We start from the raw sequence: 43895 nt of genomic DNA, 5'->3' as shown, positions 1-43895 counted from the left end.
TGGTCTGCGTGCTGCGCGCGCTGGCGTGGCGCGGCGGCGCGGGTGAGCGTGAGCGGATTGATGCTGGCCACCGGCGCGATGGTGTCGAGCCAGCCTTCGCGGCCCAGCGCGCGCAGCACGCAGACCAGCGTGTGCAGGGTCGAGCCCTGGCCGGCTTCCAGCCGCTTGAGTGCGGTCAGGCCGATGCCGGCACGACCGGCCAGCGTCTGCTGGTCCAGATCGCGCGACAGGCGCAAGGCGCGCAGCCGCTCGCCGATGGCGGCTTCCATCTCGGCGGGCGTCTGGCTGGTGGCTTGAAGATCAGGTGGCATGTACGACTGCGGCAACAGCTTCAAATACGGCTGCTAACATGAAAAATCGCGTTTGGAGCCGCTTTTTCAACGATTGAGCAGGGTGATTCTGAACCGGCCGATCCAGTCTGGCAATGGTTGAAAAAGCGGCCAATAAATAGAGTTATCAAGCTAAAAGACCGAACTGCAACTATTGCTGAAAATGAAGCCGCCCGGATGCGATGCCCTTCCGCATCCGGGCGGCGCGTGGCTTACGCCGCCAGCAACTGCCGCAGCACGAACGGCAGAATCCCGCCGTGCTTGTAGTAGTCGACCTCGATCGGCGTATCGATGCGCAGCTTCAGCTGCACCTGCTGCTTGCTGCCGTCGGCCCGGGTGATGACCAGCGTCGCCTCGGCCTGCGGCTTGATCTCGTCGCCGAGCACGATGTCGATGACCTCGCTGCCGTCCAGCCCGAGCGACTGCCAGGAGTCGTCGCCCAGGAATTGCAGCGGCAGCACGCCCATGCCGACCAGATTGCTGCGATGGATGCGCTCGAAGCTGCGCGCCACCACCGCCTTGATGCCGAGCAGCTGCGTGCCCTTGGCGGCCCAGTCGCGGCTCGATCCGGTGCCGTACTCCTCGCCGCCAAAGATGACGGTCGGCGTGCCGGCCGCGATGTACTTCATCGCCGCGTCGTAAATGAACACCTGCTCGCCGCCGGGCTGATACAGCGTGAGGCCGCCTTCCACGCGGCTGCCGTCTTCCTTGGGCGGAATCATCAGGTTCTTGATCCGCACGTTGGCGAAGGTGCCGCGCATCATCACTTCATGGTTGCCGCGCCGCGAGCCGTAGCTGTTGAAGTCGGCCTTCTGCACCGCGTGGTCCACCAGGTACTGGCCGCCCGGCGAGGCTTCCTTGATCGAGCCGGCCGGCGAGATGTGGTCGGTGGTGATCGAGTCGCCGAACAGCGCCATCACGCGCGCGCCGGTCACGCCGGCGGCGGCGGCCTTGGGCTCCATCGTGAAGTCGTCGAAGAACGGCGGCTTGGCGATATAGGTGCTGGCCGGCCAGTCGTAGACCTGTCCCTTGCTGCCGGCGATCTTCTTCCACAGCTTGCCCGGCTCGTCCTTCACCTTGGCGTAGTTGGCGCGGTAGGCCTTGCCGTTGAGCGCGTACTTGAGCAGCCTGGCGATCTCGTCACTGGTCGGCCAGATGTCGCCCAGATACACGTCGCGGCCGCCCTTGCCCTTGCCGACCGGCTGGGTCATCAGGTCGACGGTCACGTTGCCGGCGATCGCATAGGCCACCACCAGCGGCGGCGAGGCCAGGAAGTTGGCCTTGATGTTGGGATGGATGCGCGCCTCGAAATTGCGGTTGCCCGACAGCACGGCCGCCACCACCAGATCGTTGTCGGTGATGGCCTTGTTGATCGCCGGCGTCAGATCGCCCGCATTGCCGATGCAGGTGGTGCAGCCATAGGCCGCCACGTCGAAGCCGAGCTTTTCGAGGTAGGGCAGCAGACCGGCCTGCTCCAGATATTCGGTGACGATGCGCGAGCCCGGCGCGAGCGAGGTCTTGATGTGCTTCCTGACCTTGAGGCCGGCCTCGACCGCCTTCTTGGCGAGCAGCCCGGCGGCCAGCAGCACGCTCGGATTGCTGGTGTTGGTGCACGAGGTGATGGCCGCGATCAGCACATCGCCGTTCTTCAGCGTCACGCCTTCGTCGTCGGTGGCAAAGCTTTGCGCCAGCTTGTCGGCCGGCTGGTTGAAGCCGTTCTCGGCGGTCGGCTTGCTGAACAGCTCGGTGAAGCTGCTGCTCAGGTTGGTGATCTCGATGCGGTCCTGCGGCCGCTTGGGGCCGGCCAGCGACGGCACCACCGAGCCCAGGTCGAGCGACACCACCTTGGTGTAATCGATGTCGCCGGCGCGCGGCACGCCGAACAGCTTTTGCGCGCGGAAGTAGGCCTCGAAGGCTTCGATCTCGCTCTTGCTGCGGCCGGTGCCCTTGAAGTAGTCGATGGTCTTTTCGTCGACCGGAAAGAAGCCCATCGTCGCGCCGTACTCGGGCGCCATGTTGCCGATGGTGGCGCGGTCGGGCAGCGACAGCGTCTCGGTGCCTTCGCCAAAGAACTCGACGAACTTGCCCACCACCTTTTCCTGCCGCAGCCGCTCGGTGACGGTGAGCACCAGATCGGTCGCGGTCACGCCTTCGCGCAGCTTGCCGGTGAACTCGAAGCCCACCACGTCGGGCGTGAGGAAGTAGACCGGCTGGCCCAGCATGCCGGCTTCGGCCTCGATGCCGCCCACGCCCCAGCCCACCACGCCGATGCCGTTGATCATGGTCGTGTGGCTGTCGGTGCCGACCAGCGTGTCGGGGTAGACCACGCCGTCGGCGCGCTGGTGCACGCCGCGCGCCAGGTACTCCAGATTGACCTGATGGACGATGCCGAAGCCCGGCGGCACCACGCCAAAGGTGTCGAAGGCCTGCATGCCCCACTTCATGAACTGGTAGCGCTCGCGGTTGCGCTCGAACTCCAGCTTCATGTTGAGGTCGAGTGATTTCTTCGTGCCGTAGTGGTCGATCATCACCGAGTGATCGACGACCAGATCGACCGGCACCAGCGGCTCGATGGTCTTGGGATTCTTGCCGAGCGCCTCGGCCACGTTGCGCATCGCGGCCAGATCGGCGAGCAGCGGCACGCCGGTAAAGTCCTGCAGCACCACGCGCGCCACCACGAAGGGGATCTCGTCCACGCGCGGGCCGTTGGGCTGCCAGCCCGCGAGCTGCCTCACATGCTCCTCGGTTACTTTCTTGCCGTCACAGTTGCGCAGCACCGACTCCAGCACGATGCGGATCGAGACCGGCAGCCGGCTCAGCGGCAGATCGAGCGCTTTTTCGAGCGCGGGCAGCGAATAAAACTTCGCGCTCTTCGATCCCAGCTTGAAGTTCTTGAGCGTGTTGAACGGCGATTGGGGCATGGCACCTCCAGTGCGCAAAGCATCGTTATTGGAACAAGGACAATTACAGCACTCGGCCCGACGCTGCACGCGGCGTTGCGCAAGCGGAGCCGGCTTTACGTTTTGCATCGTTGGCGCGTGGGTCGCGGACCTTTTCTCCTCTCATCGGAAACACAAGACATGGAAGCTTTTCTCGTCTCGACCGGCGTCGTCGCGCTCGGCGAAATCGGCGACAAGACGCAGTTGCTGGCGCTGATGCTGGCGGCGCGGTTCCGCAAGCCGCTGCCGATCGTCCTCGGCATCCTGGTGGCCACCGTGGTCAACCACGGACTGGCCGGCGCGCTCGGCGCGGTGGTGCGCGATCTGCTCGGCCCCGAAGTGCTGCGCTGGGTGCTCGGCGCGTCCTTCATCGCGGTCGGCATCTGGGCGCTGTTCCCCGACAAGATGGATGAGGACGAAGCCAGGCCGCGCGGCGACTGGGGCGTGTTCGGCGTCACCGTCGTCACCTTCTTTCTGGCCGAGATCGGCGACAAGACCCAGCTCGCCACGGTGATGCTGGCGGCGCGCTTCGACTCGCTGATTGCCGTGGTGTCGGGCACCACGCTCGGCATGCTGATCGCCGATGTGCCGGCGGTGTTCGTGGGCGGGCTGGCCGCGCCCAAGCTGCCGCTCAAGTGGATTCGCATTGCGGCGGCGGCGGTGTTCGTGGCGCTCGGCGTGGGCGTGCTGCTGGGGCTCGGCCGCTGATCGGACGCCGGGGCAGGGCCGTGTTGCAGAAGCGGTATTCGGCCGGTCCGACGCTTGGTGCGAGCCCCGGCTCCCGTCATCCTGCCGGGCATGAGCGATCCCTTTCCCTTCGTTGCAGACCGGCGTCGGCCGGCGCGCTGGCTGGCGCCGGTCGTGGCGCTGCTGCTGGGGCTGCCGCTGCCCGCGCTGGCCGATGCGTCGGCCGCGATCCATGTGGTGATGGACGACAACTACCCGCCCTATGTCTTTCGCGATGCGATGGGCCGGGTGCAGGGCCTGCTGATCGATGAATGGGCCGCCTGGGAGCGCGCGACCGGCACACCCGTCGAGATCGAGGCGACCGACTGGGCCCGTGCCAAGGCGCTGATGGCGGCCGGCCAGGCCGATGTCATCGACACCATCTTCCGCACGCCCGAACGCCAGCGGGTGCTCGACTTCACCGCGCCCTATGCCGATCTGCCGGTCGGCATCTACACGCATGCCGGCATCGGCGGCATCGTCGGCAAGACCGGACTGCACGGTTTTCTGGTCGGCGCCAAGGCCGGCGATGCCTGCATCGACGAGCTGCATGCCGCCGGCATCGAGAGCGTGGCGCCCTATGCCAACTACGAGAAGGTGGTGGAGGCGGCGCTGCGCGGCGAGATCAAGGTGATGTGCATCGATCAGCCGCCGGCCAACTATCTGCTGTACCGCGCCGGCGCCGACCAGGACTTCCGGCTCGCCTTCACGCTGTCGGTCGGGCAGTTCCATCGCGCGGTGCGCAAGGGCGATGCGGCCCTGCTGGCGCGGGTGGAGCAGGGCTTCGCAGCCATCCCGGCGGCCGAGCGCAAGGCGCTGCATCAGCGCTGGTTCGGCACCCAGCTGGCGCCGCTGCTGTGGCTGCGGCCGCTGCTGTATGGCGCCGGTGCGCTGCTGGCGCTGGGGCTGGCGCTGCTGGCCTGGAGCACCAGCCTGCGCCGGCGCATCCGCGAGCGCACCGCCGAACTCATGCGCGAGCAGACCCATCTGCGCACCCTGATCGCCACCATCCCCGACCTGGTCTGGCTCAAGGATCCCGACGGCGTCTATCTGGGCTGCAATCCCGAGTTCTCGCGCTTCTACGGCGTGCCGCCCGAGACCATCGTCGGCAAGTGCGATGCCGACTATGTCTCGCCCGAGCAGGCCGCCTCGTTCCGCGAGCACGACCTGCGCGCCATCGCCGCCGGCGGCCCGAGCGTGAACCGCGAATGGGTCACCTATGCCGACGAGACCGAGCCGCGCCTGCTGCACACGATCAAGACGCCGATGCGCGGCGCCGACGGCCAGCTGGTGGGCGTGCTCGGCGTGTCGCGCGACATCACCGCCCAGCACCGCGCCGAGGCCGAACTGCGGCGCAGCAACCGCGCGCTGCGCCTGCTCGGCGAGGGCAACCATGCGCTGGTGCACTGGGACGACGAGGCCGGACTGCTAGCCGACATCTGCCGCGTGGCGGTGGAGGACGGCGGCTACCGCATGGCCTGGGTCGGCATCGCCGTGCCCGATGCCGAGCGCCACATCCGCGTGGTGGCGCGCGCCGGCGCCGATTCTGGCTATCTCGATGCGGCCGACATCCGCTGGGATGCCGACGATCCGCGCGGCTGCGGCCCGTCGGGCGAGGCGCTGCGCAGCGGCCGGGCGGTGGTGAATCCCGATTTCGCCACCGATGCCGCCGGCAGTCCCTGGCGCGAGGCGGCGCTGGCGCGCGGCTTCCGTGCCTCCATCGCGCTGCCGCTGCGGCTCGACGGCGAGCCCGGCGTGCTGTCCATCTATGCCGACGAGCCCGATGCCTTCGGCGCCGACGAGGTCGGCCTGCTCACGCGGCTCGCCGACGATCTGGCCTACGGCATCCGCATGCTGCGCGCCCGCGCCGCCCGGCTCGCTGCCGAGGCCGAGCTGGCGCGCCACCGCGAGCATCTGGAGGAACTGGTGCGCGAACGCACCGCCGCGCTCAATGCCGCGCGCGAGGAAGCCGAGCAGGCCAACCGCGCCAAGACCCGTTTCCTGGCCAACATGAGCCATGAAATCCGCACGCCGATGAGCGCCATCATCGGCCTGACCCATCTGCTGCGCGGCCAGCTCACCGACGGCGAGGCGCGGCGCCGGCTCGACCACATCGCCGACGCCGCCGAGCGGCTGCTCTGCCTCATCAACGACATCCTCGACATCTCCAAGATCGAGGCCGGCAAGCTCTCGCTGTCCACTGCCGACTTCGCGCCCGCGGCGGTGGCCGGCAATGTGCTGCGGCTGCTGCACGGCCAGGCCGAAGCCAAGGGGCTGATGCTCGCGGCCGAGATCGATCCGGCGCTGCCCGCGCGGCTGCATGGCGATGCGCTGCGGCTGGAGCAGATCCTGGTCAACTTCGTCTCCAACGCCATCAAGTTCACCGACGCCGGCCGGGTGGTGGTGAGCATGCGCAGCCTCGCCGCCGCCGCCGACGCGGCCGACGTCCGTCCGTGGATGCGCATGGAAGTCGCCGACAGCGGCATCGGCATGAACGAGGAACAGCTCGGCCGCATGTTCCGCATGTTCGAGCAGGCCGACGCCTCGACCACCCGGCGCTACGGCGGCACCGGCCTGGGTCTGGCCATCAGCAAGCGGCTGGCCGAGCTGATGGGCGGACGCATCGGCGCTGACAGCCTGCCGGGGCAGGGCAGCCGGTTCTGGGTCGAGCTGCCGTTCGGTCCGGCGCTCGGCGCGGTGATCGCCGATCCGGCGCCCGGTCCGCTACCCGAGGTCTGCGGGCCGACGCCGGCGCTGCCGCTGGCCGGCACCCGCGTGCTGCTGGCCGAGGACAACGCGCTCAACCAGCTGGTCGCGGTCGAGATCCTGCGTGCCGCCGGCGCCGAGGTCACCGTCGCGCCCGACGGCGTGATCGCGGTCGCGCTGGCGCGCGAGAGCTTCTTCGATGCCGTGCTCATGGACGTGCAGATGCCGCGCCTCGACGGGCTGGGCGCCACGCGGCAGATACGCCGGCTGCCGGGCTGGGAGCGGCGGCCCATCGTGGCGATGACCGCCAACGCCTTTGCCGAGGATCGCCGCGACTGTCTGGAGGCAGGGATGGACGAGCACATCGCCAAGCCGTTCCGGCCCGACGAGCTGGTGGCGCTGCTGGTCCGGCTGCGCATGCGCTGGGCTGCGGACGGGGCCGCGCACTGAGCGTTCGCTCTGGTTTGCGCCGGGGGGCGAGTGTGCGGAGTTCCCTAGGCAGGGTGAGCGGAGCGCCCGTTCAATCGGAAGGATCAGTCGCGCAGCAGCTCGACGCTGCGGTGCAGCAAATCTCCTCCCGAGCCCGTTCGACGGGCCGCTCCTCTCACCGACAAGGCGCAATCAATGACGGCCGACCCATCTCCGCCTGCCGCACAGGCCCGCTCCCCGGGCGCGCGCGCGGGTCTCCATGCCGGCGTGCACGGTTTTCGCGGCATCTGCGTGCTCGCGGTGTTCGTCTTCCATGTGGTCAATTCCGGTCTGCCGCCCGAGCCCGGCACGGCATTCGGGCAATGGCTGTTCTGGCTCGCGCACGGCATGCGTTATGGCGTCGAGCTGTTCTTCATGATCAGCGGCTACGTCATCGTGCAGAGCCTGCGTCGGCATGCCACGGTGCGGGCCTTTCTGGTCGATCGGGTGCTGCGCATCTTTCCGCTCTGGCTGCCGCTGGCGGTGGTCATGCTGTTCGGTCAGTGGCTGTATGCGCAGTACGGCGGCGGCCCGCCGGCAAAGGCGCTCGGCTCGCTGCCGGTGCTGCTCGGCAGTCTGGCGATCATGGCGCCGGTGTTCCCGCTGGTCACCATCCATCCGGCCCAGTGGTCGCTCAGCTATGAGCTCTGCTTCTACCTGTTCGCATCGCTGGCCTGGGTCATCGGCGGGCGCAAGTCGAGCGGCTGGCGGCTGGCGCTGTGCTGGTTGCCGGCGCTGGTGTTTCCGGTGCTGTATCCGCGTGCGCTGTTCTTTGCGCCGGGCGTCATCGTCGCCCTGGCCGAGCCCTGGCTGGTCCGGCATGCACAGTTGTTCAAGTGGGGCTGGGCCGGCGTGTTCGTGGCCTGGTACGCATGGCTGCTCACCGATGCGGAAGTGGCCGGCCCCAGCCTCACCCTGATCGACTATGCGGCGAACGGGCTGGGCCCGGCGGTACTCGCTGCGTTCGTGGGCGCGTTCTTCTTCTTTGCATGGCTGGTCGTGCATCGGCGCGACAGCGGCCGTTTCCTCAAGTCCCGGGCGCTGCAATGGCTCGGCACCATCAGCTTCAGCTTCTATCTGGTGCATCCGCTGGCCATGCCAGTCATCAAGCGCGGACTGCTGCCGCTGCTGCATCTGCAGGGCTGGCCAGCGGTGCTGCTGTTTGCGGTGCTGGCCTTCCCGCTCGCCTGCGCCGCCTCCTGGGTCACCTGGCGCTGGCTCGAAGGGGCCTTGTCGCGCCGCCTGAAAGGGCTGATCGGCAGCAAGCGGCAGCATGAGCCGGCGGTGCCGGCGGTCGCAGCCGAGTCGCGTCAGGGTTGACCGCGCGGGCGCCGGACCGCGCAGCGGCGCAAGTCGGATTCACTGGCAACTGCGGGCAAACCCGTAACGGCAGTGTCCGCGCCATCGGTCAGTCTCGGGGCCATTCCAGCCCCTGCCCCGGAGACCTCCCGATGTATTCGATCCGCCCCTGCGTCCTTGCCTTCGCCGCCAGCCTGTTCGCGCTTGCCGCGCCGGCCCGCGCCGACGACAGCGTCCACCTCGGCAACCTCAAGTTCGCCCATTACGGCGCGGTCTCGTACATGAAGGAGATCTGCCCGAAGTACGGCATCAAGCTCGACGAGCGCATGTTCGCCAAGGGGCCGGACATCATGCCGGCCATCGTCTCGGGCGACATCGACCTCGCCGCGCTGGCCTCGGATGGCGCGATCTCGGGGCGCGCCAACGGCGTCGGCATCTTCACCGTGGCCGGCTTTGCCAAGGGCGGCGCGCGCATCGTCGCGGCGACCGACAGCGGCATCAAGTCGCTCGCCGACCTCAAGGGCAGGAAGGTCGGCGTTACGCGCGGCGGCGCGCAGGAATTGCTGCTGCTGGCCGAACTCGACAAGGCCGGACTGAGTTGGTCGGACAAGGGCGGCAAGGATGTGCAGATCGTCTATCTGGCCTTCGCCGACCTGAACCAGGCGCTGGCCGCCAAGCAGATCGACGCGATGTGCCAGAGCGAGCCGCAGTCGTCGCAGGCCATCAACAAGAAGTTCGGCGTCGAGGTGATGAAGCCCTACGACACCGCGATGGGCGAGCCCTACCGGCTGCTGGTCATGAGCGACAAGCTCTACGCCAACCGCGACGTGGCGCTGCGGGTGATGAAGTGCTTCGTCGAGGCCACGGCGCTGTTCAACAAGAACCCCGCCGTCGCCGAGAAGTACGTGGTCGAGCAGATGTTCAAGGGCCAGATCACGTCGCAGGACTTCCGCGACGCGATGGACAACGCCGACTACACCTATGACGTGAGCCCGGCTCACATCGACGTGACCACCGAGTTCATGAACAAGTACGGCGTGGGTCGCATGGCCAAGCCGCCCAAGGCCGACGAGTGGGTCAAGCTCGATCTGCTGCAGAAGGCCAAGGCCGACCTCGGCGTGAAGTGAGGGCGGCGCGATGAATGCGATTTCTGCGCCGCCGCAGCGTGCGCTCGACGTACTGCGCGGGCTGATCGTGCCGCTCGCGCTGCTGGCGTTGTGGGAAGGCTGCGCGCGCGCCGGCTGGTTCTCGCCGGTGGTGCTGCCGGCGGCCTCGGCGGTGGCGGTGAAGTGGTGGCAGTCGCTGCTGCCGGCCCAGGCTTTCGATGCGGCCGAGCAGTCGCGCCTGGCCTGGATGTTCTCGGGCGAGATGGTTCACGACGCTGTCGCCAGCCTTTACCGCGTGGTGGTCGGCTTTGCGGTCGGCGCTGGGCTGGCGTTGCCGATGGGCCTGGTGATGGGCGCGAGCGCGCGCGTCTACGGGCTGTTCAATCCGCTGCTGCAAGTGCTGCGGCCGATCCCGCCGATTGCCTACATCCCGCTCAGCATTTTGTGGTTTGGCCTGGGCAATCCCCCGGCGATCTTCCTGATCGCCATCGGCGCCTTCTTTCCGGTGCTGATGAACACCATCACCGGCGTGCGCCATGTCGACGGCATCTATCTGCGCGCGGCGCGCAACCTGGGCGTGGGCCAGTGGGCCATGTTCACGCGGGTGATGCTGCCGGCCGCCACGCCCTACATCCTGGCCGGCGTGCGCATCGGCATCGGCACTGCGTTCATCGTGGTGATCGTCTCGGAAATGATCGCGGTGAACGACGGGCTCGGCTTTCGCATCCTCGAAGCGCGCGAGTTCATGTGGAGCGACAAGATCATCGCCGGCATGTTCACCATCGGCCTGCTCGGCCTCGCCATCGATACCGGCGTGAGCCGGCTCAACAACCATCTGCTGCGCTGGCATCGCGGCATCGAGCATTGAGGAGGGCGCGATGAGCCAGATCGAGGCGCGCGGCGTCAACAAGATTTTTGCCAGCGCGGAGCGCGAAGTGGTCGCGCTCAAGGACATCGACCTGAGCATCGAGCGCGGCGAGTTCGTCTGCCTGCTCGGGCCGTCGGGCTGCGGCAAGAGCACGCTGCTGAATGCGGTCGCGGGCTTCTCGCTGCCGACGAGTGGCCGGCTTGAGGCCGACGGCAAGCCGGTCACCGGGCCGGGGCCGGAACGCGGCATGGTGTTCCAGGAGTACGCGCTGTTCCCGTGGATGACGGTGGCGCAGAACATCGCCTTCGGGCTCGAAATCCAGAAGCGCGGCCGGGCCGAGATTGCGCAGACCGTCGACCGCCTGCTCGACATGCTCAAGCTGCGCGACTTCCGCGACCGCTTCCCCAAGGACTTGTCGGGTGGCATGCGCCAGCGCGTGGCCATCGCCCGCGTGCTCGCGCTCGACTCGCCGATCCTGCTGATGGACGAGCCCTTCGGCGCGCTCGACGCGCTCACGCGCCGCAACCTGCAGGACGAGTTGCTGCGCATCTGGGCCGAGACGCGCAAGACCATCCTGTTCGTCACGCACTCGATCGAGGAGTCGATCTACCTCGCCGACCGCATCGTGGTGATGACCTATCGGCCCGGCACCATCAAGCGCGATCAGCGCGTGACGCTGGAACGCCCGCGCGATCCGGCGTCGGCCGAGTTCAACGAGCTCAAGCGCGAGCTGGGCCGGCTGGTGATGGAGGAGCAGCAGCGCCATGCCGAGGCCGAGACGCGGGCGGCGGCGGTGGATTGAGGCGGGGTGGGCATCGCCCGGATTGGCTGGCGCGAGTGCAACCGCCGCGTCATGCGCGACGGACACGGCGCCGGTCCGGGCTATCGTCCGGGCTCTTCCGCGATTCCGGAGTCCGCATCCATGAAGTTGCTTTCCCGATCCGTCGCGCGTCATGCCGCGCTTGCCATCGTCCTTGCGGGTTCGCTCGCCGGCGCCGTCCGCGCCGAGGAAATCGGCAATGTCGACACCGCCTTCCAGCTGCTCGGCCCCGATCACAAGATCGTCGTCGAGGCCTATGACGACCCGAAAGTGCAGGGCGTCACCTGCTATGTGTCGCGCGCCAAGACCGGCGGAGTGAAGGGCGCGCTCGGCCTCGCCACCGACACGTCGGACGCGTCGATTGCCTGCCGGCAGGTCGGGCCGCTCGCCATCGCCGGGCCGCTGCCAAGGCAGGAGGAAGTGTTCGACCAGCGGCTGAGCATCCTATTCAAGCGCCTGCGCGTGGTGCGCATGGCCGACCCGAAGCGCAATGCGCTGGTCTATCTGACCTACTCGGACAAGCTCATCGACGGCTCGCCGAAGAACAGCATCACGGCGGTGGCGGTGGATCGGAGCGTGCCGGTGGTGGTGAAGTGACGAGCGCCCATCCGCATGCGGCACCGGGCAGCGGCGGTGCGAGCCCGCCCAGCCTGCTGCACCTGCTCGACAGCCCCGAAGGCGCCGCCTTCCTCGCCGACTTCCGCCCGCGCGACTGCGCCCGCGGCGAGCTCATCAGCCGCCCCGGCGACGGCAGCGACAGCGTCTTCGTCGTGCGCAGCGGCCGCGTGCGCGTCTACCTCGCCGACGAGCTGCGCGAGGTCACGCTCGCCTTCCTCGAACCCGGCGACGTGTTCTCGACCCACACGCCCACCTTCGTGATGGCGGTGCAGCCGAGCCGGCTCGCGCTGATCGACACCCGGCGCTTCTCGGCGCGCGTGGCCGGCTATCCGCCCGCGACGGTCGCGATCATGCGGGTGCTCGGCAAGCTGCTCGCGCGCACGGTCGAGCTGGTCGAGAACCTCGTGTTCCTGGAGGCGCACGAGCGGCTCGCCAACTTCCTCGCCACGCTGGCGCGGCGCCAGGGCAGGCGCGCGCCGGCCGACGCCACCGAGGCGCCCGAGACCTGGATCGTGCCGCTGCCCTTCACCCTGACCGACATCGCACTCATGCTCGGCGCCAGCCGCCAGACCATCTCCAGCGCCTTCGGCGAACTGGAGCGCGACGGCATCGTCGAGCGGCGCGGCCGGCGCGAATTGCGCGTGCTTGATCTGGCGCGACTCGACGCGCGCGGCCGGCGCGAAACGTCGTCCGCGCGACAGACCTCGGGGCCGCGGCGCACCTAGCCTCCGGCGCACTTCATCCACACAGGAGTGCGCCATGTCCCTCAGCCAGCTTTCCACCACCGACCGCTACGTCAGCTTCGACGGCATCGATTTCGACGGCAATGTCCGCTGCGTGCTCGACCACATCGACCGCTACCGCCGCGCCGATCCGGCCAACCGCTTCATCGTCTACTTCGACCGCCAGCGCAACGCCGAGCGCGGCGCCCGGCGCGACGACCTGCTGCTGCTGCACAGCCTCGCCAACTCGGTGCGCGACCTGTTCGAGGCGCATGACGACGAGGAAGCGCTGGCCGACCTCGACCGGCTGGAGCGCGAATGCTTCTGAGCGCCGCGCCCGGCATTCGATTGCGTCGCGTCTGACACTGCGGGGCGCTTGCTTCGGTCGGCGCGGCTGGCGATAGTCGCGCGACCCCTCGCATGGAGCCCCGCCATGAAAGCCGATTCGCCCCTTCTCGGCGCGCACGCGCCGTCCCCGATGCAGGCAGCGGTCCCGCGCAATGCGGTCGGCCGCGACGGCGCCGCCGCCCAGTTGCGCCACGCCCGGCTGGCCGACGCCAGCGCCCAGGCGATCCAGCTGCGCGCGCTGGCCGGCGCCATCGGCAGCGCGCCGGCGGTACGCCAGTTGCGCGAGCTGCAAGCCGCGCTCGATGGCGCAGGTGCGCCGGTCCAGCGCGCGGCCGTCGAGGAAGAGGAGCCGGCCCAGCGCGCTGCGATGGAGGAGGAAGAACCCGCCCAGCGCGCTGCGGTGGAGGAGGAGCCCGCCCAGCGCGCCGCCATCGAGGAGGAGGCGCCCGCACAACGCGCCGTCGCCCAGACGGACGCGCCGGCCCAGCGCCAGGCCGCCGAGCCCAATCGCACCGGCCTGCCCGACAACCTCAAGAGCGGCGTCGAGGCCTTGTCGGGCGTGTCGCTCGACAGCGTGCGCGTGCACTACAACTCGCCGCAGCCGGCCCAGCTCAATGCCCACGCCTATGCCCAGGGCAGCGACATCCATGTCGCGCCCGGGCAGGAGCGCCATCTGCCGCACGAGGCCTGGCATGTGGTGCAGCAGGCGCAGGGCCGGGTCAAGCCGACGATGCAGATGCGCAGCGCCGGCGGCACGCCGGTCAACGACGATCCGGCGCTGGAAAGCGAGGCCGATGCGATGGGCGCGCGGGCGGTGCAGATGGCGGCGGCTCAGCTCATGCCTGCGGCGCCGGCCGGCGTCGGCCGCTGGCAGGCGGCAGCGGGTACGGCCTGGGGCGGCCCGGTCCAGCTCAAGCCGGGCCATATCGCCTATGCCGGCGGCGAGATGTTCCTGGTCGACAAGTCCGATCTCGGCACTGGCACCGTGACTTCGGAGGGCACCCGGTCCTATGTGAACGATCCGGGCACTTACAAACCCAAGGAAATCCTGTTCGATTACGCAACGGCGAGCGATGTGGGTACCGCCAAGGGCAAGGTGACCGGCAGCAAGTACGCCTATGCGACGGAGAACCCGAAGGCGGATCGGCCCTACAAGTCGGGGCGCTACTGGGATGCGGGCCACAAGCTCGGGCGCCAGAACGGCGGTGTCGGCAACGAGGACAGCGGCGTCTTTCCGCAGAACCCGGCATTCAATCAGGGCAACAGCCGCAACATGGACGATGTGCCCGAGGAAACCCATCCGGCCTGGCGCGCGCATGAAGATGAGTTTCATGAGGCGGTCAAGCGCGATGGTGCCGGCGCCTGGTGGGTCAAGCTGCCCTGAGCCTGTCCGCCGCTTGCAATGAAAAACGGCCCGCCGAGTTCCCCCGGCGGGCCGTTTTTCATTGCATGCCGGCCACGCGGGCCGGCAGCGTCAGCCGCTTCAGACTTCCACGGTCTTCGCCACGTCCGCGTATTCGGCGATCTGGTCGAAGTTCAGGTAGCGATAGATGCTGGTCGAATCGGCGTTGATGACGCCCATCGCTTCGGCGTACTCGGCCACGGTCGGCAGGCGGCCGAGCTTGGAGGCCACCGACGCGAGTTCGGCCGAGCTCAGGTACACGTTGGTGTCCTTGCCCAGACGGTTCGGGAAGTTGCGGGTCGAGGTCGAGACGACCGTTGCGCCCGACTTCACCTGCGCCTGGTTGCCCATGCACAGCGAGCAGCCCGGCATTTCGGTGCGCGCGCCGGCGGTGCCGAACACGTTGTAGTGACCTTCCTTGGTCAGCTCGGCCGCGTCCATCTTGGTCGGCGGGGCCACCCACAGCTTCACCGGGATGTCCTTCTGGCCGGCCAGCAGCTTGGAGGCGGCGCGGAAGTGACCGATGTTGGTCATGCACGAGCCGATGAACACTTCGTCGATCTTGGTGCCGGCCACTTCCGACAGCACGCGCGCGTCGTCCGGATCGTTCGGCGCGCAGAGGATCGGTTCCTTGATGTCGTCGAGGTTGATCTCGATGACGGCGGCGTACTCGGCGTCGGCGTCGGCTTCCAGCAGTTGCGGGTCGGCGAGCCAGGCTTCGACCGCCTTGATGCGGCGTTCGAGCGTGCGCTTGTCGGCGTAGCCGTCGGCGATCATGTTCTTCATCAGAACGATGTTCGACGTCAGGTACTCGGCGATCGGCTCCTTGTTGAGCTTGATCGCGCAGCCGGCGGCCGAGCGTTCGGCCGAGGCGTCCGACAGTTCGAAGGCTTGTTCGACCTTCAGGTCGGGCAGGCCTTCGATTTCAAGGATGCGGCCCGAGAAGATGTTCTTCTTGCCCTGCTTGGCCACGGTGAGCAGACCAGCCTTGATCGCGTACAGCGGGATCGCGTGGACCAGATCGCGCAGCGTGATGCCGGGCTGCAGCTTGCCGGTGTAGCGCACCAGCACCGATTCGGGCATGTCGAGCGGCATGACGCCGGTGGCGGCGCCGAAGGCCACCAGACCCGAGCCGGCCGGGAAGCTGATGCCGATCGGGAAGCGGGTGTGGCTGTCGCCGCCGGTGCCGACGGTGTCGGGCAGCAGCAGGCGGTTGAGCCAGGAGTGGATCACGCCGTCGCCCGGACGCAGGGCCACGCCGCCGCGGTTGCTGATGAAGGCGGGCAGCTCGCGATGGGTCTTGACGTCGACCGGCTTGGGATAGGCGGCGGTGTGGCAGAACGACTGCATCACCAGATCGGCCGAGAAGCCGAGGCAGGCCAGATCCTTGAGTTCGTCGCGGGTCATCGGGCCGGTGGTGTCCTGCGAGCCGACCGTGGTCATCTTGGGCTCGCAGTAGGTGCCGGGGCGCACGCCCTGGCCTTCCGGCAGGCCGACCGCGCGGCCGACGATCTTCTGCGCCAGCGAGAAGCCCTTGCCGCTGTCGACCGGTGCCTTGGGCAGGCGGAACAGCGTCGAGGCGGGCAGGCCCAGGTAGTCGCGCGCCTTGGCGGTGAGCGAGCGGCCGATGATGAGGTTGATGCGGCCGCCGGCGCGCACTTCGTCGAGCAGCACTTCGCTCTTGAGCGCGAAGGTTTCGAGCGTCTCGCCGTTGCGCACGATCTTGCCGTCGTAGGGATAGATGTCGATGACATCGCCCATTTCGAGCTTGCTGACTTCGACTTCGATCGGCAGCGAGCCCGAGTCTTCCTGGGTGTTGAAGAAGATCGGCGCGATCTTGCCGCCGAGTGTCACGCCGCCGAAGCGCTTGTTCGGCACGAAGGGGATGTCTTCGCCGGTGGCCCAGATGACCGAGTTGGTCGCCGACTTGCGCGACGAACCGGTGCCGACCACGTCGCCGACATAGGCCACGACATGGCCCTTCTTCTTCAGGTCTTCGATGAACTGGATCGGGCCGCGCTTGCCGTCTTCTTCCGGCACGAAGGCCGCGCCGGCGCGCGTGTTCTTCAGCATGGCGAGGTAGTGCAGCGGGATGTCCGGACGGCTCCACGCATCGGGCGCGGGCGAGAGGTCATCGGTATTGGTTTCGCCGGGCACCTTGAACACGGTGACGGTGATGGTCTTGGGCACTTCAGGGCGGGTGGTGAACCACTCGGCATCGGCCCAGGACTGCACGACTTCGATGGCGATGGCGTTGCCGGCCTTGGCCTTCTCGGTCACGTCGTGGAAGAAGTCGAACACCAGCAGCGTCTTCTTGAGCGCGGCGCCGGCGACGGGCGCCACTTCGGCGTCGTCGAGCAGGTCGATCAGCGGCTTGACGTTGTAGCCGCCGACCATCGTGCCGAGCAGCTCGGTGGCCTTGGCCTTGGAGATCAGCGCGACCGACAGGTCGCCGTGCGCGACGGCGGCGAGGAAGCTGGCCTTGACCTTGGCGGCATCGTCCACGCCGGGCGGCACGCGGAAGGTCAGCAGCTCGACCAGGAACTGCTCTTCGCCGGCCGGCGGGTTCTTGATCAGCTCGATCAGATCGGCGGTCTGCTGGGCCGACAGCGGCAGCGGCGGAATACCGAGCGCGGCGCGTTCGGCGACATGTTGGCGGTAGGTTTCAAGCACGGTTTCGCTCCCTCGACAAAAACAGAAGAGCGCGCGGGCCTGAAGGCAGCCGCACGCTCGATTGGGGCTTGCGCCCCGCGTCCTCTACTTCTTGCCCGTCGCGCCGGATGGCGCCGGTCGCGACGGGCTGGCAGGCACTTCGGTCCGTGCGCGACCCCGTTCGTGGCCGCAGCGCCCCGGGGCGGTTGCGGCTTGCGTTCGGTGATGCGCTGCGCGTCATCGAAGGGTCTCCTCCTGCCTCGCTCTTGTTGTTCAAGACACGATCCGGTGCTGCGTTGCCGGCATCAGTAGGCGCCGGGCACAGCCACCGTTGCGGATTGCCCGGTGGTTTCGCCGGGACATGCGGGCCGGACGGGTTGATGCCCGGCCAGGAGCAACAGGCCGCCGTCGGTAGGACGGCGTGGAACACGTAAGGATATGCGACATTGGTGCAGCGCAGTGCCGGGTTATTGCCGAAGCGGCCGACGCAGCCGCAGGGGCTGCGGCGTCGGCTGCAAAGGCGTGGCGGCGCCGCATCAATACCCGCGCGTACGTACTGGTCAGAATGCGTCGCCGGGCACGCGCACCCAGCCTTCCATCAGCACGCGCGCGCTGCGGCTCATGATCGCCTTGGTCACGGTCCAGTTGCCGTCCACCAGCTTTGCCTCGGCGCCCACGCGCAGCGTGCCCGACGGATGGCCGAAGCGCACCGCGGTGCGTTCGCCGCCGCCGGCCGCCAGATTGACCAGCGTGCCCGGAATGGCCGCCGCCGTGCCGATGGCGACCGCCGCCGTGCCCATCATCGCGTGATGCAGCTTGCCCATCGACAGCGCGCGCACCAGCAGATCCACGTCGCCGGTGCCGACCGTCTTGCCGCTCGACGACACGTATTCGACCGGCTTGGCGACGAACGCCACCTTGGGCGTGTGCTGGCGCTTGGCGGCTTCATCGACATGCTTGATGAGGCCCATGCGCAGCGCGCCGTAGGCGCGGATGGTCTCGAACCGGGCCAGCGCGACCGGGTCGCCGTTGATCGCGTCCTGCAACTCGGTGCCGGTGTAGCCGATGGCTTCGGCGTTGACGAAGATGGTCGGGATGCCAGCATTGATGAGCGTGGCCTTGAAGCTGCCGATGCCCGGCACTTCGAGGTCGTCGACCAGATTGCCGGTCGGGAACATCGAGCCGCCGCCTTCGCCGTCGCCTTCGTCGGCCGGATCGAGGAATTCGAGCTGCACTTCGGCGGCCGGGAAGGTCACGCCGTCGAGCTCGAAGTCGCCGGTTTCCTGCACTTCACCATTGGTGATGGGGACGTGGGCGATGATGGTCTTGCCGATGTTGGCCTGCCAGATGCGCACGGTGCAGACGCCGTTCGCGGGCACGCGCGCCGGGTCGACCAGACCGCCGCTGATGGCAAACGAGCCGACCGCCGCCGACAAATTGCCGCAGTTGCCGCTCCAGTCCACGAAGGCCTTGTCGATCGACACCTGACCGAACAGGTAATCCACGTCGTGATCGGGCTTGCTGCTCTTGGCCAGGATCACGGTCTTGCTCGTGCTCGACGTGGCGCCGCCCATGCCGTCGATCTGCTTGCCGTAGGGATCGGGGCTGCCGATCACGCGCAGCAGCAGCGCATCGCGCGCCGCGCCGGGCGTCTGGCAGCGCTCGGGCAGGTCTTGCAGGCGGAAGAACACGCCCTTGCTGGTGCCGCCACGGATGTAGGTGGCGGGAATCTTCACTTGCGCTACATGGGCCATGAAATGCCTCTTTCCGGATGGGGCGGGGCAGCGCGGACCCGCGCCGCCCCGTGAACGCAGCCGCGCTCAGGCCGCCTTGGTCGATTCCAGGAAGTCCTGGGCGAAGCGTTGCAGCACGCCGCCGGCTTCGTAGATGGAGACTTCCTCGGCGGTATCGAGACGGCAGGTCATCGGCACTTCGAGGCGTTCGCCGTTGCGCCGCGTGATGACCAGCGTGAGGTCGGCGCGCGGGGTGCGCTCGCCGATCACGTCATAGGTTTCGGTGCCGTCGATGCCAAGCGTCAGGCGGTTGACGCCCGGCTTGAACTCCAGCGGCAGCACGCCCATGCCGATCAGGTTGGTGCGGTGGATGCGCTCGAAGCCTTCGGCCGCGATGGCTTCCACGCCAGCCAGCCGCACGCCCTTGGCAGCCCAGTCGCGCGACGAGCCCTGACCGTAGTCGGCACCCGCCACGATGATGAGCGGCTGCTTGCGTTCCATGTAGGTCTCGATGGCTTCCCACATGCGCGTGACCTTGCCGTCCGGCTCGATGCGCGCGAGCGATCCCTTCTTGACCTTGCCGTCGACCACCGCCATCTCGTTGACCAGCTGCGGGTTGGCGAAGGTGGCGCGCTGCGCCGTCAGATGGTCGCCGCGATGGGTCGCGTAGGAATTGAAGTCCTCTTCCGGCAAGCCCATCTTGGCCAGATACTCGCCGGCCGCGCTGTTGAGCATGATCGCGTTCGACGGCGACAGGTGGTCGGTCGTGATGTTGTCCGGCAGCACGGCCAGCGGGCGCATGCCCGTCAGCGTGCGGGCGCCGGCCAGCGCGCCTTCCCAGTAGGGCGGACGGCGGATGTAGGTGCTCGGTGCGCGCCAGTCGTACAGCGGGCTCTTGGCTTCTTCCACCGCGCCCAGATCGAACATCGGGATGTAGATCTGGTTGAACTGCTCGGGCTTGACCGACCTGGCGACGATTTCGTCGATTTCCTCGTCGCTCGGCCACAGGTCCTTCAGCGTGACCGGCTTGCCGTCCTTGTCGGTACCGAGCGCATCCTTCTCGATGTCGAAGCGGATGGTGCCGGCGATGGCATAGGCGACCACCAGCGGCGGCGAGGCCAGGAAGGCCTGCTTCGCATACGGGTGGATGCGGCCGTCGAAGTTGCGGTTGCCCGACAGCACGGCGGTCGCGTACAGGTCGCGGTCGATGATTTCCTGCTGGATCTTGGGATCGAGCGCGCCCGACATGCCGTTACACGTCGTGCAAGCGTAGGCCACGATGCCGAAGCCGAGCTGTTCCAGCTCGCCGAGCAGGCCGGCTTCTTCGAGATAAAGCTTGGCTACCTTCGAGCCCGGCGCGAACGAGGTCTTGACCCAGGGTTTGCGCAGCAGGCCGAGCTTGTTGGCATTGCGCGCCAGCAGCGCGGCGGCGACGACATTGCGCGGATTGCTGGTGTTGGTGCAGCTGGTGATGGCGGCAATGATGACCGCGCCGTCGGGCAGCTTGCCGTCGGCTTCTTCAGCCCGGGCGGCGGCCAGCTTGGCTTCGTCGGCGATGCCGCGCTCGGCCAGCGCCGACGTCGGCAGGCGCTTGTGCGGATTCGACGGGCCGGCCATGTTGCGCACGACGGTCGACAGGTCGAAGGACAGCACGCGTTCGTATTCAGCCGTGGCGAGGGCGGCGCCCCACAGGCCGGTCGTCTTGGCGTAGTTCTCGACCAGCGCCACCTGCTCGGGCTCGCGGCCGGTGAGCTTGAGGTAGTCGATGGTCTGGCCGTCGATGTAGAACATCGCTGCCGTGGCGCCGTATTCCGGGCACATGTTCGAGATGGTCGCGCGGTCGCCGATGGACAGGCTGTCGGCGCCGTCACCGAAGAACTCCACATAGGCGCCGACCACGCGTTCCTTGCGCAGGAATTCGGTCAGGGCCAGCACGATGTCGGTCGCGGTGATGCCGGGCTGGCGCTTGCCGACGAGCTTGACGCCGACGATGTCGGGCAGCCGCATCATCGAGGCGCGGCCGAGCATCACGCTCTCGGCTTCGAGGCCGCCGACGCCGATGGCGATCACGCCCAGCGCATCCACATGCGGCGTGTGGCTGTCGGTGCCGATGCAGGTATCGGGGAAGGCCACGCCGTCGCGCGCCTGGATCACCGGCGACATTTTTTCAAGATTGATCTGATGCATGATCCCGTTGCCCGCCGGGATCACATCCACGTTCTTGAACGCAGTGCGCGTCCAGTTGATGAAGTGGAAGCGGTCTTCATTGCGGCGATCCTCGATGGCGCGGTTCTTCTCGAACGCGTCCGGATCGAAGCCGCCGCACTCCACGGCCAGCGAGTGGTCGACGATCAATTGCGTCGGCACCACCGGGTTCACCAGCGCGGGATCGCCACCCATGTCGGCGATGGCATCGCGCAGGCCGGCCAGATCGACCAGCGCGGTCTGGCCCAGGATGTCGTGGCAGACCACGCGCGCCGGGTACCACGGAAAGTCCAGGTCGCGCTTGCGCTCGATGAGCTGCTTGAGCGAGTCGGTCAGCGTGGCCGGGTCGCAGCGGCGCACCAGGTTTTCGGCCAGCACGCGCGAGGTGTAGGGGAGCTTGTCGTAGGCGCCGGGGGCGATGGCATCGACCGCTGCGCGCGTATCGAAGTAATCGAGCGACGTGCCGGGCAGGGTCTTGCGGTAGGCGGTGTTCATGGCAGCGAATCCGGGAAGTTGAGCCAGCGGAGGCGCGTGATCGCAGCCATCCGCCGACTGGGCAGGGCGACCCGGGCGGGCCGCCGTCGCAGGCCGGCGTCCCGGGGCGGGATGCCGGCCGTCATGCCTTTAGCGTTGCTCGATCGGCACGAACTTCTGGTCTTCCGGTCCGATGTAGTTGGCGCTCGGACGGATGATCTTGCCGTCGATGCGCTGCTCGATGATGTGGGCGCTCCAGCCGGTCATGCGCGCGATGACGAACAGCGGCGTGAACATGGCGGTGGGCACGCCCATCATGTGGTAGCTGACCGCGCTGAACCAGTCGAGGTTCGGGAACATCTTCTTGACTTCCCACATCACCGACTCGAGGCGCTCGGCGATGTCGTACATCTTGGTGTTGTTCTGCGCGGCCGACAGGTCGTGCGCGACCTGCTTGATGACCTTGTTGCGCGGGTCGCTGACCGTGTAGACCGGATGGCCGAAGCCGATCACGACCTGCTTGGCTTCGACGCGGGCGCGGATGTCGGCCTCGGCTTCGTCGGGCGAGTCGTAGCGCTTCTGGATCTCGAAGGCCACTTCGTTGGCGCCGCCGTGCTTCGGGCCGCGCAGCGCGCCGATCGCGCCGGTGATGGCCGAGTAGATGTCCGATCCCGTGCCGGCGATGACGCGGCCGGTGAAGGTCGAGGCATTGAACTCGTGCTCGGCGTACAGGATCAGCGAGGTGTGCATCGCCTTGACCCAGGCTTCGCTCGGCGTCTTGCCGTGCAGCAGCGCGAGGAAATGGCCGCCGACCGAGTCGTCCTCGGTTTCGACGTCGATGCGCTTGCCGTTGTGGCTGAAGTGGTACCAGTACAGCAGCATCGAGCCGAGCGAGGCGATCAGCTTGTCGGCGATGTCGCGCGCGCCGGGATGGTTGTGGTCGTCCTTTTCCGGGGCCAGGCAGCCGAGCACCGACACGCCGGTGCGCATCACGTCCATCGGATGGGCCGACGGCGGCAGCTGTTCGAGCGCGGCCTTCACGCCGGCGGGAATGCCGCGCAGCGCCTTGAGCTTGGCCTTGTAGCCGGCCAGTTCGGCGACCGTCGGCAGCTTGCCGTGGACCAGCAGATAGGCGATTTCCTCGAACTCGCTGGTGGTGGCGAGATCGAGGATGTCGTAGCCGCGATAGGCCAGGTCGTTGCCGGTCCGGCCGACGGTACACAGGCCGGTATTGCCGGCGGCGGTGCCCGACAGGGCGACGGACTTCTTGGGCTTGAAACCGGAGGTCGGGGCAGCTTGATCGCTCATGGCATTTCCTCTTCAAAGTTTGGTGGCGCGCCGTCTTGGCGGCGGCGCCGTGTTGCAGCGAGGGATGGGGGAGGGGTGAGGCGCGCGCCTTACTTCTTGCCGGCGGCGAACAGCGCGTCGAGCTTCTGCTCGAAGGCGTGGTATCCGATCACGTCGTACAGCTCCATGCGCGTCTGCATGAGGTCGACGACGTTCTTCTGCGTGCCGTCCTTGCGGACCGCGTTGTAGACCGACTCGGCGGCGCGGTTGGCGGCGCGGAAGGCCGACAGCGGATAGAGCACGATGCTCACGCCGACTTCGCGCAGCTCGTCCACGGTGTACAGCGGCGTCGCGCCGAATTCGGTGATGTTGGCCAGGATGGGCACGTTCACCGCGGCGGCGAACTGCTTGTACTGGTCGAGCTGGGTGAGGGCCTCGGGGAACAGCGCATCGGCGCCGGCTTCCACGAAGGCGATCGAGCGTTCGATGGCCTTCTCGATGCCTTCGACCGCGAGCGAATCGGTGCGCGCCATGATGACGAAGTCGGGATCGGTGCGGGCGTCGACGGCGGCCTTGATGCGGTCGACCATTTCCTGCGTCGACACGATTTCCTTGTTGGGACGATGGCCGCAGCGCTTGGCGCCGACCTGGTCCTCGATGTGCAGCGCGCCAGCGCCGGCCTTGATCAGCGTCTTGGTCGTGCGCGCCACGTTGAAGGCGCTGGAGCCGAAGCCGGTATCCACGTCGACCAGCAGCGGCAGGTCGCACACGTCAGTGATGCGGCGCACGTCGGTGAGCACGTCATCGAGGTTGCTGATGCCGAGGTCGGGCAGACCCAGCGAGCCAGCGGCCACGCCGCCACCCGACAGGTAGATGGCGCGGAAGCCCGCGCGCTTGGCGAGCAAGGCGTGGTTGGCATTGATGGCGCCGATGACTTGCAGCGGCTTTTCTTCGGCGAGTGCCTTGCGGAACAGGGCGCCGGCGGAGGTGATGGTCAAGTTGCGTCTCCTTCGATAGAGAGGACTTCAGGCCGAGGCAAAGAACGCGGATCGCGCCGCCTCGGGCATGGCAGCGCCGACCAGCGCTGCCTGCTGCAAAACTTCCCAGTAGAAGCGGTAGCTCGCCCGGTCGTGCAGGCGACCGGCGCGCTGCGTCGGACCCCACTGATTGGCCTGGGCGGCGAGCAGGATTTCCGCTGCTTCGGTGACCGCGCCGGCATCGGGCTCGAAGGCCGAGACGATGGGGGCGATCTGGGTCGGATGAATGCTCCACATGCGCGTGTAGCCAAACTCTCGCGCCGCGCGCAGGGCGTCGCCATGCGCTACCGCCGCCTCGCTGAAGTCGGTGGTGACGTTGTGCGAGGCCACCTTGCCGAAGGCATGGCAGGCGGCGGCGATTTCGAGCTTGGCGCGGCGCACGAGCGGGTGATCGAACTGGCCCGGCGAGGTCATCGCGGCGTCGGGAATCGCGCCGCGATGCGCCGAGACGAAGTCCATCAGCCCGAACGACAGGCACTCGACCTGCGGCGTCGCGGCGATGTCGAAGACTTCGCGCAGCGCGCCGTGGGTCTCGATCAGCACATGCGCCGGAATGCGGCGCGCGATGCCGTGGCGGTCGGCCGCCGCATTCAGGCGCGCGACGCAGTCATGCGCCTCGGCGGCGTTGTGGAGCTTTGGGAAGGTGACGTAGGCGACCCGCTGGCCGGCACGCCCGACGACGATGTCGAGTTCTTCATCGAGCGCTGCATGGCGCGGGTCATGCACGCGCACGCCGCAGCGGTCGAAGCGGTTGGCCGGGTCGACGAGGAGCGCGGCCACGAGCGCGGCCTGGGCGGCCTCGCGTCCGGCGGCGGCGCCGTCCTCGCAATCGAAGGTGATGTCGAAAGTGACGCGTCCGTCCACCGCCAGTTCAGCCTGAAGCGCGAGCGATTTGCGGATCAGTTTCTCGCTGCCGGCGTAGTGATCGCAGACCGGAAGCCGGAGGCGATCGGCGTTTTCGCCGTCGTACAGAACATCGCTGGGGTGCAGATTCATGCGTGAATTGCGCACTTTTGACGGGTTTTGGGCTGAAAAAGGTTCAAAAAAAGCCGAGGGCTTGAAGTCCTCGGCTCGGTGCTACGGGCGGGTTGGGCTCACAGCAGATGAGCGACGCCAGCCTTTTCTTCTTCCAGCTCGGCGAGCGTCTTGTTGATCGCGCCTTGCGAGAACTCGTCGATGGGCAGGCCCTGGACGATCGTGTACTTGCCGTTTTCGACCGTCACCGGGAAGCCGAAGATGGTGTCGACCGGGATGCCGTAGGAGCCATCCGACGGGATGCCCATCGTCACCCACTTGCCGTTCGTGCCCAGCACCCAGTCGCGGATGTGGTCGATGGCGGCATTGGCAGCCGAGGCAGCCGACGACAGGCCGCGCGCTTCGATGATCGCGGCGCCACGCTTGCCGACGGTCGGCAGGAAGGTGTTGCGGTTCCAGTCTTCGTCGCCGATCAGATCCTTGAGCGACTTGCCGCCGACGGTGGCAAAGCGGTAGTCGGCGTACATCGTGGGCGAGTGGTTGCCCCAGACCGTGAAGGTCTCGATGTCGGCGACGGCGACGCCAGCCTTGGTGGCCAGTTGCGACAGACCGCGGTTGTGGTCCAGGCGCAGCATGGCGGTGAAGTTTTCCTTGGGCAGGCCCGGGGCCGACTTCATCGCGATGTAGGCGTTGGTGTTGGCCGGGTTGCCGACCACGAGCACCTTGACCGTGCGCTTGGCGACGGCGTCGAGCGCCTTGCCTTGCGCCGTGAAGATCTGGGCGTTGGCCGACAGCAGATCCTTGCGTTCCATGCCGGGGCCGCGCGGACGGGCGCCGACCAGCAGGGCCACGTCGATGTCCTTGAACGCGGTCAGCGGATCGCTGTGGGCGGTGATCTCTTGCAGCAGCGGGAAGGCGCAGTCTTCCACTTCCATGATCACGCCCTTGAGCGCCTTCTGGGCCTTCTCGTCCGGGATTTCCAGCAGTTGCAGGATGACGGGCTGGTCCTTGCCGAGCATTTCGCCCGAGGCAATGCGGAACAGCAGCGAGTAGCCGATCTGGCCGGCGGCGCCGGTAACGGCGACGCGCAAGGCGGGTTTGGTCATGAAGGTTCTCCGGAAGTGATGGATCAGGGGGGACGCCGCTTCGGGCCGCCCTTCAATCCCGCCACAACCTGACGGGCGCATGAACGGTTGCGGTGCCGAAGCCGGCTGGCCGGGCGCGCCACCGGAAATCTGTCGTTCCGGTTGGTGCGCCGAAGCGCCGTGCGTTGCCGCCGCAATTCTAAGTCCGCCGCACCGCGTCGGATTGCAGGCAGTCTAGGTGTTGGCTTTTCCGTCGTCAATCATCTTATGTCTTATATAAGACATTTGACTTCGGACCAAGCTGGACGCTCGCCGAGCCCCTGTGAAAGAATCCGCGCATGCCACCCAAGATCAACAACCTCGGCGCCCAAGGCGCAGCCGGCGCGGATGCGACAGCCTCCGCAGCGGGCGGCGCGGCCCCGCGCCAGGAAGGCGCGGCGCTGTTCCTGCCGCTGTACCAGCAGATCAAGTCCTTGCTCACTCAGGGTCTGGAGGCTGGGGAATGGAAGCCGGGCGAGGTGATCCCGTCCGAAATGGAGCTGGCGGTGCGCTTCAAGGTGTCGCAAGGCACGGTGCGCAAGGCCATCGACGAGCTGGCCAAGGAAAACCTGGTCGTGCGGCGGCAGGGCAAGGGAACCTTTGTTGCGTCGCACAACGACGAGCCGCGCGCGGGCTTCAAATTCCTCCGCCTGGTCTCCGACGACGGTCAGCCGATCGGCACCCAGTCCGACATCCTCGAATGCAAGCGTGTCCGCGCGCCGGCCGATATCGCGCGCCAGCTCGACCTCAAGGCGGGCGAAAGCATGGTCCAGCTCCGGCGGCTGCTCACCATCAACGATCGCCCCGGCGTGCTCGATGAAATCTGGCTGCCCGCGGCGATGTTCCGCGGCCTGAGCGCCGACAAGCTGGCGGGCTATCGGGGGCCGCTCTACGGTCTGTTCGAGAAGGAATTCGGCATCCGCATGGTGCGCGCCGACGAGCGCCTGAAGGCGGTCGCGGCCGACGCGGCCACCGCTGGATTGTTGAAGGTTTCAGTCGGCGATCCGCTGCTGCTGATCGAGCGCGTCGCCTATACCTATTTGGACCGGCCGGTGGAATTTCGTCGCGGCTGGTATGTCACACATGCTCACCACTACCACAACGAGGTCAGTTGAGGTGGGGCTGTGCGCTCCCTGCGCTTGAGCGGCGTCAGCGCCGTTTGGTGCAGCGCCGAAAATTCGCCACAATAGTCAGCTGTTCCGGCAGGGGCGCGGTTCAAAACTTTTCACTACACACAAATCCGCTGAGGCAACCCATGGCAGAGGCAACACCCATCCGAAAACGACCGGAGTTCCGAAACATTCATGTTTCGGACATCGCCAAATACCGGCTTCCCCTGGCAGGTCGGCTCTCCATCCTGCACCGGGTCACGGGTGCCTTGCTGTTCCTGGCACTGCCCATCGTCCTCCTGCCGCTGTTCGAGAAAAGCCTCACCTCCGAAATCAGTTTCGAGGCCTATCGCGAGCTTGCAAGCGCTCCGATCGTCAAGCTGATCCTGGTCGTCCTGTCCTGGGGCTATCTGCACCACATGTGCGCAGGTGTGCGCTATCTGCTGCTCGACCTGCACATGGGCATCGACAAGGCATCGTCGCAGAAGAGCGCGACCGCCGTCTTCGCAGTCAGCATCACGCTCACGATTCTCGTGGCGCTCAAGATTTTCGGAGTGTTCTGATCATGGCCAACGTCGGTTCGAAGCGTCTCGTCGTCGGCGCGCATTACGGTCTCAAGGACTGGATCGCACAACGCATCACCGCTGTCGTGATGCTGGTCTACACGCTCATCCTCTTTATCGGCCTGCTCATCGCCCCGGCGCCGATGCAGTACACGGACTGGGTTGGTCTGTTCAACTGGACGCTGCTCGGCTTTCCGCTGGGCAAGACCCTGTCGCTGGTCGCCATTGGTTCGCTCGCGTATCACGCCTGGATCGGCGTGCGCGATATCTGGATGGACTACGTGAAGCCGACCGGCATTCGCCTGACGCTGCAAGTCCTGACGATCATCTGGCTGATCATTTCCGTCGTGTACGCGGCGCAAATTCTCTGGGGCATCTAAGAAATGGCCGACATCAAGTCGAATCTCCCGCGCCGTCGCTATGACGCCGTGATCGTCGGAGCCGGCGGCTCCGGCATGCGTTGCTCCCTCCAGCTGGCCGAAGCCGGCCTCAATGTCGCCGTGCTGTCGAAGGTCTTCCCGACCCGCTCGCATACCGTTGCGGCCCAGGGTGGCATCGGTGCCTCGCTCGGCAACATGAGCGAGGACAACTGGTACTGGCACATGTTCGACACCGTCAAGGGCTCGGACTATCTGGGCGACCAGGATGCGATCGAGTTCATGTGCCGTCAGGCGCCGAATGTCGTGTACGAGCTCGAACACTTCGGCATGCCGTTCGACCGCAATGCCGACGGCACGATCTATCAGCGTCCGTTTGGCGGCCACACCGCCAACTTCGGCGAGAAGCCGGTTCAGCGCGCCTGTGCGGCGGCCGACCGTACCGGTCATGCGCTGCTGCACACGCTCTATCAGCGCAACGTGCGCGCCCGTACCCAGTTCTTCGTCGAATGGATGGCGCTCGATCTGGTCCGCGATCAGGCGGGCGATGTGGTTGGCGTCGTCGCGCTCGAGATGGAAACCGGCGACGTGATGATTCTCGAAGCCAAGGCCACCATCTTCGCGACCGGCGGTGCCGGCCGCATCTGGGCCGCTTCGACCAATGCCTTCATCAATACCGGTGACGGCATGGGCATGGCGGCACGCGCCGGCATCCCGCTTGAAGACATGGAGTTCTGGCAGTTCCACCCGACCGGCGTGGCCGGCGCGGGCGTGCTCATCACCGAGGGCGTGCGCGGCGAGGGCGGCATCCTGCTGAACGACAAGGGCGAGCGCTTCATGGAGCGCTATGCGCCGACGCTGAAGGATCTGGCGCCGCGCGACTTCGTCTCGCGTTCGATGGACCAGGAAATCAAGGAAGGTCGCGGCTGCGGTCCCAACAAGGACCATGTGCTGCTGAAGCTCGACCACCTGGGCGCCGACACCATCCTCAAGCGCCTGCCGTCGATCCGCGAAATCGCGCTCAAGTTCGCGAACGTCGATCCGATCAAGGAACCGATCCCGGTGGTGCCGACCATCCACTATCAGATGGGCGGCATTCCGACGAACTACCACGGTCAGGTCGTCGCGCCGAAGAACGGCAACCACGCAGAAGTCATCAACGGCCTCTACGCGATCGGCGAATGCGCCTGCGTCTCGGTGCACGGCGCCAACCGTCTCGGCACGAACTCGCTGCTCGACCTGCTGGTGTTCGGCCGCTCGGCCGGCGACTTCATCGTCAAGCAGAACCTCAAGGACCAGGCGCACAAGGATCTGCCGGCCGATGCCGCCGATCTGCCGCTGTCGCGTCTTGCGCGCATCGATGGCTCGTCGTCGGGTGAGCGGGTGCAGGATGTGGCGAACGACATTCGCAAGGACATGCAGGCGCATTGCGGCGTGTTCCGCAAGCAGGAACTGCTCGAAGCCGGCGTCAAGAAGATTCTCGAGCACGACAAGCGTCGCCTGAATGTGCATGTGAAGGACAAGTCGAAGGTGTTCAACACCGCGCGCATCGAGGCGCTGGAGCTGGACAACCTGATCGAGACCGCCAAGGCCACGATCATCTCGGCCGAAGCCCGTCAGGAAAGCCGTGGTGCCCATGCGCGCGACGACTATCCGGAACGCGACGATGCCAAGTGGATCCGGCATTCGCTGTTCTACTCGGAAGGCAACCGCCTCGACTACAAGCCGGTGACGATGAAGCCGCTGACCGTCGAGACCTTCCAACCGAAGAAGCGCACTTTCTGAGCGAGAGGGACAGCACATGACCGCCACCAATCCCAGCGAACTTACCGCCGTCGGCAGCGCTGCTGCCACCGGCAAGCGGGTGTTGCGCTTCGAGATCTACCGCTACGACCCGGACAAGGACGAGCGCCCCTACATGCAGAAGCTCGAAGTCACGCTTCTGCCGACCGACAAGATGCTTCTCGATGCACTTCAGCGCATCAAGTCGGACGTGGACGACAGCGTCGCCTATCGCCGCTCCTGCCGCGAAGGTGTCTGCGGTTCCGACGCGATGAACATCAACGGCAAGAACGGCCTGGCCTGCACGACCAACCTGCGCGAACTGCAGGAGCCCATCGTGCTCAAGCCGCTGCCGGGTCTGCCGGTCATCCGCGACCTGATCGTGGACATGACCCAGTTCTTCAAGCAGTACCACTCGATCCGCCCCTATCTCGTCAACAATGATCCGCCGCCGGAGAAGGAACGTCTCCAGTCGCCGGAAGAGCGTGAAGAGATCGACGGCGTGTACGAGTGCATCCTGTGCGCGTGCTGCTCGACGTCCTGCCCGTCGTTCTGGTGGAACCCCGACAAGTTCGTCGGTCCCGCCGGTCTGCTGCAGGCCTACCGCTTCATCGCGGACAGCCGTGACCAAGCCACCTCGGAACGGCTCGACAACCTCGAGGATCCGTACCGCCTGTTCCGTTGCCACACCATCATGAATTGCGTCGACGTTTGCCCGAAGGGTCTCAACCCGACCAAGGCAATCGGCAAGATCAAGGAACTGATGGTTCGGCGCGCGGTGTGATGGCGGCCTCGTTCGAGCATCAGGCAGACCCGCTCAAGCGCACCCGGCTACGCTGGCGCGCCCGGCGCGGTCTGCTCGAGAACGACCTGATCATCACCAGGTTTCTCGACAAGAACGAATTGCAGCTGTCGGACGAGGACGTTGCGGTACTCAGCGAGCTTTTCGAGTTGCCCGATACGGACTTGCTGGAAATGATCCTGGCGCGCCGCGAGCCCGAGGGGGGGCTCGATACACCGGCCGTGCACAGGGTTCTCGGCATGCTTCGTGCAGCCTGAGCGCAGGCTGCGGCTCGCAAGCCCCGGCATGAGAGGCCGGGATCGATAGATCAAACCAAGGAGGGAGTCCTATGACGGCCGCCAATCAAAAGGCAACGCTCAGCTTTTCCGACGGATCGCCGTCGGTCGATTTTCCGATCCTGAAGGGCACGGTTGGCCCTGACGTGATCGACATTCGCAAGCTCTACGGCTCGACCGGCAAGTTCACGTTCGATCCGGGCTTCCTGTCGACGGCCTCCTGCCAGTCCAGCATCACCTACATCGACGGTGACAAGGGCGAACTGCTGTATCGCGGCTACCCCATCGAGCAGCTGGCGACCAAGTGTGACTTCCTGGAAACCTGCTATCTGCTGCTGAACGGCGAACTGCCCAATGCACCGCAGAAATCCGACTTCGTGGCGCGCGTGACCCAGCACACGATGGTCAACGAGCAGATGCATTTCTTCCTGCGCGGCTTCCGTCGCGATGCGCATCCGATGGCAGTGCTCACGGGTCTCGTTGGCGCGCTGTCGGCGTTCTACCCCGACTCGATGAACCTCAACGATCCGCACCAGCGCGAGATCTCGGCGATCCGCCTGATCGCCAAGCTGCCGACGCTCGTCGCGATGGCCTACAAGTATTCGATCGGTCAGCCGTTCATCTATCCGAACAACGATCTGTCGTACACCGCGAACTTCACCCGGATGATGTTCGCGACGCCCTGCGAGGACTACAAGGTCAACGACGTGTTGGTGCGTGCACTCGACCGCATCTTCATCCTGCATGCCGATCACGAGCAGAACGCGTCCACCTCGACCGTGCGCCTGTGCGCCTCGTCGGGCACGAACCCGTTCGCCGCGATCGCTGCCGGCGTCGCCTGCCTCTGGGGGCCGGCGCACGGCGGTGCGAACGAAGCCGCGCTGAACATGCTGTACGACATCCAGGCCCAGGGCGGCGTGGAAAAGATCGGCGAGTTCATCACCAAGGTGAAGGACAAGAACTCCAGCGTGCGCCTGATGGGTTTCGGCCATCGTGTCTACAAGAACTACGATCCGCGCGCCAAGCTGATGCGCGAGACCTGTCATGAAGTGCTGGTGGCGCTCGGTCTCGAAAACGATCCGCTGTTCAAGCTCGCGATGGCGCTCGAAAAGATCGCCCTTGAAGACGACTACTTCGTGCAGCGCAAGCTCTATCCGAACGTCGACTTCTACTCGGGCATCGTGCAGAAGGCGGTCGGCATTCCGGTATCGCTGTTCACGGCCATCTTCGCGCTCGCGCGCACGGTGGGCTGGATTGCGCAACTCAACGAAATGATCACCGATCCGGAATACAAGATCGGTCGTCCGCGTCAGCTGTTTACCGGTGCCGCGACGCGCGACGTGCCGGACATCTCGGCGCGCTGATCGGCGTTGCAATCAGGCCCGGTTGTCGCGGGCATCGAGAAAGGCGGACTTCGGTCCGCCTTTTTTGTTTGCTGAGCGCAACTCAGGGTTCGCACCCGCAGTCCTTGGGCGGAGCTGCCGCGTGATGGTGCTAGCATCCGCGAACTCGAAACGCGCCGTCAGGACACGCCCCGGTCCGACCGGCGCTTCGTTGTCCGGCGCATCGGTATGACCGGTGTGTCGGATGGGCGATAGCCCGGCGTCAGTCCAGACCTTCCTGGTCGGCTGGCGGTGCCGCGCTTTCGACATCCCGCATCCATCTTCGAGAAGCTCGAAGGAAAGGTGAACGTCATGATGAAGCAGTACCAGCTGAACTCCTACCTGTTCGGCGGCAACGCTCCGTACGTTGAAGAGTTGTACGAGGCCTATCTCGACAACCCGGCGTCGGTCCCCGAAAACTGGCGCGAGTACTTCGATCGCGTCCAGCTTGTCGCCGCAGCCGATGGCAGCGACGCCCGCGATGTGGCCCATGCGCCCGTTGTCGAATCGTTCGCACAGCGTGCCAAGGCCAATGCCTTCCTGCCGCGCGTCGCCGAACGCGACCTCAGCATCGCCCGCAAGCAGGTGGATGTTCAGTCCATCATCGCTGCCTACCGTTTCCTCGGCTCGCGCTGGGCCGATCTCGATCCGCTCAAGCGCCAGGAACGTCCGCGCATTCCCGAGCTCGAAGCCGGCTTCTACGACTTCAGCGAAGCCGACATGGACACGGTGTTCAGCGCGACGAACACCTACTTCACGACCGCCGAACACATGACGCTGCGCGAGATCGTCGCGGCGTTGCGCGAGACCTACTGCGGCACGATCGGCGCCGAGTTCATGTACATCAGCGATCCGGCCCAGAAGCGCTGGATCCAGCAACGTCTCGAATCGACGCGCAGCAAGCCGTCGTTCGATGTGCAGGGCAAGAAGGACATCCTCGAGCGCCTCACGGCAGCCGAGGGCCTTGAACGCTATCTGCATACCAAGTACGTCGGTCAGAAGCGGTTCTCGCTCGAAGGCGGCGAAAGCTTCATCGTGTCGATGGACCAGCTCGTGGCGCGTGCCGCGACCAAGGGCGTGCAGGAAATCGTCATCGGCATGGCCCACCGCGGCCGCCTGAACGTGCTCGTCAACATCCTCGGCAAGATGCCGAAGGATCTGTTCGCCGAGTTCGAAGGCAAGCATGGCGACGATCTGCCGGCCGGTGACGTGAAGTACCACCAAGGCTTCTCCAGCGACGTCAGCACGCCGACCGGCCCGATGCATCTGAGCCTCGCGTTCAACCCGTCGCACCTCGAAATCGTGAATCCGGTGGTCGAGGGTTCGGCGATGGCGCGCCAGGATCGTCGTGGCGACGAGAACGGCAACCAGGTCATTCCGGTACTGGTGCATGGCGACGCGGCCTTCGCCGGCCAGGGCGTCGTGATGGAAACGCTCAACCTCGCGCAGACGCGCGGCTACGGCACGGGCGGCACCATCCATCTGGTGATCAACAACCAGATCGGCTTCACCACCTCCGACCCGCGCGACTCGCGTTCGACGCTGTACTGCTCGGACGTGGTCAAGATGATCGAGGCGCCGGTGCTGCATGTGAACGGCGACGATCCCGAGGCGGTTGCGCTCGCGACCCAGATCGCCGTGGACTTCCGCGCGGAGTTCCACAAGGACATCGTGATCGACATCGTGTGCTTCCGTAAGCTCGGCCACAACGAGCAGGACACGCCGGCGGTGACCCAGCCGCTGATGTACAAGAAGATCAGCCAGCATCCCGGCACGCGCCGCCTCTACGGCGACAAGCTCGTCGCGCAGAAGGTGCTGACCGATGCCGAGGTCGAGCAGTTCGTGAAGGACTACCGCGCCGCGATGGACGAAGGCAAGCGCACGTCCGATCCGGTGCTGTCGAACTACAAGCGCCAGTACTCGGTCGACTGGATGCCGTTCCTGAATCGCAAGTGGACCGACGCTGCCGATACCGGTGTGCCGCTCGCCGAACTCAAGCGCATCGGTGAACGCATCACCACGATTCCGAGCACGCTGAAGCTGCATCCGCTGGTCGAGAAGGTGGTCGCCGACCGCCGGTCGATGGCCGAAGGCAAGGTCGCGCTCGACTGGGGCATGGGCGAGCATCTGGCCTTCGCCACGCTGGTGGCTTCGGGCTATGCGGTTCGGCTGTCGGGCCAGGATTGCGGCCGCGGCACCTTCACGCATCGCCACTCGGTGCTGCACGACCAGAGCCGCGAGCGCTGGGATTCGGGCTCGTACATTCCGCTGCAGCACGTTGCCGAAAAGCAGGCGCCGTTCACGGTCATCGACTCGGTGTTGTCGGAAGAGGCGGTGCTCGGTTTCGAGTACGGCTATGCCACCGCCGAGCCGAACACGCTGGTGATCTGGGAAGCGCAGTTCGGCGACTTCGCCAATGGCGCGCAGGTCGTGATCGACCAGTTCATCAGCTCGGGCGAAGTGAAGTGGGGTCGTGTCAACGGTCTGACGCTGATGCTGCCGCACGGCTACGAAGGCCAGGGTCCGGAGCACAGCTCGGCGCGTCTCGAACGCTTCCTGCAACTCTGCGCCGACAACAACATGCAGGTCTGCCAGCCGACCACGCCGGCCCAGATCTTCCATCTGCTGCGTCGCCAGATGATCCGGCTGTTCCGCAAGCCGCTGGTCATCATGACGCCGAAGTCGCTGCTGCGTAACAAGGAAGCCGTCTCGACGCTGCAAGACCTGGCCAAGGGCAGCTTCCACACCGTCATCGCCGAAACCTCGGCCGACATCGACCCGAACAAGGTCAAGCGGGTCGTCGCCTGCTCGGGCAAGGTCTATTACGACCTCGTTGCCTCGCGCCGCGAACGTGCCGCCGACGACGTTGCCATCCTGCGCGTCGAGCAGCTCTATCCCTTCCCGCACAAGGCCTTCTCCACCGAGCTCAAGAAGTATCCGAACCTCGGCGAAGTGGTCTGGGCGCAGGACGAGCCGCAGAACCAGGGTGCGTGGTTCCAGATCCAGCACAACCTGCTGGAGAACATGGACGCGGGCCAGAAGCTTGGCTACGCGGGCCGTCCCGCCTCGGCCTCGCCGGCGGTCGGCTACTACGCCAAGCACAACGAGCAACTGAAGGCGCTGCTCGATGCGGCCTTCGGCAAGCTCAAGGGCTTCGTCATCAACAAGTAATCCCCGTCACGCTCGCGTGACGGTCGATATGTGCGTAAGCGAAGCGGCGCAGGGCGTCGCTCGCTTGCTCGCGCAGCCTCACGACGGGCGCCACAGAACTCCAGGAGCAATCCAACATGGCCCTCGTAGAAGTCAAAGTCCCCCAGCTGTCCGAATCGGTTGCCGAAGCGACCCTGCTGCAATGGAAGAAGAAGGTCGGCGAAGCCGTTGCCGCCGATGAAATCCTGATCGAAGTCGAGACCGACAAGGTCGTGCTCGAAGTGCCGGCGCCGAGCGCCGGCGTGATCGTCGAGATCACCCAGGCTGACGGCGCGACCGTCGTGGCCGATCAGCTGATCGCCAAGATCGACACCGAAGCCACCGCCGGCGCCGCTGCCCCCGCACCGGCCGCTGCTGCCGCGCCGGCCCCCGCCGCTGCCGCTCCGGCGCCGGTTGCCGCCGCTCCGGCAGGTGCCGCCGCCATGCCCGCCGCCGCCAAGCTGATCGCCGAAACCGGCGTGACGCCGGCTGCCGGCACCGGCCGCGATGGCCGCATCACCAAGGGCGACGTGATCGCTGCCGGCAAGGCGCCGGCCGCGCCGGTCGTCACCGCGTCGAGCCTGCCCGCCGTCAAGACCGGGGCTGCGCTGCCGGTCGTGCAGCCGCCGCTCGGCCCCGACAGCGGCCTCGAAGGCCGGCCGGAACAGCGCGTACCGATGAGCCGCCTGCGTGCCCGCATCGCCGAGCGCCTGCTGCAATCGCAAGCGTCGAACGCGATCCTGACCACGTTCAACGAAATCAACATGGCGCCGGTGATGGCGCTGCGCAAGAAGTTCCAGGAGCAGTTCGAGAAGGAACACGGCGTGAAGCTCGGCTTCATGAGCTTCTTCGTGAAGGCTGCCGTCCATGCGCTCAAGAAGTACCCGGTGCTGAACGCCTCGGTCGACGGCACGGACATCGTCTATCACGGCTACTTCGACATCGGCATCGCCGTCGGTTCGCCGCGCGGTCTGGTGGTGCCCATCATCCGCAACGCCGACCAGCTCAGCTTTGCCGACATCGAGAAGAAGATCGCCGAGTTCGGCCAGAAGGCCAAGGACGGCAAGCTCAGCCTCGAAGAGCTCACCGGCGGCACGTTCTCGATCTCGAACGGCGGCACCTTCGGCTCGATGCTGTCGACCCCCATCATCAACCCGCCGCAGTCGGCCATCCTGGGCGTGCATGCGACCAAGGATCGCGCGGTGGTCGAGAACGGTCAGGTCGTGGTGCGTCCGATGAACTACTTCGCGATGTCGTATGACCACCGGATCATCGACGGCCGCGAAGCCGTGCTGGGTCTGGTGGCGATGAAGGATGCGCTGGAAGATCCGGCTCGCCTGCTGTTCGGCATCTGAGCGGAGACGACGACATGGCACAGCAATTCGACGTCGTCGTCATCGGTGCGGGCCCCGGCGGCTACGTCGCCGCGATCCGCGCCGCGCAGCTCGGCCTCAAGGTCGGGATCGTCGACGCATGGAAGAACGCCAAGGGCGGTCCCGCGCCCGGCGGCACCTGCACCAACGTGGGCTGCATTCCGTCCAAGGCGCTGCTGCAAAGCTCGGAGCATTTCGAGCATGCGGCGCATGCCTTCGGCGATCACGGCATCACGCTCGACAACCTTGCGATCGACGTCCCGAAGATGATCGCGCGCAAGGATGCGGTGGTCGACCAGAACAACCAGGGCATCCTGTTCCTGTTCCGCAAGAACAAGATCACCTTCTTCCACGGCCTGGCTTCCTTCGTGAAGACCGGCGCCGAAGGCACCGAGATCAAGGTCACGGGCGCCAAGGACGAAGAGCTGATCGCGAAGAACGTCATCGTCGCCACCGGCTCCAATGCCCGTGCGCTGCCGCTGGCGGCCTTCGACGAGGAAAAGGTGCTGTCCAACGACGGCGCGCTGCGCGTCGGCGCGGTGCCGGCCAAGCTCGGCATCATCGGTGCGGGCGTCATCGGCCTTGAAATGGGCAGCGTCTGGCGCCGCCTGGGTGCCGACGTGACGGTGCTCGAAGGCCTGCCGACCTTCCTCGCCGCCGTCGACGAGGAAGTCGCCAAGGAAGCGCACAAGCAGTTCACCAAGCAGGGCCTCAAGATCGAGCTGGGCGTGCAGATCAGCGAAGTCAAGACCGAGGGCGAAGGCGTGACCATCGCCTATGCCAACGCCAAGGGCGAAGCCCAGACGCTGGCGGTCGACAAGCTCATCGTCTCGATCGGCCGCGTGCCCAACACCAACGGCCTCAATGCCGAAGCCGTCGGCCTGCCGCTCGACGAGCGCGGCTTTGTCGTGGTGGACGAGGACTGCAAGACCTCGGTGCCCGGCATCTGGGCGGTCGGCGACGTGGTGCGCGGTCCGATGCTGGCGCACAAGGCCGAGGAAGAAGGCGTGGCCGTGGCCGAGCGCATCGCCGGCAAGCACGGTCATGTCAACTTCAACACGATTCCCTGGGTCATCTACACCAGCCCGGAAATCGCGTGGGTCGGCAAGACCGAGCAGCAGCTCAAGGCCGAAGGCGTGAAGTACAAGGCCGGCAAGTTCCCGTTCCTGGCCAACGGCCGCGCGCGGGCGCTCGGCGACACGACGGGCTTCGTCAAGTTCCTGGCCGATGCCGAGACCGACGAGATCCTCGGCGTGCACATGATCGGCCCGCTGGTCTCCGAGCTGATCTCGGAAGGCGTGGTGGCGATGGAGTTCAAGGCCTCGTCGGAAGACATCGGCATGATCTGCCACGCCCATCCGTCGCTGTCGGAATCCACCAAGGAAGCCGCGCTCGCCGTGCTCGGTCGCACGCTCAACTTCTGATCGGGATTGCCGCGAATCGACCGTCGCCTACCGCGCGGCGGACCGGTCGCGGCAGCGGGCCCGCATCACGGGCCAACCCGGCAAAGGGGCGCTTCGGCGCCCCTTTTTCATTGGATCGGTCGACCCATGGAACGCAACTCCTCCAAGACGCCTCACGACGTCACCAGCTACTACGAAGACGCCCTCGCACGGCGCGGTTTCAAGCCCGACGAGGCGCAGCGGCGCGCGGTCGCGCGGCTCCAGCAATCCTTCGAGGAATGGGTTGCCTACAAGCATCAGCGCCGCAACGCCTTCCTCAAGCTCGTGAGCCGGCCCGAGCTGCCGCGCGCCATCTACTTCTGGGGCGGCGTCGGGCGTGGCAAGTCCTTTCTGATGGACGCCTTTTATTCTGTGGTGCCGCTGGTGCGCAAGACGCGCATGCACTTCCACGAGTTCATGCGCGAGGTGCATCGCCAGCTCGACGAGCTGCGCGGCATGGCCGACCCGCTCGACGAGGTGGCGCGGCGCATTGCGCGCAAGTACCGGCTGATCTGCTTCGACGAGTTCCATGTGAGCGACATCGCCGACGCGATGATCCTGTACCGCCTGCTCGATCAGCTGTTCGCCAACGGCGTGACCTTCGTGATGACCTCGAACTACGAGCCGTCCACGCTTTACCCCGACGGCCTGCATCGCGACCGCATCCTGCCGGCGATCGAGATCATCAAGAACCGCTTCGACATCCTGAATGTGGACAGCGGCGTGGACTACCGCCAGCGCGCGCTGGAGCAGGTGGACGTGTATCTCACACCGCTCGGTGCGGCTACCGACGGCAAGCTGCGCGAGGCTTTCTCGCGCATTGCCGAAGCGGCCGACGAGAGCCCGATCCTGCACATCGAGCACCGCGAACTGCGCTCGCTGCGGCGCGCGGGCGGCGTGGTGTGGTTCGACTTCGCCACGCTGTGCGGCGGGCCGCGCTCGCAGAACGATTACCTGGAGATCGCGTCGCAGTTCCACACGGTGATCCTGTCGGGCGTGCCGCGCATGACGCCGGCGATGCAGAGCGAGGCGCGCCGCTTCACCTGGCTGGTCGACGTGTTCTACGACCAGCGCGTCAAGCTCATCATCGGCGCCGAGGTGGCGGCCGAGGCGCTGTACACCGAGGGACGCATGGCCAACGAGTTCACGCGTACGGTGAGCCGCATCGTCGAGATGCAGAGCAAGGAGTATCTGGAGGCGCCCCGGCGCGGGAGTCAGGCGGCGGCGTGATTGCAGCGGCGATGGCTGGCGGCGGCCGGTCGGGTCGCAGCGCCCGCCGTCGCCGGACCGCCAAAGCTGTCCGGCGAATGCCTCTTACGCCGGCAGCCGCGCGCGCAGCGCCGGCAGCGCATGGCGCGCAATCATCACTTCCTCGTCGGTGGGAATGCAGGCGACCAGGCCGGCGCTGTCGGCCGATTCCAGCCGCAGCCGGCCGGCGGCATTGGCCTCGGGGTCGAGCCGGAGTCCGAGCCAGCCGCAAGCCGCCGTCACGCGCGCGCGCACCTCGGCCGCGTGCTCGCCGATGCCGGCGGTGAACACCAGCGCATCCAGCCCGCCGAGCGCCGCCGCGAGCGAGCCGATCTCGCGCGCGATGCGGTAGCAGAACAGCTCCACCGCCTCGGCCGCCTCGGGCGCGGCGCTGGCGAGCAGGGTGCGCATGTCGGCGCTGATGCCCGACACGCCGAGCAGCCCCGATTCCTTGTAGAGCAGCGTGGAGATGCGCGCCGAATCCATCTTCTCGGTGTCGAGCAGATAGAGCAGCACGCCGGGGTCGATGCTGCCGGTGCGCGTGCCCATCATCAGGCCGTCGAGCGCCGAGAAGCCCATGGTCGAGGCGATGCTGCGGCGCTGGCTGAGCGCGCACAGGCTGGCGCCATTGCCCAGATGCGCGACGATCACGCGGCCGTCGGCGCGCGCGCCGAGCACCTCGGGCAGGCGACCGGCGATGTACTCGTAGCTGAGGCCATGAAAGCCGTAGCGCCGCACGCCGGCAGCCTCGAAGCGGCGCGGCAGCGCAAACCGCTGCGCCACCGCCGGCTGGCCGCGATGGAAGGCGGTGTCGAAGCAGGCGATCTGCACCGCGCCCGGCTCGATGCGGGCGAGCGCGCGGATCGCGTCGAGGTTGTGCGGCTGATGCAGCGGCGCGAGCGGCACGTAGCGGTCGAGCTCCGCGAGCACGGCCTCGTCAACCACCACCGGCGCGGCATGCAGCGGCCCGCCGTGCACCACGCGATGACCAATCGCCTCGATCGCAAAGCCGACTTCATGCGCGGCAATCCACCTGAGCAGTTCGGCGAGCGCGGCGTCGTAGGCGGTTTCGAGCGAGGCGGCCGCGTCGACGGGCAGGGCGTCGTCGGCGAGCGTGGCGCCGTGCGCGTCCTTGGCGCGCAGGCGCGGCGCGCTGCCGATGCCCTCGACCTGGCCGTGCAGCGCGGCGGGCTCGCGCAGGTCATGCCCGTCGGTCTCGAAGACCGCGAACTTCACGCTCGACGAGCCGGCGTTGATGACGAGGATGGCCGGCACCACGCCGGCGCTCAGCGCGAGCGGGCCGCTCATTCCACGCTCCCGTCCAGCTCGGCTTGCGGCACCGCGCTCAGGCTGGCGCCGGCACGGCCCAGTCCGCCCGCTGCCGCGCGCGCCAGCAGCAGCGCCAGCACGCAGGACGCCATGCGTGTCGGCGCATCGTCGGCGCGGCTGGTCAGCACGATGGGCACCTTGGCGCCCAGCACGATGCCGGCCGATTGCGCATCGGCCAGATATTCGAGCTGCTTGGCCAGCATGTTTCCGCTTTCAAGGTCGGGCACCAGCAGGATGTCGGCCTCGCCCGCGACCGGCGAGACGATGCCCTTGGTGCGCGCGGCCAGCGCCGAGATCGCGTTGTCGAAGGCCAGCGGCCCGTCGATGACCGCGCCGGCGATCTGGCCGCGGTCGGCCATCTTGCACAGCGCGGCCGCGTCGAGCGTGGCGCGCATCTTGGGGTTGACGGTTTCCACCGCCGCCAGCACTGCGACCTTGGGTGTGGCGATGCCGAGCGCGCGCGCCAGCTCGATGGCGTTGCGCAGGATGTCGGCCTTTTCTTCGAGCGTGGGCTCGATGTTGATCGCGGCGTCGGTGATGAGCAGCCGGCGCGGATAGGTCGGCACGTCCATCACGAACACATGGCTCAGGCGGCGCGCGGTGCGCAGGCCGGTGTCGTGCGCGACGACCGCATGCATGAGTTCGTCGGTATGCAGGCTGCCCTTCATCAGCGCCTCGGCGCGGCCGGCGCGCACCAGGGCCACGGCCTGCTCGGCGGCGGCATGGCTGTGCGGCACGTCGATGCATTCGATGCCGTCGAGACTGAGGCCGGCGGCGCTGGCAACCGCGCGCAGCCGCGCGAGCGGCGCCACCAGGATCGGCACGACCAGCCCGGCATGCGCCGCGTCGAGCGCGCCCTTGAGCGATTCGGCATCGCAGGGATGGGCGACCGCGATGCTGATCGGCGCCAGCCCGCGCGCCAGCCCCAGCAGCGCCGCCAGCCGCGCGGCCTTGTCGCTGACGATGAGCTCGGGCAGCGGCCAGCGCGGCCGGCTGATGCGCTCGGTCGGCGCCTTTACCTCGGCCTCGCCGGTGATGATGTCCTCGCCGTTCTGGTTGCTGCACAGGCAGTCGAAGACGATGCGGTGGCCGTGGTCGGTCTTGGTCTTGGCGGTGAGCTTCACCGTGACCGTGTCGCCGATGTGCACCGGCCGCAGAAAGCGCAGCGACTGGCCGGCGTAGATGGTGCCCGGGCCCGGGAATTCGGTGCCGAGCAGCGCCGAGATCAGCGCCGCGCCCCACATGCCGTGCGCGATCACCTCGTGGAACACGCTGGCCTTGGCGTATTCGGCGTCCATGTGGGCCGGGTTCACGTCGCCCGACATGGCCGCGAACACGCGGATGTCGTCGCCGGTGAGGGTGCGCACGAGGGTGGCGCTGTCGCCCACGGCGATCTCGTCGTAGGTGCGGTTCTGGATGATGTCGGTGGGGCGGATGTCCATGGCGTCCTTGCGGCGGAGCGGCAGTCGGAGGGCGGTTCGTGCGGCCGATTGTGCTGCGCAGCAGTCGGCCGATGAAAGCGCCGATACACGAAATGCCGGCTCGGTTTGCGCGAGAACAAGTGCCGGGACCGAGCGTCATGCGCGGCAATCGTCGGCGCTGCCGTGACTTTCTCGGGCAATCGGCAAGAATCCGGCCGCCGTATCGGGAACTTTTGCGTGGGTGTGAATTCGAGTATCGAATTTTCATGCGCGTGGAACAAAACGCAATTGGTGCGATCAATGACCACGTCAATCCATATTCAACAATTGAAAAACATCGATTGAATGGCGAGCAGGCAAATTTGATTGAATGCGACGCGGATTTGTATTCGGTCGCAGAAAATTGGCGGCGTCCTGGCAATGCCCGATTTCACGGCAATTGAAGCCGGCGCCCATGACGGGCGGCCGGCCAGCGATGCGCTTGCCTATTTGTTCTTTACCGTCACCAGCCGGAACCGCAGGATCTGGCCGTCGACCGTGGGCTGGTCGGCAAACGACGGGCGCGCCGCCAGATTGGCGTAGGGGTTGTCGAGCGTGTACTGGAGGAAGGCAAAGCCGTCGTTCACCGTCACGTCCGACGGGCTGAGGCTGTAGGTCTTGCCGCCGCTCCAGTAGCTGAAGCCGGTGACGACGTTGATTCCGTTGACCGTGGCGGCCGTGTAGCTGAAGGCGCCGTTCGAGTTGGCGACCGCCGCATCGAGCACGTCCTTGACCGTCATGCCGAGTTTGAAATCGACGACCGCGCTGAAATAGATTCCGACCACGCGCAATTGGATCATTTTGGTGTTTTCCCGGTGAAATGAGTCGCCTGCACTCTTTCCTGCACAAGAGCGTGCGCCAAGGCGACGAATGACCGGCACCGCCTCAGGATGTCACGGTGGAATTGCAATGCCGGTTGCGCATGCAAAAGCATTGCATCGGCAATTGCGGGCGGGCAGGTTACATTTTTGGCGGCAAAGGCGGCGCAGTGATGAAATTCACGGCGCTCCAATCGCCCGTGACCTGGCCCTTGCAATTCGAATTGAATTGGTCGCGCAGCTGGCGGTTTCCGGAAAATTGCAGCGCAAGGCCGGAATTGCCGGCTTCAGTGGCTGACCGACTTCGAGAACAGATTGATGACCACCACGCCGGCCACGATCAGCCCGAGCCCGGCAATCGCCGGCCAGTCGAGCGCCTGCCGGTACCAGACCCAGCTCACCGCCGTGATGAGCACCACGCCCACGCCCGACCAGATCGCATAGACGATGCCGGTCGGCAGCACCCGCAGCGTCAGGCTCAGCAGCACGAAGGCGAGGCCGTAGCCGGCCACCGTCACCAGGCTCGGGATCAGCCGCGAAAAGCCGTCCGAGGCCTTGAGCGCGGTGGTGGCGATCACCTCGGCGACGATGGCCAGGGCGAGCAGCAGATAGGTGGTGGCGAGGCTCATGGCGGCTTCCGGGCGGGTGGGCGAGGGCGGTGCCGGCTCATCTTGCCGCGCGCCGCGTCGGGCCGAAGCGCGCCGCACGCCACAAATCAGCCTGCGCACGTCACGCGGCAGCTGCGACCATGCTGCCTCCATCGACCGCACAAGGACCGCCATGCCACTGACCCGCACAACGAGATGGGGCGCCGCAGCGCTGCTGCTGCTGACGCTGGCACTGCCGGCACGCGCCGCCACCGGACTGACCCAGCTCGCCGGCATCCACGGCGACAGGCCGGTGACGGG

Annotated in this window: 36 protein-coding genes; 23 read left to right on the top strand and 13 right to left on the bottom strand. The window is 66.7% G+C overall.

Annotated elements, in window-relative coordinates; all coding sequences use genetic code 11:
- Both B9P64_RS14885 and acnA read right to left on the bottom strand, forming a co-directional pair.
- The coding region (locus B9P64_RS14885) for a helix-turn-helix domain-containing protein (protein WP_217808696.1) at positions 1 to 311 on the bottom strand (311 nt) is incomplete at its 3' end.
- A 230-nt stretch (positions 312 to 541) separates the two neighbouring features.
- Positions 542 to 3250 carry an aconitate hydratase AcnA gene (gene acnA / locus B9P64_RS14880; RefSeq protein WP_085316902.1) on the bottom strand — a complete coding sequence of 903 codons (2709 nt, stop codon included), beginning with the start codon at positions 3248 to 3250 and terminating at the stop codon, positions 542 to 544.
- A gap of 159 nt (positions 3251 to 3409) precedes the next feature.
- Between acnA and B9P64_RS14875 the strand changes: the two genes are divergently transcribed.
- The 10 genes from B9P64_RS14875 (at position 3410) to B9P64_RS14830 (ending at position 14333) form a co-directional block, all read left to right on the top strand.
- Positions 3410 to 3976, top strand: a complete 567-nt coding sequence (locus B9P64_RS14875; protein ID WP_085316901.1) for a TMEM165/GDT1 family protein — start codon at positions 3410 to 3412, stop codon at positions 3974 to 3976.
- A gap of 90 nt (positions 3977 to 4066) precedes the next feature.
- Positions 4067 to 7150 (top strand): ATP-binding protein, encoded by a 3084-nt coding sequence (locus tag B9P64_RS14870; RefSeq protein WP_085316900.1) that lies wholly within the window; start codon positions 4067 to 4069, stop codon positions 7148 to 7150.
- 246 nt (positions 7151 to 7396) lie between these two features.
- Positions 7397 to 8488 carry an acyltransferase family protein gene (locus B9P64_RS14865; protein WP_176256844.1) on the top strand — a complete coding sequence of 364 codons (1092 nt, stop codon included), beginning with the start codon at positions 7397 to 7399 and terminating at the stop codon, positions 8486 to 8488.
- Positions 8489 to 8619: 131 nt separating this feature from the next.
- The gene (locus B9P64_RS14860) at positions 8620 to 9594 is read left to right on the top strand and encodes an ABC transporter substrate-binding protein (protein WP_085316898.1); all 975 of its coding nucleotides are present in this window, start codon (positions 8620 to 8622) and stop codon (positions 9592 to 9594) included.
- 10 nt (positions 9595 to 9604) lie between these two features.
- Positions 9605 to 10441: an ABC transporter permease gene (locus B9P64_RS14855; RefSeq protein ID WP_085316897.1), complete on the top strand. Its 837-nt coding sequence runs from the start codon at positions 9605 to 9607 to the stop codon at positions 10439 to 10441.
- A 10-nt stretch (positions 10442 to 10451) separates the two neighbouring features.
- Positions 10452 to 11243, top strand: coding sequence for an ABC transporter ATP-binding protein (locus B9P64_RS14850; RefSeq protein ID WP_085316896.1), 792 nt, complete (start codon positions 10452 to 10454; stop codon positions 11241 to 11243).
- A gap of 120 nt (positions 11244 to 11363) precedes the next feature.
- A complete protein-coding gene (locus tag B9P64_RS14845) occupies positions 11364 to 11858 on the top strand; it encodes a CreA family protein (protein WP_085316895.1) in 495 nt (164 codons plus the stop codon).
- A complete protein-coding gene (locus tag B9P64_RS14840; RefSeq protein ID WP_085316894.1) occupies positions 11855 to 12604 on the top strand; it encodes a Crp/Fnr family transcriptional regulator in 750 nt (249 codons plus the stop codon). Before B9P64_RS14845 ends, B9P64_RS14840 begins: the two co-directional genes overlap by 4 nt.
- 34 nt (positions 12605 to 12638) lie before the next feature.
- Positions 12639 to 12929 (top strand): N(2)-fixation sustaining protein CowN, encoded by a 291-nt coding sequence (gene cowN / locus B9P64_RS14835; protein WP_085316893.1) that lies wholly within the window; start codon positions 12639 to 12641, stop codon positions 12927 to 12929.
- Positions 12930 to 13034: 105 nt separating this feature from the next.
- Positions 13035 to 14333, top strand: a complete 1299-nt coding sequence (locus B9P64_RS14830; protein ID WP_235840013.1) for an eCIS core domain-containing protein — start codon at positions 13035 to 13037, stop codon at positions 14331 to 14333.
- A 99-nt stretch (positions 14334 to 14432) separates the two neighbouring features.
- On the opposite strand, the gene acnB is transcribed toward B9P64_RS14830, so the two are convergent.
- The 7 genes from acnB to B9P64_RS14795 form a co-directional block, all read right to left on the bottom strand.
- Positions 14433 to 17024 carry a bifunctional aconitate hydratase 2/2-methylisocitrate dehydratase gene (gene acnB / locus B9P64_RS14825; RefSeq protein ID WP_085316892.1) on the bottom strand — a complete coding sequence of 864 codons (2592 nt, stop codon included), beginning with the start codon at positions 17022 to 17024 and terminating at the stop codon, positions 14433 to 14435.
- A gap of 539 nt (positions 17025 to 17563) precedes the next feature.
- Positions 17564 to 18757 (bottom strand): 2-methylaconitate cis-trans isomerase PrpF, encoded by a 1194-nt coding sequence (gene prpF / locus B9P64_RS14820; RefSeq protein ID WP_085316891.1) that lies wholly within the window; start codon positions 18755 to 18757, stop codon positions 17564 to 17566.
- Positions 18758 to 18823: 66 nt separating this feature from the next.
- Entirely contained in the window at positions 18824 to 21436 is a 2613-nt protein-coding gene (gene acnD, locus B9P64_RS14815) for a Fe/S-dependent 2-methylisocitrate dehydratase AcnD (protein WP_085316890.1), read from the bottom strand.
- Between the two features lie 129 nt (positions 21437 to 21565).
- Positions 21566 to 22723 carry a bifunctional 2-methylcitrate synthase/citrate synthase gene (prpC, locus tag B9P64_RS14810; protein WP_085316889.1) on the bottom strand — a complete coding sequence of 386 codons (1158 nt, stop codon included), beginning with the start codon at positions 22721 to 22723 and terminating at the stop codon, positions 21566 to 21568.
- An 89-nt stretch (positions 22724 to 22812) separates the two neighbouring features.
- Entirely contained in the window at positions 22813 to 23700 is an 888-nt protein-coding gene (gene prpB / locus B9P64_RS14805) for a methylisocitrate lyase (RefSeq protein ID WP_085316888.1), read from the bottom strand.
- A gap of 27 nt (positions 23701 to 23727) precedes the next feature.
- Positions 23728 to 24729 (bottom strand): HpcH/HpaI aldolase/citrate lyase family protein, encoded by a 1002-nt coding sequence (locus tag B9P64_RS14800; protein WP_085316907.1) that lies wholly within the window; start codon positions 24727 to 24729, stop codon positions 23728 to 23730.
- Between the two features lie 104 nt (positions 24730 to 24833).
- Complete coding sequence (locus B9P64_RS14795; protein ID WP_085316887.1) at positions 24834 to 25820, bottom strand: malate dehydrogenase; 987 nt, start codon at positions 25818 to 25820, stop codon at positions 24834 to 24836.
- Positions 25821 to 26137: 317 nt separating this feature from the next.
- Here B9P64_RS14795 and B9P64_RS14790 point away from each other — a divergent pair, with 317 nt between their 5' ends.
- The 11 genes from B9P64_RS14790 to zapE all read left to right on the top strand — a co-directional run bounded on the left by B9P64_RS14790 (position 26138) and on the right by zapE (position 39362).
- Entirely contained in the window at positions 26138 to 26953 is an 816-nt protein-coding gene (locus B9P64_RS14790; RefSeq protein ID WP_085316886.1) for a GntR family transcriptional regulator, read from the top strand.
- Positions 26954 to 27093: 140 nt separating this feature from the next.
- Positions 27094 to 27510, top strand: a complete 417-nt coding sequence (gene sdhC / locus B9P64_RS14785) for a succinate dehydrogenase, cytochrome b556 subunit (RefSeq protein WP_085316885.1) — start codon at positions 27094 to 27096, stop codon at positions 27508 to 27510.
- Positions 27511 to 27512: 2 nt separating this feature from the next.
- Complete coding sequence (gene sdhD, locus B9P64_RS14780; protein ID WP_085316884.1) at positions 27513 to 27890, top strand: succinate dehydrogenase, hydrophobic membrane anchor protein; 378 nt, start codon at positions 27513 to 27515, stop codon at positions 27888 to 27890.
- A 3-nt stretch (positions 27891 to 27893) separates the two neighbouring features.
- The gene (sdhA, locus tag B9P64_RS14775) at positions 27894 to 29672 is read left to right on the top strand and encodes a succinate dehydrogenase flavoprotein subunit (protein ID WP_085316883.1); all 1779 of its coding nucleotides are present in this window, start codon (positions 27894 to 27896) and stop codon (positions 29670 to 29672) included.
- A gap of 16 nt (positions 29673 to 29688) precedes the next feature.
- Positions 29689 to 30453 carry a succinate dehydrogenase iron-sulfur subunit gene (locus B9P64_RS14770; RefSeq protein ID WP_085316882.1) on the top strand — a complete coding sequence of 255 codons (765 nt, stop codon included), beginning with the start codon at positions 29689 to 29691 and terminating at the stop codon, positions 30451 to 30453.
- On the top strand, positions 30453 to 30728 hold the full coding sequence (locus tag B9P64_RS14765; RefSeq protein WP_085316906.1) for an FAD assembly factor SdhE: 276 nt from the start codon (positions 30453 to 30455) through the stop codon (positions 30726 to 30728). The genes B9P64_RS14770 and B9P64_RS14765 overlap by 1 nt, the downstream gene beginning before the upstream one ends.
- Positions 30729 to 30799: 71 nt before the next feature.
- On the top strand, positions 30800 to 32110 hold the full coding sequence (locus B9P64_RS14760; protein ID WP_085316881.1) for a citrate synthase: 1311 nt from the start codon (positions 30800 to 30802) through the stop codon (positions 32108 to 32110).
- A gap of 321 nt (positions 32111 to 32431) precedes the next feature.
- Complete coding sequence (locus B9P64_RS14755) at positions 32432 to 35299, top strand: 2-oxoglutarate dehydrogenase E1 component (protein WP_139826326.1); 2868 nt, start codon at positions 32432 to 32434, stop codon at positions 35297 to 35299.
- Between the two features lie 116 nt (positions 35300 to 35415).
- Positions 35416 to 36672, top strand: a complete 1257-nt coding sequence (gene odhB / locus B9P64_RS14750) for a 2-oxoglutarate dehydrogenase complex dihydrolipoyllysine-residue succinyltransferase (RefSeq protein WP_085316880.1) — start codon at positions 35416 to 35418, stop codon at positions 36670 to 36672.
- A 14-nt stretch (positions 36673 to 36686) separates the two neighbouring features.
- A complete protein-coding gene (gene lpdA, locus B9P64_RS14745) occupies positions 36687 to 38114 on the top strand; it encodes a dihydrolipoyl dehydrogenase (protein ID WP_085316879.1) in 1428 nt (475 codons plus the stop codon).
- 126 nt (positions 38115 to 38240) lie between these two features.
- Positions 38241 to 39362 carry a cell division protein ZapE gene (zapE, locus tag B9P64_RS14740; RefSeq protein ID WP_085316878.1) on the top strand — a complete coding sequence of 374 codons (1122 nt, stop codon included), beginning with the start codon at positions 38241 to 38243 and terminating at the stop codon, positions 39360 to 39362.
- Between the two features lie 84 nt (positions 39363 to 39446).
- On the opposite strand, the gene B9P64_RS14735 is transcribed toward zapE, so the two are convergent.
- Together B9P64_RS14735 and B9P64_RS14730 are read right to left on the bottom strand one after the other, a co-directional pair.
- Entirely contained in the window at positions 39447 to 40688 is a 1242-nt protein-coding gene (locus tag B9P64_RS14735; protein ID WP_235840012.1) for an acetate/propionate family kinase, read from the bottom strand.
- On the bottom strand, positions 40685 to 42151 hold the full coding sequence (locus tag B9P64_RS14730; protein ID WP_085316877.1) for a bifunctional enoyl-CoA hydratase/phosphate acetyltransferase: 1467 nt from the start codon (positions 42149 to 42151) through the stop codon (positions 40685 to 40687). The genes B9P64_RS14735 and B9P64_RS14730 overlap by 4 nt, the downstream gene beginning before the upstream one ends.
- A gap of 71 nt (positions 42152 to 42222) precedes the next feature.
- Here B9P64_RS14730 and B9P64_RS24485 point away from each other — a divergent pair, with 71 nt between their 5' ends.
- Positions 42223 to 42573, top strand: a complete 351-nt coding sequence (locus tag B9P64_RS24485) for a hypothetical protein (RefSeq protein ID WP_139826325.1) — start codon at positions 42223 to 42225, stop codon at positions 42571 to 42573.
- Positions 42574 to 42615: 42 nt separating this feature from the next.
- Here B9P64_RS24485 and B9P64_RS14725 read toward each other — a convergent pair whose 3' ends face one another.
- The gene (locus B9P64_RS14725; protein ID WP_085316876.1) at positions 42616 to 42969 is read right to left on the bottom strand and encodes a hypothetical protein; all 354 of its coding nucleotides are present in this window, start codon (positions 42967 to 42969) and stop codon (positions 42616 to 42618) included.
- Positions 42970 to 43039: 70 nt separating this feature from the next.
- Between B9P64_RS14725 and B9P64_RS24480 the strand changes: the two genes are divergently transcribed.
- Positions 43040 to 43285, top strand: a complete 246-nt coding sequence (locus B9P64_RS24480; protein WP_139826324.1) for a hypothetical protein — start codon at positions 43040 to 43042, stop codon at positions 43283 to 43285.
- On the opposite strand, the gene B9P64_RS14720 is transcribed toward B9P64_RS24480, so the two are convergent.
- Positions 43275 to 43616, bottom strand: a complete 342-nt coding sequence (locus tag B9P64_RS14720; RefSeq protein ID WP_085316875.1) for a DMT family transporter — start codon at positions 43614 to 43616, stop codon at positions 43275 to 43277. The two genes, B9P64_RS24480 and B9P64_RS14720, sit on opposite strands and share 11 nt — an antisense overlap.
- Positions 43617 to 43895 lie beyond the last annotated feature (279 nt).

This window comes from Derxia lacustris, assembly GCF_002105195.1.
Taxonomy (GTDB): Bacteria; Pseudomonadota; Gammaproteobacteria; order Burkholderiales; family Burkholderiaceae_E; genus Derxia; species Derxia lacustris.
The sequence above is the reverse complement of the archived record's forward strand: the minus strand, read 5'-3'. Positions and strand labels throughout refer to the sequence as shown.

Bases quoted from the DNA above. Each gene is read 5' to 3' on its own strand.
- acnA (WP_085316902.1), bottom strand. From the start codon at position 3,250: ATGCCCCAATCGCCGTTCAACACGCTCAAGAACTTCAAGCTGGGATCG.
- B9P64_RS14875 (WP_085316901.1), top strand. From the start codon at position 3,410: ATGGAAGCTTTTCTCGTCTCGACCGGCGTCGTCGCGCTCGGCGAAATC.
- B9P64_RS14870 (WP_085316900.1), top strand. From the start codon at position 4,067: ATGAGCGATCCCTTTCCCTTCGTTGCAGACCGGCGTCGGCCGGCGCGC.
- B9P64_RS14860 (WP_085316898.1), top strand. From the start codon at position 8,620: ATGTATTCGATCCGCCCCTGCGTCCTTGCCTTCGCCGCCAGCCTGTTC.
- B9P64_RS14855 (WP_085316897.1), top strand. From the start codon at position 9,605: ATGAATGCGATTTCTGCGCCGCCGCAGCGTGCGCTCGACGTACTGCGC.
- B9P64_RS14850 (WP_085316896.1), top strand. From the start codon at position 10,452: ATGAGCCAGATCGAGGCGCGCGGCGTCAACAAGATTTTTGCCAGCGCG.
- B9P64_RS14845 (WP_085316895.1), top strand. From the start codon at position 11,364: ATGAAGTTGCTTTCCCGATCCGTCGCGCGTCATGCCGCGCTTGCCATC.
- cowN (WP_085316893.1), top strand. From the start codon at position 12,639: ATGTCCCTCAGCCAGCTTTCCACCACCGACCGCTACGTCAGCTTCGAC.
- B9P64_RS14830 (WP_235840013.1), top strand. From the start codon at position 13,035: ATGAAAGCCGATTCGCCCCTTCTCGGCGCGCACGCGCCGTCCCCGATG.
- prpF (WP_085316891.1), bottom strand. From the start codon at position 18,757: ATGGCCCATGTAGCGCAAGTGAAGATTCCCGCCACCTACATCCGTGGC.
- acnD (WP_085316890.1), bottom strand. From the start codon at position 21,436: ATGAACACCGCCTACCGCAAGACCCTGCCCGGCACGTCGCTCGATTAC.
- prpC (WP_085316889.1), bottom strand. From the start codon at position 22,723: ATGAGCGATCAAGCTGCCCCGACCTCCGGTTTCAAGCCCAAGAAGTCC.
- B9P64_RS14795 (WP_085316887.1), bottom strand. From the start codon at position 25,820: ATGACCAAACCCGCCTTGCGCGTCGCCGTTACCGGCGCCGCCGGCCAG.
- B9P64_RS14790 (WP_085316886.1), top strand. From the start codon at position 26,138: ATGCCACCCAAGATCAACAACCTCGGCGCCCAAGGCGCAGCCGGCGCG.
- sdhC (WP_085316885.1), top strand. From the start codon at position 27,094: ATGGCAGAGGCAACACCCATCCGAAAACGACCGGAGTTCCGAAACATT.
- sdhD (WP_085316884.1), top strand. From the start codon at position 27,513: ATGGCCAACGTCGGTTCGAAGCGTCTCGTCGTCGGCGCGCATTACGGT.
- sdhA (WP_085316883.1), top strand. From the start codon at position 27,894: ATGGCCGACATCAAGTCGAATCTCCCGCGCCGTCGCTATGACGCCGTG.
- B9P64_RS14770 (WP_085316882.1), top strand. From the start codon at position 29,689: ATGACCGCCACCAATCCCAGCGAACTTACCGCCGTCGGCAGCGCTGCT.
- B9P64_RS14765 (WP_085316906.1), top strand. From the start codon at position 30,453: ATGGCGGCCTCGTTCGAGCATCAGGCAGACCCGCTCAAGCGCACCCGG.
- B9P64_RS14760 (WP_085316881.1), top strand. From the start codon at position 30,800: ATGACGGCCGCCAATCAAAAGGCAACGCTCAGCTTTTCCGACGGATCG.
- odhB (WP_085316880.1), top strand. From the start codon at position 35,416: ATGGCCCTCGTAGAAGTCAAAGTCCCCCAGCTGTCCGAATCGGTTGCC.
- lpdA (WP_085316879.1), top strand. From the start codon at position 36,687: ATGGCACAGCAATTCGACGTCGTCGTCATCGGTGCGGGCCCCGGCGGC.
- zapE (WP_085316878.1), top strand. From the start codon at position 38,241: ATGGAACGCAACTCCTCCAAGACGCCTCACGACGTCACCAGCTACTAC.
- B9P64_RS14735 (WP_235840012.1), bottom strand. From the start codon at position 40,688: ATGAGCGGCCCGCTCGCGCTGAGCGCCGGCGTGGTGCCGGCCATCCTC.
- B9P64_RS14730 (WP_085316877.1), bottom strand. From the start codon at position 42,151: ATGGACATCCGCCCCACCGACATCATCCAGAACCGCACCTACGACGAG.
- B9P64_RS24485 (WP_139826325.1), top strand. From the start codon at position 42,223: ATGAAAGCGCCGATACACGAAATGCCGGCTCGGTTTGCGCGAGAACAA.
- B9P64_RS14725 (WP_085316876.1), bottom strand. From the start codon at position 42,969: ATGATCCAATTGCGCGTGGTCGGAATCTATTTCAGCGCGGTCGTCGAT.
- B9P64_RS24480 (WP_139826324.1), top strand. From the start codon at position 43,040: ATGACCGGCACCGCCTCAGGATGTCACGGTGGAATTGCAATGCCGGTT.
- B9P64_RS14720 (WP_085316875.1), bottom strand. From the start codon at position 43,616: ATGAGCCTCGCCACCACCTATCTGCTGCTCGCCCTGGCCATCGTCGCC.